We start from the raw sequence: 57,289 nt of genomic DNA, 5'->3' as shown, positions 1-57,289 counted from the left end.
ACCCACCACTTGCCGATGACCGGGATGGTGAACTCGGGGTCGAAGAGCTGGACGTACGCCGCCGCGACGGCCGTCGAGAGCGCGATGAAGGCCGCGAAGGCGAACCAGTGCAGGATGCCGACCCAGGTCCACTGCAGCATGCGCGTGTGGCCGAAGGTCTCCTTGACCATGGTCAGCGTGCGACCGACCGGGTTCCCGGTGCGACCGGGCGCCGGCTGCCCGCGCTTGATCACGCCGAGCATCGCGACGACAGCCCGCGCGGTCAGCGCGACCGCGACGACCGAGACGGCCAAGGAGACGACGATCGCAACGATCTGCATGGTGTCCAACAGCTCCTCATCCGGAAGGGGAGTCAAGGGGCGCGCACAGGAGTGCGCCCGACGAGCCTAGTGCCGACGGGCGGAACCGATCGCGATAGGCAAGCCTTACCCATCCGCGCGGGCACGGCGGGGCATCGGGATGCTACCGACAGGTAGCCACCCCTGCCGTGACCCACGCCTCACCGCCGGAACTTCACCTTCTTCACCGTGCCATTGGGCCGGAGCTTCACGACGACGGTCACCTTGACCGTCTTCTTGGTCTTCTTGCCGCTCTTCTTCACCTTCTTCGCCTTGGCACAGAAGGTGAGCCTCTTGTCGAGCCGGAGATACGGCTGGCCGACCTTCGCGATCACCTGATCGGTGGTCATCCGCTTGCGGACCATCCGCTTGCCGAGCTTCCTCGCCTTGGCCAGCGACATCCGCAGGACCGGGTTGCGGCAGGAGTCCGGGCGTACGCCGTACGCGCGCTCCCACATCTGCAGGTAGGCCTCGGCGCCGCGGGCCATGTCGTCGACGATCTTCGCGCCGTCGCCGCGCTGCTGGGCCTCGGCCACCTGGCGCAGGTCCTCGACCCAGTCGGGGTAGAGGCCGTACTGCGCGACGCCGTCGGTGTTGATGTCCCACACCCGCTGGCCGGCGCGCTGCTTGTCGACGGTGACCCCGCCGAGACCCGTGAAGGGATAGCGCACCGGGTTCGGTACGCCGGCGCCGCGCGGGTTGCCCTGGGCACCGAGGCCGTTGATGTCGGCGCCGAAGCCGAAGCCGAAGTAGTAGCGGGAGTCGGCCCAGCCCAGGTGGCGGCGCCACTTCTCGACGAAGCCGGTCGAGTCGCCGGCGTAGGGCGTGATGAATCCGCCGGCGCGGTAGATCCGCGGGTAGGTGTCCGGCGTCGACCACGAGTGGCTGGAGATGACCCCGGCGTACCTCAGGTCCTCGATGACGTCCATGGACGCGGCGCGCGCCTTGACGGAGAGGTGGTCGGGGTCGAACACCATCTTGCGCTTCGCGAGACCCTCGATCGTGTGGACGCCGAGCTCGGTCAGCCCGCGCCGGTTGCAGTGCGCGGGCTGCGGATAGAGCGGCAGCGCCGGGAGGATGCCGAGCACCTTCCCGAGCGCTCCGAACAGCGCGTCCTGCTGGCCGGCGCTGATGTCGGGCAGCGTGATCTGGGCGTTGTCGGCGGACTCGCCGTCGGCGGGCTCGCAGTGCTCCATCGCCCAGAAGGTGCCGGTCTCGAGGAAGTTCGCGGCGTTGACCAGTGGCCCGATCGCGCCGGCGTCCCCGGCCACGCCCGCGAGGGCATTGTCGAACTTGTTGACCAGCTCCATCTGGCGCACGCCGAGCGCCTGCATCTCGTCGAGGTTCGCGTCGATCTCGGCCTTGCTGCAGGCCGGGAAGTCGCGTCCGAGCAGCGTCTTGTAGGTGCAGCCGAACGGGATCGAGGTCTCGATGCCCATGACCACGGCCATCTTGCCGGCATTGATCACGCGCCGGGCCTCGAAGGGATCCTTCACGATCCGGTAGAAGCCCCTGCCCGGGCCGCCGAACTGGGCGTCGATGTAGTCCTGCATCACGTGCATGTCCTTGGCCTGCAGCCGGATCGAGGTCATGTCGTCGCAGGAGTTCCGCTTGAGCGGGTAGAGCTGGCAGAGCTTGTTGTTCTCGACGAGCAGGTTGACGAAGAGCCGCTGCCCGCCGCGCCAGGCGCGCTCCAGCCACCGGTAGTAGGTGCCCTCGTGGGTGAGCGACTCCGGTGCCGGCCAGTCCTTGAACGTGGGCCAGCCGACCGGGTCGTGCGCCGGCTTCCCGGAGAGCACCGACTCGAGCAGCGCGCCCTTGCCTCCGGTGAGCTTGTGGTCGGCACAGTCCTCCAGCGCGTACGGCGCGCCGTACTCGTGCCAGGGACGGCCGCAGTGCACCTTGCCGCCGAGGAACTCGAACGCCATGCCGTGGGTGTGCGCGTCGACGAAGCCCCGGACCTCCTGGTACGGCGCCGCGCCGCCGAACGGCTCACCGCTGACGTTGATGTCGGCCTCGGGGTACGCCGGGCAGCCGTCGACGAGGCGCAACTGGAAGGGGGTCCCGGTCGCTCCCGTCGTGAGCGTGCGGTCCTGCACGACGAGGGCACCGGCACCGTCGATCTGGAGGACGAAGGCGCCGGGACCACCGGAGACGGTCCAGTCCGCCGCCGGACCGGGCTTGGCCGCGATCCCCACCGAGCCGTCGCCGTTGCGGGTCAGCTCGCCCTCGGCGGCGTGCAGCAGGTAACCGCCGAGCCGCGTGGCCTTGAAGTAGTAGGGGCCGAAGGTGGCGCCGCCACCACTGAGCGCGTAGCAGCCGCCGGCCATCGCGAACCGATCGGCGGGCGCGGGCGTGCGGGCCGGGTAGGCGGCAGTGGGCACCAGTCGCGGGTCGGGCAGCGCCCGCTCGCCGTCGACGTACGACGCGGCGGCCCGGCGCTCCGCCGCCGAGGTCGGGTCGACCGTCGCGGCCAGGTCGTCACCGACCGCCAGGCCGCGCGCGACGTCGTTCTTGGTCGCGGGGTCGTTGTGGTCGTGCGGCGCCAGTAGCGCGTCGTCGTGGGGGACGCCGAGGTCGGACTTGCGCTGCTCGGAGGCGGCGGCGAGCGACCTGGTCCCGTCGTTCGCGCCGGCACCCGGCCCCGTGCCCGTGACCGTCGGCACCGCGAGCGCGACCCCCACCACGGCCAGCGCGACCAGCGCCGCGAGCCCGACCCGCTGCCACCCCTGCGTGGGCTCGACCTGTGCTTCGACCACGACTCCACCTCCGCGTTCCGGGCGCACGACAGTGACCCCGATCACCCCGTCCAACGACGCCGCGTGGCCCGGGTGACGCAGAAAGGTGAATCGCTGTCAGATTCACTGGCGACGAGTCCCCCGGGCAACTCGGGACGTAGTCAGCGCATGTGCCGGGCGGCGGGCCTAGGGGGCGTCGGGCGTCCTATCCAAGTCCGCCGCTCGGGCAGCGGCAAGGGCCTTGCGGTTCTTGGCGCATCGGAGCGATCACAATCCCGCCCTCGCACTCCGTCACCGACAACGAGGCCGCCGGCAAGAAGATCGGAGAACTTCGGATTTCTCGTTGCAGCAGCGATATGTTCCGCCGGTGATATCACGCAACCGGCCGCCGCCCCGGCCCGCGGAGCCGCGTTGGGCGCGGGCTTTCTTTGTTCGGTTGGCGTTGCTGCTGATGACGTCGAGCCTTCTCGGAGCGCCAGTCTCGCTGCTGGGCGCCCCACCAGCGGTGGCCGGCACCGGAACCCCGCATCTGTACGCGGGTGAATATCTGTACGGAGACCAATACCTCGCATCCCCCGACGGACTACTTCTGCTGATCATGCAGACCGATGGCAATCTCGTGATCTACGGCTCGAACGGTCCGGGGACAGGCTCCGTTGCACTGTGGTCGAGCGGGACCTCCGGCAACCCTGGATCCTTTGCGGTACTCCAGGGTGACGGCAACCTCGTCGTGTATCGAGGCGACGGAGTTCCCTTGTGGAGTTCGGGCACGAACGGAAGGCCCGTGCATCGCGCCGTGATGCAAGATGACGGAAATCTCGTACTCTACGGCGTGGACAATGCCGTCTACTGGGCCACTTACACCACATGGACGCCCAACCCTCGCCCTTCGTACCCATATGATCGGGACGCCGCCCGAGACTACGCGAACACCTACTGGAACACACGCCACCCAGCTTTCCCTCAAGGGTTCGAAAATGATTGCGCCAACTTTGCCAGTCAGGTCCTCTGGGCGGGGCGGCATCGAGATGCGCTGGCCGAGCGGGCCGTTGCTGGGCTCCAACAATCTTCCGGACAAGTGGGCGGCGAGCATCAACGGATGGACGCACAGCTGGAGCATCGCGCGCAAGCTGTACTCCTTCGTCACCCAGAAGCTGGGCGCCGATTCGACCTACATCGCAAGATCATCCTCGAGGCCCCCCGCCTACGTGAACGGCTCGAAGGGGGATCTGGTCTTCTATGAGTGGGGCAATCAGGACGGTCAGCTCATCGACCACGTCAATGTGAGAGTCGCAGCAGGAAAAGATCCCCATTCTCCATTCACAGGTGACCGCGTGAACGGCCACAACACCAACCGCCAGAAGGCGATCTGGCACCTGTGGCCGTACAATGCCAACAGAACCACCACCTTCTACTATCTCGTCCGAATCCCGAGCGGGGCGTAGCAATGAACAAGAGTCATCGGACCGTCGTGGTCGCTTCGCTCCTCGTCGCCGCGGTGGCGGCCGTCGTCGCGAGCATGAGCGGGATCATGGGCGGGACCACCACCGCACGCTCCGGAGCCGACGCTGATCGCGCGGCGGTCATCGATGCGGCCCTGCTCGGCATCAATACCGCCCAGAATGCCATCTCGGTGGATCCTCGATCAGGTTTGGTCGAGCCCTTTCTCATCGAGATGAGCGAGGCCGACGCCCACCGCCGCGAGTACCTCAGCCTTCCTGCCGACTATCAAGCCGGCTTGGCAACTGCACGAGACGATGTCGAGCGATTCCTCGCCGGAAGAGCCAAGTCGGAAGCACTCGCCAGGAACGACGAATGGGTTGCATACCTGCCGGAGATCATTCCTCAACTTGTCAAGGTAGCCGCCGACCCCATCAACAACTCACTTCTTGAAGGAGATGAGGCGATCAGCTACATCCTTGCGAGCGGGGGCAAGGATTTGAAGGTGACGACGGTCGAGTTCGGCGAGAACTCCGCCCAATTGACGGGCTCAGTGTTGCTGTGGTCGTCGGGCGTCGGCATCGGGAGCAGGCAGCTTCAGGTCTACTCGCCGACAGGAGTATCGGACGTTGAGATTGAACTGGTGCGAGAAGATTCGACCTGGAAGGTGTCGGACTTGAGCATGACGCCTCGGGCTCCGTGACGACAAGTAGTCACGTCTCCGGACGTCAGGTCGACGTGCGGGCCGAGGTCAGGGACGTGGCCCGTCTACTCTGCGACCCACCACTGCCATGATGCGTGCATGAGACGCGGCGCGCGCACCGGCGGCCTCCTGGCCGCGGCCGCCGGCTGCCTGCTGCTCGCCGCGTGCGGCGGGGTGTCGTGGCAGCCCGCCGGGCCGGGCGCGACGGCTCCGCCGGAGCCGACCAGCTCCCCCGGCAACGCGGCACCGCCCGGCGAGCTCGCGATCGCGCGCAACGACACCCGTGCCGACTCGGTCTACCCCGAGATCGGCGACCCGCTCGTCGACGCCCTGCACTACGACCTCGACCTGGCCTGGACGCCCGAGGAGGACCGGCTCGCCGCCACCGAGACGCTGACCTTCCGGGCCACGGCCGACGCGGAGCGGATCCCGCTCGACTTCAACGAACAGCTCGCGATCAGCGGCGCCACGCTCGACGGTGCGCCCGCCGAGGTCGCCGTCGAGGGCAACGACCTCACCGTGGCGCACCCGGTCACCGCCGAGCGGCAGTACGAGCTGGTGCTGGAGTACGCCGGCACCCCGGCGAGTGCCCCCGCGCCGAGTGCGCGCAGCGACTTCGCACAGGGCGTGGGCTGGAGCATCACCGACGAGCACGAGACCTGGACCCTGCAGGAGCCCTACGGCGCCTTCACCTGGTACGCCGCCAACGACCACCCGTCCGACAAGGCGCTCTACGACTTCACGCTCACCGTCCCGGCCCCGTGGGCCGGCGTCGCCAACGGCGTCCTCACCTCCTCGACCACCGACGGCGGGCGGAGCGTGAACACCTGGCACCTCGCGGAGCCGGCGGCGGCGTACCTCGTGACGGTGGCGTTCGGCGACTTCCAGCACACGGAGCTGGAGTCGGAGAGCGGCGTGCCGATCCAGGTCTGGACCGACGCCGACGGCGAGGCCCTGCCCGGTGACACCTCCTTCGCACCGGGCGCGATCGACTGGCTCGAGCGGATCCTGGGCCCGTACCCGTTCGACAGCTTCGGCGTGCTCGTCGTCGACAACGACAGCGGCATGGAGACGCAGACCATGGTGACGCTCGGCGACTCGCCGTACAGCCTCTCGGCGGCGGTCCTCGTGCACGAGGCCGCGCACCACTGGTACGGCGACACGGTGACCCCCGCCGACTGGTCGGACGTGTGGATGAACGAGGGCATGGCGATGTACCTCCAGGGCATGTGGGAGGCCGAGCAGGAGGGCATCCCGATCGCCCGGAAGATGGACGACTGGGCCGACTTCGAGTCCGGCCTGCGGGCGGCGGCCGGCCCGCCCGGCGCGTTCGACCCGGCCCAGTTCGGCGACGGCAACATCTACTACGGCCCGGCGCTGATGTGGCAGGAGCTGCGCGAGCGGATCGGCGAGAAGAAGTTCTTCGAGGTGCTCCGGGAGTGGCCGGCCGCACAGGCCAACGACACCGCCGACCGCGAGGAGTACCTCGACTGGATCGAGGACACGACCGGCGAGGAGCTGTCCGCCTTCTTCGACGACTGGCTGCTGGACCGGGCCACGCCGCCACGCGACTGATCGGGTCAGCGGGCGGGCGGCGCGCCGGGCCACAGACAGCGGGCGGCGGCGGCCAGGACCGCGTCGCGCGGCAGCTCGTCGAGGCGGCGCGGGCCGTGGGCGGTGGCGAGCGCGCGAGCGGTGCAGCCGGCCGCCGCGGGGTCGAGGTCGGCGTCGCGCTCCAGGGCGCGGGCGAGGATCCGGGCCGCGGCGTCGGGATCGGGGGCACGGGTGGCGTCCCTGCCCAGCGCCGTGACCGAGCCGGCGAGGGCGGCGGCGAGGGCGGCGACCACCGCGGTCGCCCGTGCCGCCCGGGCTCTCCGGGCCTTCCGGCGTCCGGCCGGACCCGGGACGCTCCTGCGCAGCTCGTCGCGCAGTGCGGCGGCCGAGGGACAGTCGCCGGCGAGCGCGGCGCGGAGGACCCGGGCGAGCCGACGAGGGAGAGGACCCACCGACCCGCCGTCGTACGGCGCGCGGCCGGTCAGGCAGGCCCCGAGCAGGCGGCCCAGCGCCTCGAGATCGCCCGCCACACCGTGGTCCGCCTCGCCGGCCCGACCCGCGATCCCGAAGTCGGCGAGATAGGCGACGGTGTGGGTGCCGCGGCGACGCAGCAGCACATTGGCCGGCTTGATGTCACGGTGCACCAGGCCGACCCGGTGCGCCTCGGCGAGGCCGTCGGCGACCTGCGCGACGAGATCCGCCGCCTCGCCGGGCGGCAGCGGCCCGTGGGCGCGCAGGGCGGCGCCGAGATCGCCGTCGGGCACCAGCCGGCTGACGAGGTAGAGCCGGCCGTCGATCTCGCCGTGCGCGAAGACCGGCACCACGTGCGGCGAGTCCAGCGACGCCTGCGCCCGCGCCTCGCGCACGAACCGCGCCCGGAAGTCCGGGTCGTCCGCGAGCTCCGGGACGATCACCTTGAGGGCGACGTGCCTGCCGAGCACGGTGTCGAGGGCGTCGTACACGGCGCCCATGCCACCCCGGCCGAGGCGCCGCACGATGCGGTACGGCCCGAGCTGGTCGCCGGGTGCCGGCGTACCCGGGCACGGCGGAGTCGGCATCCCTCCGTTCTACCGGCTCTTGGTACGGCGGGCGAACGGTCATCCCCAGCCCCGCCCCGGCCGGCGGCCGGCGTCTCGGTAGCGTCGAGGCGTGGACGAGCGCGGCAGCTGGGCGACCGAGGCCGACCGGATGGCGGCACTGAGCCTCCTGGAGTCGGCGTACGGCGAGGGGCGCCTCTCCCGCACCGAGTGGGAGCGGCGGGGCGATCTCGCCCTGCGCGCGGAGACCATGGACGACCTCACCAGGCTCACCGACGACCTCCGGCCCGAACCCACCGCGGAGGGCCGTCCGACGAGGTCCCGCCTCGCCGTCGCCGGTGCCGTGGTCGCACTGGTCCTGGGCGGCGTGGTCTACGCGGCCCTCGACGACGAGCCCGAGCCGGCCTCGGTCGCCGGTCCGGCCGCCCCGGCCGACGAGCCGGTCGCGGAGCCCCGGGCGCCCGAGCCAGCGCCGCCGGCCGACGTGGAGCAGCCCGTCCACGAGCCTGCCTACTCCTTCACACCGGACGGCGTGCGCGACTTCACCACCCTCTACCAGGAGAGGTTCGGCCGTCCGCCCCGCGCCCTGGCCTTCGGCTTCACCGGCCACCAGGCCGTGATCTACCGCCCCTCCCGAGCCGACGGCAAGATCCGCCGCTGGTTCCTGCGCGACGGCATCTTCCTCGACGACGGTGTCCGGACCCCGAGTGCGCCGCTCGAGCCCGGCCCGATCGCCCTCGCCGAGGTCGACATCGACGCGATGTTCCGGCACGTGCGCACCGCGGAGCGCTCGGCGACCGGCCCGGTCGACGTCGTCGGCGTGACCATCCTGCGCGCCGACGGCCGGGCCTCGGTCGTGGTCTCGGCGGGCAACCGGTCGAGCGGCATCTGCTACCGGATCACCACGACCCTCGCGGGGGAGCTGCTCACCCAGGGCGAGGAGCCCTGCGGCTGAGGTGCTCATCGTCGGAGCACCTCCGAGACCCCACCGTCATCGTTGAGTTGCCCCTTCCTCACCGTCGAGTTGCCACCTCTGCGCAACTGAACGGTGAGTTTGCGGCAACTCAACGGGCTAGAACAACAGTGCGGTCGCCGGGTCGCTGATCAGGTCGGCGACATCGGCCAGGAAGCGCGAGCCGGTGGCGCCGTCGATGTGGCGGTGGTCGAAGGACAGCGACAGTGTCATCACCTGGCGCGGGACGACCTGGTCGCCGATGACCCACGGCTGCGGCTTGATCGCGCCGAGGCAGAGGATCGCGGACTCGCCGGGGTTGATGATGGGCGTACCGCCGTCGACCCCGAACACCCCGACGTTGGTGATCGTGAAGGACCCGCCGGCGAGCTCGGCGGGCTGGGTGCGGCCCTCGCGGGCGGTCGCGGTCAGCGCCTCCAGGGCCCGGGCGAGCTCGACGAGCGAGAGGGCGTGAGCGTCCTTGACGTTGGGGACGACCAGGCCCCGCGGGGTGGCGGCGGCGATGCCGAGGTTGACGTACTGCTTGACCACGACCTCCTGGGCCGCCTCGTCCCAGGCGGAGTTCACCAGAGGGGTACGCCGCATCGCGAGCAGGCAGGCCCGGGCCGCGACGAGCAGTGGGCTCACCTTCACCCCCGCGAACTCGGGACGCTCCTTGAGGCGCGCGACGAGCTCGACGGTCGCGGTCGCGTCGATGGTCACCCACTCGGTCACGTGGGGGGCGGTGAAGGCCGAGGCGACCATGGCGGCGGCCATGTTCTTGCGCACGCCCTTGACCGGCTCGCGGGTCTCGCGCCCGGCCGGGTCGGCCGCCACGGCCACGACCGGGGAGGCGGGCGTGGGTCGGGAGCCGGGTGCGGCGCCACCGGCGGCGGCGAGCACGTCCTCCTTGCTGACGGTGCCCTTCGGCCCGGTCGGCACCAGCGCCGTCAGGTCGATCCCGAGGTCGCGGGCCAGGCGCCGGACCAACGGCTTGGCGAGGGCCCGCACCGGGCGGTCCGCTCCGCCGTCCGAGGCGGCGCCCGGCGCAGGCGCCTGCGCCGGCGCGTCCGGGGCGGCCCCGTCTCCCTTGCGCGCGCGACGCTTGAGCGCCCGCTGCTTGGGGCCGTAGCCGACCAACGTGGCGTTGCCCGCCGGTGGGATGTTCGTGTCGATGACCTCCGCTGCCGGAGCCGCCGCTGCCGCCACTGCCGCAGGAGCCGCCGCGGCCGCAGGAGCCGCCGCGGCCGGAGCGGAACCGCCCGCCGGCGCGGTGCCCGGCTCGCCGATCCGGATGATCGGCATGCCGACCTCGACGGTGTCGCCCTCCGCGGCGAGCAGCGCCAGCACCTGCCCGGCGTACGGCGAGGGCAGCTCGACGATGGACTTGGCGGTCTCGATCTCGACCACGACGTCGTTGATCGCGACGACGTCGCCCTCCTTGACCCGCCAGGCGACGATCTCGGCCTCGGTGAGGCCCTCGCCGACGTCGGGGAGCTTGAACTCGTGGGCGGTCATGGCAGCTCCTCAGAACCCGAAGGTCCGGTCGACGGCGTCGAGGATCCGGTCCAGGTCGGGCAGGAAGTCCTCCTCGATCCGGGCAGGCGGGTAGGGCGTGTCGAAGCCGCCGACGCGCAGCACCGGGGCCTCGAGCGAGTGGAAGCACTCCTCGGTGACCCGGGCGGCGATCTCGGCGCCGACGCCGAGCGTCACGTGGGCCTCGTGCACCACCACCAGCCGTCCGGTACGACGGACCGACTCGACGACGGGGACCAGGTCGAGCGGCGAGAGGGTGCGCAGGTCGATGACCTCCAGCGAGCGGCCCTCCTCGGCGGCGACGGTGGCCGCGTCCAGGCAGGTCGAGACCGTCGGCCCGTAGGCGACGAGGGTCGCGTCGGCCCCGGGCCGGACCACCCGCGACTGCCACAGCGGCGCGGGCGGTGCGCTCTCGTCGACCTCGGCCTTGGTGGAGTGGTAGAGCCGCTTCGGCTCGAGGAACACGACCGGGTCGTCGCTGTGGACGGCCTGCTGGATCATGGCGTACGCGTCGGCGGGGTTCGAGCACGCGACGACCTTGAGGCCGGGCGTGTGCACGAACTGCGCCTCGGGCGACTCGCTGTGGTGCTCCACGGCGCCGATGCCGCCGCCGAACGGGATCCGGATGACCATCGGGACCCGGACCTTGCCCCGGCTGCGGAAGTGGATCTTGGCGACCTGGCACACGATCTGGTCGTAGGCCGGGTAGACGAAGCCGTCGAACTGGATCTCGACGACGGGACGGTAGCCGCGCATCGCGAGGCCGACGGCGGTGCCGACGATCCCGGACTCGGCCAGCGGGGTGTCGATCACCCGGGCGTCGCCGAAGTCCTTCTGCAGGCCGTCGGTGATCCGGAAGACGCCACCCAGCGCGCCGACGTCCTCCCCCATGACGACGACCTTGGGGTCGTCCTCCATGGCCTGGCGGAGCCCGGCGTTGAGCGCCTTGGCGAGGGTCATGGTGGTCATCGGCGGGCCTCCTCGAAGGTGGCGGCGTGGGCGTCGTACTCCGCCTGCTGGGCCGCCAGCTCGGCCGTCTTCTCCGCGTGGACGACGTCCCACAGGTCGTGGGTCGAGGGGTCGGGGAGGGCATGGCACTCGCGACGCATCCGCTCGCCGAGGGCGTCGGCCTCGGCGGCGACCTCGGCCAGGAAGGCGTCGTCGGCCAGGCCGTTGCGCCGCAGGTAGACCTCGAGCCGGGCGATGGGATCCTTGAGCTTCCAGTGCTCGACATCGTCGCTGAGCCGGTAGCGGGTGGGGTCGTCGGTCGTGGTGTGGGCGCCCATCCGGTAGGTGTAGGCCTCGATCAGGATCGGTCCCTGCCCGTCGCGGGCCCGCTGCAGCGCGGCCTTCGTGACGGCGTACGTCGCCAGCACGTCGTTGCCGTCGACGCGGATGCCGGGGAAGCCGAAGCCCTGGGAGCGGCGGTAGAGAGGGATCCGGGACTGGCGCTCGAAGGGCTCGGAGATCGCCCACTGGTTGTTCTGGCAGAAGAACACGACCGGCGCGTTGAAGGAGGCGGCGAACACGAACGCCTCGTTGACGTCGCCCTGGGACGACGCCCCGTCGCCGAAGTGGGCCACGACCGCGGTGTCGCGCTCGGGGTCGCCGGTGCCGACCAGGCCGTCGCGCTGGATCCCCATCGCGTAGCCGGTGGCGTGCAGCGTCTGCGCGCCGATGACGATCGTGTAGAGGCCGAAGTTGTGCTCGTCGGGGTCCCAGTCGCCCTGGTCGACGCCGCGGAACAGGGCGAGCAGCCGGACCGGGTCGACCCCGCGGCACCAGGCGACGCCGTGCTCGCGATAGGTCGGGAAGACGAAGTCCTGCGGCGCGAGCGCCCGGCCGGCACCGATCTGGGCCGCCTCCTGGCCGAGGAGCTGGGCCCACAGGCCGAGCTCGCCGTGGCGCTGCAGCGCGGTCGCCTCGACGTCGAGGCGGCGCACGAGGGTCATGTCGCGGTAGAAGCCGCGCAGCTCGTCGGCGGTGAAGTCGACGTCGAAGCCGGGGTGGTGGACCCGCTCACCCTCGGGCGTCAGGAGCTGGACGAGCTCGGGCTCGGGTGTCTGCTCGGGGGCCGGTCCGAAGACGGGGTCGGTCATGTCGCCACTCCTTGCGGCCGCCCGCGGGATCGCCGCGGCACGGGTCGGGGGGGGTTGGTCCGTGGGTCCGGGTCCGTCACAGGGGTGGCGTGACGGGTGATCCGGATCACGTCTGCGATCACCACGATACTCGTCCCCATGAACGGCAGCTGCTCTGTCAACGGCGTACGACGCCGCGCGTGACGCACGGGAGTCCACTCCCGGCGCCCTGTCCCCCCAGGGCGGTACGACGACGCGGGGAGCCGGGTCGTCGTACCGGTGCTTCACTGCTCGGCGGAGCTGTCGCCGCGCCTCCCGGAAGGCGGGCCCGGGGACCGGGGACGATGGGGGTCGGTCCGGTCGCGGCTGCCCAGGTGGGGGAACGGGTCGCTCACGCGCGTGAGCCTAGTAGTAGTCGGCCCCCGGGGCGGACGATTCGCCGCGACGGCGCGACCACAGCGAGAGGACCACGAGGACCAGGCCGGCGGGGGCCGCCAGCAGGAAGCCGCGCGCATAGGGCTCGAGCGAGCCGATGACGGTGTCGAGCAGCACGCCGGCGAGCTCGCGCCGCTCGACCTCCACCCGGTCCAGCGCGGCGGACGCGAGCGGCGCGGCGGCCACCTGCAGCGCCACCGCCGCCAGGGCCACCCCGAGCAGGGCCAGGCCAACCGTCCGACACCGGCCGCGCCAGCCGCGGGCCGCCAGCAGCGCGACCGCGACCAGGCCCAGCCACACGAAGGGCAGCACCCGAGTGACGCCGTCGAGGGTCCGGTACGCCGGGCCCGCCTCGGCGACCTTGGCCTCCCGCTCCACGGGCACCTGCAGCGGGATGTCGGGCAGCAGGCCGACCGGGATGCCGCGGTCCTGGAGCTGCAGCAGGACCTGGGCCACGAGCAGGCTCGCGTCGACGGTGATCGATCCGTCCGCCGGGGCGTCGGGGTCCTCGAGGATCGTGAGCACCTGGTCGTGCAGGTCGGCGTTGGCCGAGCGCCAGAACGTCGGGAACTCGGGGCTTTCCACGACCACGGTCGCGGCGGCCCGCGCCCAGTCGCGCGCCGCCGCGGGCAGGCCGACCGGGGAGTACTGCTGGAGTGCCTCGATCGCGCCCGCCGCGGCGGCGTCGGCCAGGACCCGGCGCACGGTCGGGTCGTCCGCGAGGCCGGCCACCGTGTCGACGTACTCGTCCCGGTCGTCGACGCGGGCGGTCAGCCAGGTGCCCGCGATGGCGAGCGGGGCGAGCAGGGTGGCGAGCAGGACGGCCACCGTGGCGGTGAGGGAGCGCACGCGGTCAGGATGCCGGACGGGCCGCCGGTCAGCCGGCCTTGTCGATCTTCCAGCGACCGCCCTCGAGGGCCAGGTCGATCTGGAACTCCTGAGCGGTGCCCTGGACGGAGACCTCGACCTGCACCGTCGCCGTGCCCGCGTCCTCGTCGACCTGGGCCGCACCGACCTCGTAGGTGACGAGGTCGCCCAGACCCGTCGGGATCTGGTCGGCGCTGCACCGGCCGCCCTTGCTGAGGTACGCCGAGGTGACCAGGTCCTCGGCCGTCGCGCAGTCCCCGGCGAAGGCGGCGTCGAAGAACGCCTCGACGACCGCGCCGGGCTCGTTGGGGACGGCGTCGGCGGTGCTGGAGCCGCCGGCGGACGGGCTCCCGCCCGACGTGGGCGGGGCGGTGAGCACGCCGGTCGGCTCCTCACCGGGACCGTCGTCGGAGCCGGCGTCCGGATCCTCGGAGCCGGTCGTGCGCGAGGGCGCGTAGGACGACACCAGCCAGGTCCCGTCGACCTTCTCGAGGAGGAAGGTGTACGTCGCCCGGCCCGCCGAGCTGCTGAAGTCGGCCTGCACGCTCGCGGTCGAGCCGTCGATGCTGGCCTCGTGGACCTCGGACTCGACGTCCTCGCTCGCGAGCAGCGCGAAAGCCTCGGAATCGCACGGATCGGCCGCCTTGGCCTGCTCGGTGAGCAGCCGCTCCGCCGCCGCACAATCGCCGTCCTCGGCCGCGTCGACCAGGTCCTCGACGACGTCCTCGGGCCCACCGGCGGAGCTGTCGTCGCCCCGCCCGTCGCCGTCGTCGTCACCCGACAGAGCGACGACGAGGCCGATGATCACGCCGACGAGCAGGACCGCGCCGACGATGCCGAGCACGATCCACCGGCCCTTGCCCGAGCCGCGCTCCGGCGTACCGGGTCCGCCGGGGCCCCACGGGCCGCCGGGACCGCCCGGGGTGCCCGGCGGGGGGAAGGGCGGCGGCCCGCTCGGGGGAGGGCCGCTCGGGGGCGGCCCACTCGGCCCGCTCGATCCGCCGGGCGGGCCGGCGGGAGGCGGGGGCGGCGGGGCGCCGTACGGCGGTGGGGGCTGGCTCATCAGGGACCCATCTGCTCGACGTATTCGGAGAACCAGGACTCCATGTCAGCGGGGTCGGTGGGGAAGTCCGGGATCTGGGTGGGCATACCCGACGGGAAGCCGGTCGGAACCTTGGTGGGCTTCTCGTTCGGAACCGCCGGCAGGCTCGGCATCCTGCTGGCCGGCATCGTGGGCACGGTGGTCGGCAGGTCGCTCGGGAAGTCCGAGGGGTCGATCGTCGGCAGGTCGAGGGTCGTGCCCGATGCCGGGGCCTCGGGCACCGTGCTGCTGGCGTCCTCGACGACCCGGCCGCCGTCGTCGTCGCCGTCGCGCCCGGCCATCAGGAACGCCGCCACGGCCACGATCGCCACGACCAGCAGCACCCCGAGCACGGCGACCACGGCGCGGAGGCCGCGTCCTCCGCCCACCTCGAGGGACGGGCCGTCGGTCGGGAGCTCGGGAGGCACGGGGGTCAGCCTAAGGCGTGGGTGGAGCCCGGTGCTTGCACAATGGGGTCATGGCCGGAGTCTTCACCCCGCTGAGCGTGGAGCACGCCTCGACGGTGACGCGCGTCGCCGCGGAGGTGCGGCGTGCGGTGTTCGAGGGCGAGCTCGAGAGCGGCACGCCGCTGCGCGAGGTCGCCCTGGCCGAGTCCCTCGGCGTCTCGCGGCCCACGGTCCGCGAGGCGCTGACCGTCCTGGTCGCCGAGGGCCTGGCGACCAGGGAGCCGCACCGCGGGGTCATGGTCGCCACGCCGCGGGCCGACTCGGTGCGCGACGTGTGCCGCGCGCGCTGGGTGCTCGAGGGCGCCGGCGTCCAGGCCTGGCCCGCCGCGGACGCCGTACGACGGGCCCGGGTGCGCACCACGCTCGACGCCTACACCGCCGCCGTCCGCGGCGGGGAGGCGTCCTACGAGGAGCTCAACGAGCGCCATCTCGCCTTCCACGTCTCCCTGGTCGAGCTGACCGGCAGCACCCGGCTGGTGCAGATGGCCGAGGCGCTGATGGCCGAGCTCAGGCTCGCGCTGGCGCAGGTGGAGCGGATGCACCGCAACGCCCACGACGAGGCGGGGTCCCACGAGGGGCTGGTCGAGCTGCTGGAGGCGGGCCGGATCGACGGCCCCGGCGGTGCCCACGCCTTCCTGCGCGCGCACATCGCCGACGCCGAGATCGAGATCATCGAGGCGCTCGGGCTGGAGTAGCGGCGCGGCCGCGTCGTCGCGCGCCCGGTGGGGCCTCTGCAAGACTGGCCGCATGCTGGCCTTCCTGTCCCGCTGGGCGATCACCGCAGCGGCGCTCGCCGTCGCCGCGCAGCTGATCGGCGGCATCTGGTTCGAGGGCGCGACGTCGGGCCGCGCCGAGTTCGACGACAAGTGGCTGCCCCTGGTCGGGGTCGCGCTCATCTCGTGCGTGGTGACGGCCTTCGTCAAGCCGCTGCTGACGCTGCTCTCGATCCCGTTCATCCTGGTGACGCTGGGCCTGTTCCTCATCGTGCTCAACGCACTGCTGCTGCTCCTCACCGCATGGCTGGCCGACGCGGTCGACATCGGCTTCCACGTCGACGGCTTCTGGCCCGCGGTCTGGGGCTCGATCATCATCAGCATCACGACCTGGTTCCTCGACGCCGTCGTCGGTGTCGACGACTGAGCGCAGCGCCGATGGTCGCCGCTCCCCCGCCCCGCTCGCCGGGGCAGTACCGGATCGCGCTCGTCTGCCTCGGCAACATCTGCCGCTCGCCGATGGCCGACGTCGTCCTGGCCGCCCGGGTCGCCGAGGCCGGGGTCGACGACCGGGTCGCGGTGGTCAGCGCGGGCACCGGTGACTGGCATGCCGGCGACCCCATGGACCGCCGCGCGGCGGCGCTGCTGACCGCCGAGGGCTACGACGCCAGCCGGCACCGCGCGCAGCAGGTGCTCGTGTCCTGGCTGGACGAGCAGGACCTCGTCCTCGCGATGGACCGCGACAACCTGCGCGACCTGCGCGCCCTCGGCGAGGCGGACCCGGCCCGGGTCCGGCTGTTCCGCGACTTCGACCCGGAGGAGCCCGGCGGCGAGGTCCCGGACCCCTACTACGGCGGCGACGCCGGGTTCCGCACCGTGCTCGCCATGGTCGAGCGGACCTCCGAGGCGCTCGTCACCGCCGTGACCGCCGCCCTCGACTGACCGGACGGAGTCCCGCCGCCGCGAGACCCCGGCTGGCCCTACTCGCCGGTCACCCGTACGTTTACTAGGACGTCCTAGCAACGGCCCGGCGACCGGCACGCGGCCGACGAACGAGGGGAACCTGATGACGAGCATCGCGCGTGTGGGAGTGGTCGGCGGCGGCCTGATGGGATCGGGCATCGCGGAGGTCAACGCCCGCGCCGGCAAGGACGTGATCGTCGTGGAGTCCTCCCCCGCCGCCGTCGAGGCCGCCCGCCAGCGCCTCGAGAGCTCCCTCAAGCGCGCCGAGAGCCGCGGCAAGATCGAGTCCGCGGACGCCGTCCTCGCCCACATCCGCGTCGTCGAGGAGCTCACCGCCCTCGCCGACCGCGACATCGTGATCGAGGCCATCGTCGAGGACGAGCAGGCCAAGACCGACCTGTTCCGCCGGCTCGACGAGATCGTGACCAGCCCCGACGCGATCCTCGCCTCGAACACCTCGTCGATCCCGATCATGAAGCTCGCCGTCGCCACGAAGCGGCCGACGCACGTGCTGGGCGTGCACTTCTTCAACCCGGTGCCCGTGCTCAAGCTGGTCGAGCTGGTCCCGTCCCTGATGACCGACGAGGCCACCACCGAGCGGGCCCGGGCCTTCGTGCAGGACGACCTGGGCAAGACCGCCATCGACTGCCAGGACCGCGCCGGCTTCGTCGTCAACGCCCTGCTGATCCCGTTCATCCTCTCCGCGATCCGGATGTTCGAGTCCGGCTTCGCCTCCGCGGAGGACATCGACCACGGCCTGGTCCTCGGCGCCGCGCACCCGCAGGGCCCGCTCGCGCTGGCCGACCTGATCGGCCTCGACACCGTCAAGGCCGTCGCCGAGTCGCTCTACGAGGAGTTCAAGGAGCCCCTCTACGCCGCCCCGCCGCTGCTGGCCCGCATGGTCGAGGCCGGGCTGCTCGGTCGCAAGACCGGCCGCGGGTTCTACACCTACGGCTGATCCGCTCGCGGGACGGTCGGGCGGGCAGGTGCTGTAACACGCTGTCCACCTGACTACCTGGCGATTGTCAGCAGAAATCCGGCTGATTCCGGGCGATTTCCGCGGAGAACCGGCGACCAGTCGAGTGGACAGCGTGTTACACGCCAACCCGGACCCGGCGGCCGCCCGCCAGCCGGATCAGCCCCGCAGCCCCGGGAAGTCCTCGTCGCGGAACTCCCCGACGGGCCGCTGCCCCTCGACCTCGGCCTCGCGCTGGCGCAGCTCGACCCGGCGGATCTTGCCGGAGATGGTCTTGGGGAGCTCGTAGAACTCCAGTCGACGCACCCGCAGGAAGGGCGCGAGGTGCTCGCGGGCGTAGCGCAGGATCGACTCCGCCGTCTCCTCCGTCGGCTCGTGTCCGGCCACGAGGGCGACGTACGCCTTCGGGACGGCGAGGCGCACCGGGTCGGGCGCCGGGACCACCGCCGCCTCGGCGACCGCGGGGTGCTCGATCAGCACCGACTCCAGCTCGAACGGGCTGATCTTGTAGTCGGAGGCCTTGAAGACGTCGTCGGTGCGGCCGACATAGGTGATGTAGCCGTCCTCGTCCCGGGCCGCGACGTCGCCGGTGTGGTAGTGACCGCCGGCCATCGCGTCGGCGTTCTTCTCCGGGTCGCCCTGGTAGCCGGTCATCAGCGTCAGCGGCGCGCCGGCCGGGCTGTCGTGCAGGTCCAGGCAGATCTCGCCCTCCCCCACGCCGTCGACGACGGTGCCGGTGAGCGGATCGACCAGCACCACCGGTACGCCGGGCAGTGGGCGCCCCATCGAGCCGGACCTCACCGGCTGGCCGGGCGTGTTCGCGATCGCCGCGGTCATCTCGGTCTGGCCGAAGCCGTCGCGGATGGTCAGCCCCCAGTGCCGCTCGACCTGGCTGATCACCTCGGGGTTGAGCGGCTCGCCGGCGGCGATGGCCTCGCGGAGCTTGCCCGGGCCACCGGACAGGTCGGCGTTGATGAGCATCCGCCACACGGTCGGCGGCGCGCAGAAGGTGGTCACGCCCTCGGTCCGGAGCTGGCCGAGCAGCGCGGCCGCGTCGAAGCGCGCGTAGTTGTAGACGAAGACCGTGGCCTCCGCGAGCCAGGGCGCGAAGAAGTTCGACCAGGCGTGCTTCGCCCAGCCCGGGCTGGAGATGTTGAGGTGCACGTCGCCCGGCTGCAGGCCGAGCCAGTACATCGTCGACAGGTGGCCGACCGGGTAGGACACGTGGGTGTGCTCGACGAGCTTGGGCCGCGAGGTGGTCCCGGAGGTGAAGTAGAGGAGCAGCCGGTCGGTGCTGGCGTTGCCCGGGTGGGGCAGCGGCGCGGCCGGGACGTCGTACGCCGCGGCGTAGGACAGCCAGCCCGACGGGGCCTCGCCCACGGCGAGGCGCGCGTAGTCGCCGGGCACCTCGTCGAACTTCGCGGCGTCGGCGGCATTGCACACGACCGCACGCGCGGCGCCGCGGCCGAGCCGGTCCACGAGCTCGGCGGGCCCCACCGCGGTCGTGGTCGGCATGATCACCGCGCCGAGCCGGATCAGCGCCAGCATCGACTCCCACAGCTCGACCTGGTTGCCGAGCATCACCACGACGCTGTCGCCGCGGCCGATCCCCTGGGCGGCCAGATGCGCGGCGACCTGCTCGGAGCGGCTGACCAGCTCGCCGAACGAGTACGCCGCCCGACTGCCGTCCTCCTCGACGATGACCAGGCCCGGCCGGTCGCTGCCGCGCGCATAGCCGTCGAACCAGTCGTGCACGAAGTTGAACGTGGGCCCGACCTCCGGCCACTCGAAGCCCGCCACCGCCGCGTCGTACGACGTGCGCCGCTCCAGCAGGCCGTCGCGGGCGGCGCGCAACGCGGTGGTCGTGAGGGCGGTCGTCGTGCTCATGGTGCTCACTCTCGTCGGAAGGCGGCCGGCGCGGCACCCTCGATCGAGGGCACCGCGCCGGAGTGGCCGGCGCGGAGGGCCCGGCCGGTCAGGCCAGCAGCGCGTTGACCGACTTCTGCTCGGTGTAGGCGTCGATCGCCGACGCGCCGAGTTCGCGGCCCCAGCCGGACTGCTTGTACCCGCCGAAGGGCATCGCGGCGTCGAAGGCGTTGTGGCAGTTGATCCACACCGTGCCCGCCTTGATCTGACGCGCGGTGCGGTGCGCCTTCGTGACGTCCTTGGTCCACACCGAGGCGGCGAGCCCGTACGGCGTGTCGTTGGCCGCCGCCGCGACGCCGCGCTCCGCGCTGAACGGGGTGGCGACCACGACCGGCCCGAAGATCTCCTCGCGGTAGACGCTGAACGAGGAGTCGACGTCGACGAGCACGGTCGGCTCGACGTAGTAGCCGGTGTCCCCGTGGCGCGCGCCGCCGGTGAGGGCGCGGGCGCCGTCGCGCAGGCCCTGGTCGACGTACCCGAGGACCCGGTCGAGCTGGGTCTGCGACACCAGCGGCCCGACCGTGGAGGTCGGGTCGAGGCCGGGGCCGAGCTTGCTGGCGGCGGCGACCTCGGCGACACCTTGGGTGAACTCGTCGAAGATCCGGTCCTCCACGAGCAGACGGGTGCCGCTGGTGCAGGTCTGGCCGTGGTTGAACAGGAAGCCCGAGGCGGTGCCGGGGATGGCGAGGTCGAGGTCGGCGTCGGCGTACACGACCTGGGGGCTCTTGCCGCCCAGCTCCAGGGAGACCTTCTTCAGGTTGCCCTTGGCGGCATCGACGATGAGCCTGCCGACCTCGGTCGAGCCGGTGAAGGCGATCTTGTCGACGTCGTCGTGGCCGGCCAGCGCGGCCCCCGCGTCGCCGTAGCCGGTCACGACGTTGAAGACACCGTCCGGCAGGCCGCACTCGGCCATGATCTCGGCGAGCCGGAGCGCGGTGAGCGGGGTGTCCTCGGCCGGCTTGAGCACCACCGTGTTGCCACAGGTGAGTGCGACCGGGATCTTGAAGGCGGCCATCAGCAGCGGGAAGTTCCACGGCACGATCGCGCCGCACACACCGACCGGCTCGCGCAGGGTGTAGGCATGCCACTGGGTGCCGGGCGCCCACGGGACGGACACCGGGATGGTCCGGCCCTCGATCTTGGTGGCCCAGCCCGCGTAGTACTGGAACAGCTCGGCGACCCAGGTGATGTCGACGGCCTGCGCGACGCCCGCCGACTTGCCGTTGTCGAGCGACTCGAGCTGGGCCAGCTCCTCGGCGTGGTCGTAGATCGCCTCGCCGATCTTGAACAGCAGGCGCTGGCGCTGGGCAGGCGTCCACAGCGCCCACTCGCCCTCGAACGCGGTCCGGGCGGCGCGCACCGCGCGGTCGACGTCCTCCGCCTCGCCGTGGGCGACCCGGGTGAGGACCTGCCCCGTCGCCGGGTCGCGGGTCTCGAAGGTGCGGCCCGAGGCGGCGTCCACCCAGGAGCCGCCGATGAACAGGCCCTTGGGGCGGGCGAGCCAGTCACGCACGGCGGGGAGCGCGGCGTGGTCGGTGGGGACGAGCAGGTCGGTCATGGTTCCTCCGTAGGGAAGTCGATCGGTAGCGCCGAGCGTCGTGGCCCGCGCGCTCGGGGGGTGTTCAGCTTCTGGACATTCACGGTGCGAGCAGCCGGTCGAGGACGACGGGCAGCTCGGCGAGCGCGTCGAGCGAGGCGACCCGGGCGCCGGCCTCGCGGGCGAAGCGGCGGGCCTCGTCGTCATCCGACGCCGGTGCGACGACCAGCAGCTCGTCGAGCCCGCGCGCGGCCGGCAGCGGGTCGACGTCGTCGGTCACCCGGCAGTCGGAGAGCAGCACCGTGATCCGGCGCCGGGCCCGCGCCCCGGCGAGCTGCTCGCGCGCCGCCCGCAGGGCCGCGTCGAGGGACGTCATCCCGTGGCCGCGCAGGCCGAGCACGCGTTCGACGGTACGACGGGCCGGGCTCGCCGTCCCGAGACCGACGACCGTCTCGGCGCGGCGGTCGAAGGCGACCACCGCGAGCTCGCCACCGGACTCGGCCGACCGCAGCGCACAGGCAGCGGCGGCCATCGCCGCGGTCGCGAGCCGTCGTCCGTCCATCGACCCGGAGCGGTCGACGAGCAGGCACAGCGCGCTCGCGGGCCGCTCCCACACCGACGCGGTCAGCTCGTCGAGGGCCGGCGGCCGGCCCTCGCCGCGGGCGACGGCGACCGCCTCCAGGGACGCGTCCAGGTCGAGGTCGCCCCCGCGATCGGCCCGGGTCGGCCGCAGCCGACCCGCCCCGATCCGGCCGTGCGGACCGCTGCGCGCCCGCTCCAGCACGAGCCGCGGCACGAGGGCCTGCACCCGGGCCCGCAACGCGGGATCCGTCGCCCGGCTCATCAGCGCGAGCAGCGGCAGGACGTCGTCCGGGTCCTCGGCGACGGCCGACTCGACGGCCTCGACGTCGAGCTCGCCGACCTCCGGCGAGAGCTCCTCGAAGCGCGGGTTGCGCGCCAGCTCCGAGCGGCCGTGGGTCCGGTCCGGGCGGCCGCGCCGCGAGGCGGGTGGAGGCGTGAGTGGGGTGCCGCCCGCCCCCGCAGGGGGCGGGCTCAGGCTTCCCCCGAGCGCGGCTCCTCGCCGGACTCGGGGTCGGTGGCCTGTTCGGGGTCGGCGCCGAAGTGCGCGACGTAGAGCTCGGTGATGACCTCCTCGGGCCGCCGGGTCGATGCCTCGTCCACCCGGACCCGCCCGCTCAGCGCGACCAGCGCGGCGTCCAGGCCGGTGTGCCAGTCGTCCTCGGTGACCCCGCGGGCCCGGGCCAGCTGGTGGTTGATCCCGGCCAGGTCGATCGTGCCGCGCACCGACGAGCCCACCCGGAGCTCGGGATGCTCGCGGGTGGCCCGGACCAGGGCCACCGCACGGTCGCGCCACGCCTCGGACGGCACCGGCGCACGCTGGGCGAGGATCTCCTGCTCCGCCTCGGCCGACTGGTAGCCCATCGCGATCCGGCAGGTCCGGTCGTAGACGGCCGAGGACACCCGGGCGGTGCCGACGGCGTCGTAGGGGTTCATCGCGGCGACGACCGCGAAGCCCGGCGCCGCGCGGACCATGCCGAGCCGCGGGACGACGATCTCCCGCTCGGACATGACGGTGAGCAGGGTGTTGAGGGTCTCCTCGGGCACCCGGTTGAGCTCCTCGACGTAGAGCAGGCCGCCCTCGCGCATGGCGGTGAGGAGCGGTCCGTCGACGAAGACGTCCGGCTGGTAGCCCCGGCTCAGCACCAAAGCAGGGTCGAAGTGGCCGACCAGCCGGGCCGGGGTCAGCTCGGCATTGCCCTCGACGAGGGCGAACGAGCGGTCCCGGGCGGCGGCGACCCGGCGCAGCAGGGTGGTCTTGCCGGTGCCGGGAGGCCCCTCGAGGACGACGTGGGCGCCACTGGCCAACGCCGCCTCGAGAAGCTCGGTCTCCCGCGCCCGGTCGACGACCGACAGCGCCGTGAGCACAGCAGTCATCGGTCCTCAGTGCTCGTGGATGACGACGCCGCGCACGTTCTTGCCGTTGAGGAGGTCGTCGTAGCCCTCGTTGACCTGCTCGAGCGTGTACGTGCGGGTGAGGATCTCGTCGAGCTTGAGGTCGCCCGACTGGTAGAGCCCCAGGATCCGCGGGATGTCGACGGTCGGGTTGCAGTCGCCGAAGAGGCTGCCGCGCAGCTCCTTGCGGTAGAGCGTGAGCACCGAGCCGGGCAGCTGGATGTTGGTCTCCTCCAGCTTGTTGAGGCCGGTCAGCACGACCTTGCCGCCCTTGCCGACCGCGTTGAAGCCGTCGGAGACGATCTCCGCGGTCATCAGCCCGGGCGTGAGGATCGCCGCGTCGGCCATCTGGCCGCGGGTCAGGTTGGTGATGGTCTCCATCGCGAGCTCGGCCGACTCGAACGCGTGCGTGGCGCCGAGCTCCATCGCCTTCTCGCGCTTGTTGGCGAGCGGGTCGATCGCGATGACGTTCTTCGCCCCGGCCAGCGCGGCCCCCTGGACGGCGTTGATGCCGATGCCGCCGATGCCCATGACCACGACGGTCTCACCGGCCTTGACCTCGGCGGTGTTGACCGCCGCGCCCCAGCCCGTCGGGACGCCGCAGCCGACCAGGACGGCCTTCTCCAGCGGCAGCTCGTCGTCCACCTTGACGCAGGAGTTCTGGTGGATGACGCCGTACTGGCTGAACGTGCCGAGCATGCACATCGCGCCGTACTCGCCGGCGGGACCGGTGATCGGGAACCGCTCCCCGGGCAGGTAGCCGTCGAGGATGGTCGCGCCCATGTCGCAGATCGACTGCTGGCCGTTGGCGCAGTAGCGGCAGGTGCCGCAGTTGGGGATGAACGAGCACACGACGTGGTCGCCGACCTTGACCCGGGTGACGCCGGGGCCGACCTCCTCGATGATCCCGGCGCCCTCGTGGCCCAGGACCATCGGCAGCCGAGCCTCCAGGTCGCCGTGCGCGATGTGGACGTCGGAGTGGCACAGTCCGGCGTGGGTGTAGCGGATCAGCACCTCGCCCTCGCGGGGCTTGTCGAGGGTGAGCTCCTCGATCACGATCGGCTTGCCGGTCTCGTAGACGACTGCGGCCTTGGTCTTCATGAGGGTTCTCCTGATCTCGCGCCGGAAGGCTGGAGCGACGGGGCTGGGTGACGCCCGCCACACTCGCAAGACCGGCCGCGGGCGAGTGTTCAGAAACTGGACAACCGCCTCCCAACCCTGGTCCGCATACTGTGACGGCCGCCACGAGGAGCCGAGGCAGGGAGAGACGCGTGACGACACAGACGCACGACCTGCGCGACCCGATCGCGGAGTCCTGGCGGCGCGCCGAGCTCGCCGGGCTGACCCCCGGCTCGGCCCTGGATCACCTGACGTACGGCGACGTCGACCACACCACGCCGCTGCAGATGGCCGCCTCGCCCGTGCTCGACGAGCTCAACGAGCAGCTCGAGGGCACCATGTTCGGCACTCTCCTGGTCGACCGCGACGGCCGGATCGCCCAGCGCTGGTGCGGCGACACGGGCGCGCGGCGCGCGTTCGACAACCTCGGCGTGGACGTCGGGGCGTCCCTCCTGGAGGAGGCGGTCGGCACCAACGCGCTCGGCACCGTGCTGGAGACGCGCACCAGCATCTCGGTCAACGGCCGGGAGCACTTCGCCGTGGCCCTGCGGCGGTTCAGCTGCTACGGCCATCCGATCTTCCATCCCACCACCCGCCGGATCGAGGGCGTCCTCGACATCACGGCACTGATGGAGGAGGCCAGCCCGCTGCTGCCGCCGCTGGTGGCCCGCGCGGTGGCCGACATCGAGCAGCGGCTGCTCGACGGCAGCCGGGTCTCGGAGAAGCAGCTGCTCGCCGCCTTCCAGGCCGCCGCCAGCCGGCGGCGGGCGGTGGTCGCGATCGGCCACGACCTGCTGATGTCCAACCAGGCCGCCGCGGACCTGCTCGGGTCGACCGATGTGGCGCTGCTGCGGATGCTGGCCTCGGACGTGCGCGGCGAGGCGTCGATCGACCTCACCCTCGAGTCCGGGCTGGAGGTCCGGGTCGAGGCCGCGCGCGTCGGCGGCGCCCGCGGGGGCGCGCTCCTCCACGTCGAGCCGCACCGCGAGCCCCGCCGCACCCACCCGGCGGCGGCGACCACCGCCGCCCACGCTCCCCTGCTGGTCTCCGGCCCGCCCGGCTCCGGCCGCTCGACCGAGGCGCGCCGCCTCGCCGACCTCCAGCCGGTCGCCGTCCTCAGCGCCGCGTCCGCACTGCTCGACGGCACCGACGCCTGGGCCCGCAACTTCGCCGCCCTCGTCCGGGCCGGCCAGGGCTCGGTGTGTGTCGACGGGTTCGACCTGCTCCCTGACGACCTCCTCGACCTGGTTGCCGCCCATCTGGCCGAGCGCCGGGCGCCACGCCTGGTGCTGGTCGGCGGCCCGGTCGACTCCCTCTCCGGCCGCGCCGCCGCCCTGGCCGGCGAGTGCACCGAACGGCGGCTGCTCACGCCGCTGTCCGGCCGGCCCCACGAGATCCCCGAGCTGGTCCGCGCGATGCTCGTCGAGCTCGGCGCCGACCCCTCCCTCCACTTCACGCCCGGCGCCCTCGGGGCGCTGTCCTCCCAGCCCTGGCCCGGCAACCTCCGCGAGCTGCGCGCCGTCGTCGAGCACGTCGTACGCCGTCAGCGCACCGGCGCCGTCGTCCTCGACGTGCTCCCCGAGGCCTACCGGACCCAGGAGCCCGCCCGCCGCCTGGCACCCATCGACCGGGCCGAGCGCACCGTCATCGTGGAGGCGCTGCGCGAGCACGACGGCAACAAGGTCAAGGCGGCCCAGGCGCTCGGCATCTCGCGGACCACGCTCTACGCGAAGATGCGGGCGCTGCGGATCACGGTCTACTGAGGCCGGTCCCGAGCGCCGGTCCGCCGCGGATCAGCGCAGGAGGCCCAGCACGTCCTCGATCAGGCCGGAGACCAGCGTCAGGAGACCACCCGACGGCGGACCCGGCGGCTCGGCTCCGGGCCCCGGCGGGACCGGCGCGACCGGTTCCGGCCGGACCGGCTCGGGCACGACCGGGGGCGGTGCCGCCGGCTGGCCGGTCAGCGCCGAGACCGCGGGCGTCTCGGCCCCGGAGGCCCCCGTCGGCCCGGTGGCCGGGCCCGGCTCCGGCGCCCGTCCGCCCCCGGGTCCGCCGCGCGTCCCCGGCCCGGGGATCGCGACCGGGGGCGGCGTCCGGGCACCCGGGCCACGGAGCGTCGCGACGTACGCCGCCCAGGCCGCCCGCCAGCGCCGCTCGGCGTCCGCGAGCACGTCGGCCGGTGCCGTGGGCCCCTCAGGCCGCGCGGTGGGCTCCGGCTCACCGGCGCCCGGATCCTCGACGGCCGGGTCCCCGGCGCCCGGACGCTCGGCGGCCGCGGGCGGCGGACCGGGCGGGTCGAACGCGCGGGCGCCGTCGATCGCCGCGGACACGCCGACGGCGCAGGCGACCAGCCAGGCCGTCAGCAGCAGGGCGTGGCGCGACGGCGCCCGGAGCGCGACGGGGCCGGCGCCCGGGCCGGGGTCACGATGCAGGGTCATCGGGATCAGCCGTTCGGCCGGCGGTCGAGTCCGACGATCCCCGGTACGACGCGGGGCACGTCGAGCACCCACTTCAGACCGTCGTTCGGCTCGTCCTTGCACGCCAGCACGGTGCAGCCGATGGGCGCCTCCTTGCCGAGGCCCAGGTAGGAGCCGAGGATGGCGTCCGGGTGGACGAAGTCCTTCAGGTCGACGTCCAGCGACGGCGTCCACCGGTACGGTCCCGTCGGCTGCGCGATGTCGACGTCCGCGGGCATCGCCTCGACGGAGTTCATCAGGATCCGGAAGAACCTGAAGTACCCGCCCTTCTGGGCACCGCTGACCACCGCGTCGGGGTCGAGCCGGACGACGCCGGGCAGGGCGTCCGGCGGCACCTCGCCGCTGCGGGTCACCACCATGTCGAGGCTGGGGATCACGAAGATGTGCTGGCCGTGCAGCCCCCACGAGTAGTACATGTCGCGGGGTGCCGACGCGATCCACGGGCCGGTGGGCGTGATCTCGCTCCGGCCGAACAGGGAGATGTTGACCTGGTGCTCGTCGGGTCGGCAGCCGTTGCGCCATACCAGGTACCCGTACCCGCAGTTGACGCTCTCGCCGGCGTCGTTCACCGCGCCCCGGGTGAGCCCGCGCATGAACTCCTCCCCGATCAGCCGCACGCCCTGGTAGGTGCCGCCGGTGCGCATCAGCTCCCCGAACCGACCGAACTCGAGCGGACGCAGGAAGAGCTGGGAGTAGCCGAGGGTGGTGCCCGACCGGTCACGCTGCCAGAAGTACGCCGACTTCGGGATCCCCAGCTTGTCGAACAGCTCTCGCTGCAGCCAGTCCTGGAGGTCGAGATCGGGATCGACCTTCTCCCAGATCGCCCGCTGGACGACGTAGTTCACGAGGGACGGGGTGTCCTGGTCGTAGTGGTAGTAGGTGCCGGGCGGGTGGACCTGGTCGGCGGCCAGGATGCCCCGGACCCGGGAGTGGTCGGCGACCAGATTGAGTCCGCGGACCCAGTTCATCCGGTACCCGGTCGTCATGTTGAGGACGTGCCGGATCTTGACCGACCGGTGCACCTCGTCCCCCAGGTCGTCGGGCAGGTACCTGCCGATCGGGTCGTCCACCTCGATCAGCCCGTGGTACTGCGCGACGCCCGCCACGAGAGCGGTGATCGTCTTGGTCTGGCTCCAGTTCAACCGTGGGATCCGGTCGAAGACCTTGTCCAGGCCGCCCTCCTTCACGAGGCAGCCGTTCTTGAAGATCTTGACCGTCTCCGAGCCGGTCGAGGTCCAGTACGCCGCCGCCTTGGCGACCAGCGCCGGGTCGAGCCCGACCTCCTCGGGGCGGGCCCGCGGGTATTCCCCGGTCCGGGTCATCTCGCAGACCTTCGGGGGCACGGTCGGTTCCGCGGCGCTGCTCGCGCCACTGCTCAGGGGCTGCACGACGGCGAGGCCGGCCGTGCCGACCAGGAGCGCAGCTGCCAGGATCGAGCGGGTTCGGTTCATCTGCTTCATCTCACTTCTCTCGGGAGCGGGGCGGCCGGGCGCGGTCCGCCGGGAGGGCTCAAGACCCGAAGGCCTCAGGAGGGGGCGTCAGCGGCCAGGGACCGCCGATTGGTCTCGGGCAGCAGGAGGCTGCAGGCGAGCGAGAGGGCCCCGAACGCCGCGAGCATCAGGCCCACCGCGTCGCCGCCGTAGGTCGGCGCGAGCTCGGCAGCGAGGATGGGGGCCGTGCCCCCGCCGATGACACCCGCGAGGTTGTACGCGATGCCGGCGCCCGTGTACCGGTACTCCGCGTCGAACATCTCGGGCAGCAGCGCGCCGGCCGGGCCGTAGGCCGCCCCGAAGATCACCAGGGTCCCGACCAGGCCGATCGCGAAGGCGACCGTGGACCCGCCGTCGAGGACGGTGAACAGCACCAGGCCCCACGGCACCGCCGCATAGCAGGCACCACGCACCACCTTCACCCGTCCGATCCGGTCGCTGTAGACGCCGGAGAGCACGATGGACGCGCCGAACACCGCGCTCGCCGCGACGCCGACGGTCAGCAGCGTGCCCCGGCTGAGGCCCATCGCCGTGGCGCCGTACGACGTCAGGAAGGCGGTGCCGACGTAGAAGAAGGCGAACAGCATCGCCAGGGAGCCGGCGGCGACGAGGACCTCGCGCCACTGGCGCCGGAAGGTGTCCACGATCGGCGCGGTCCGCTTCGCGGTGGTGGTGCGACGCCGGTCGTCGACGTCCTGGAACACCGGCGTCTCCTCGACCGCGAGACGCACGTAGAGCCCTACCAGCACCAGGAGGGCGCTGCCGAGGAAGGGCAGCCGCCAGCCCCAGTCGAGGAAGGCGCCGGAGGTCTCACCGACGAGCTGGTTCACGACCAGGAAGGTGCCGCTGGAGAGCGCGAAGGCCAGCGCCGGACCGAGCTGGGGGAAGGTCGCGAAGAGGCCGCGGCGGCTGGGCGGGGCGTACTCGGCGGCCAGCAGCGTCGCGCCGGCCCACTCTCCGCCGACGGCGAGCCCCTGCGCGACGCGGAGCACGACCAGGATCACGGGAGCGGCCACGCCGATGCTGTCGGACGAGGGCAGGCAGCCGATGAGGAAGGTCGCGGCACCCATCAGCAGAAGCGTGCTGATCAGGGTCCGCTTGCGACCCAGCCGGTCGCCGTAGTGCCCGAACAGCACGGCGCCGAGAGGTCGGGCGCCGAAGGCCACGGCGAAGGTCGCGAACGACGCCACCGCGCCTGCCGATGCTCCGAGGGCGGGGAAGAACACGGTCGGGAAGACCAGGGCAGCGGCGGTGCCGTAGATGAAGAAGTCGTAGAACTCGATGGTGGTGCCGGCACAGCTGGCGAGCGCGACCCGGCGCAGCTTCGGGCCGGAGGCGACGGCGGCGCCCTCCGGCGACGGGTCGGGCGGGGCTTCGAGCGTGGGAGCGAGCTCGGTGCTCACGGGCGTTCCTCCTTGGACACGGCGATGACGACGCCCGCCCACGCTAGGAATGCCGATGTGACGCCCACCACTTCCCGCGGGCACGGTTCCGTCTCCCACGGGCACTCCTGTCCCGGCCGTGCCCGGCTGCGGGTGTCCGGCCGGGACCGGCCCTCAGCGTCGGGTCGAGGCCCTGCCGAGGGTGACCGACGGGAGCTCGCCGAAGCGCTGCTCGTAGGAGCGCGCGAACACGCCGTGGTTGACGTAGCCCCAGCCCGCGATCACCGACGAGACCGTGGCGTCGGGCCCGGCGTCGAGCAGGTCCGCCCGCACACCGTCCATCCGGAGGTCGCGCAGGAAGGCGATCGGCGACCGGTCGCGGTAGCGCCGGAATCCGAGGGTGAGCGCCCGCACGCTCACCCCCACGGCGGCGGCGACCTCACCGAGGGTGGGGGCGGCGCTGGCATGTTCGCGCAGATAGGCCTCCGCGGCGCCGACGTACCGCGGTGCGGGGGTCGCCACGTCCGGGACCTCGCCGAACCGGCGGCTCCACTCGGTGAGCAGGTGCACCCCCATCAGCTCCGCGACCCGTCGGCCGAGGGCTCCGTCGGCCATCTCCTCGGGCAGCTCGGCGACCCCGCGTGCCGCGTAGTCGAGCAGCGCCAGCCAGCTCGAGCCGGGACCGCCCAACCCGAAGGCCAGCTCCCACAGCCGGGGGCTGGCGGCGGTGCCGAACCAGCGCAGATGGAGGTCGGCGAGGTCCTGGTGCCGGAAGGTGAGGTTGAGTTGGTCGTGCTCCGGGTCGGCACTGAGCCAGTAGCGGCAGTGGCTGACGTCGACGGCGTACGTCTCGCCGGCCGCCGTCACGACGTCGCCGCGGTGGCGCACCCGTCCGGCGACCGAGGTCAGCACGATCCCCCGGCCGGCCGCGGGTTCGAAGTCCTCGATGTCGACGCCGGTGCCGTAGCGGAAGCGACTCAGCGTGAAGGGGCCCACCCCCGCCGTATAGTTGGTCGAGTGCGGGATACCCGCGCCGGACGGACGCGCCCGGAAGGGCATGTACACCTGGTCGGTGTTCACCCGGATCTCGTCCCAGCTGCGCGACTCGAGCACCAGGTGCCGGTCGGTCGGCGAGCCGTCGCCGTCGACCAGCAGCGCGTTCTCCAGCGTCATGTCGATTCCACCCCCATGTGGTCCTGACCCGGAGCGACGGCCTTCCTGCGGCCGTCGCTCCGTGATTGTCGGCACCCGGACGCCACGATGCCACCCACCAAGGTGGGTAACAGGACAACGCCGCAGGAGCCCGGGGGCTCCGGCCGACCGGGAACCGGACGCGACCCGGGTGGCGCTCAGCCCGCGAAGTCGCCCGACGCCTGCCGCACCTGCCGCAGCAGGCCGTAGGCGTCGGCCTGCTGGTCCCCGCTCAGCCCGGTCACGGCGAAGTCGATCGCGGTCACCGCCGTGGTCGCCCGGCGCACGGTGGCGCGACCCTCGGGCGTCAGCCGGGCGAGGGTACGCCGGCGGTCGGCCTCGTCGGGCACGCGGACCACGAAGCCCTGCGCCTCGAGCCGGTCGATCGCACTCGTGACCGAGGTGGGGTGCACCATCAGCCGCTCCCCGATCTTGCTGAGCGGCAGCGAGCCGTGCTGGCTGAACAGCAGCAGCACCAGCACCTCGTAGCGGGAGAAGGTCAGCCCGAAGGGCTTCAGGGCGGCGTCCAGCGCGCCGATCATCAACTGCTGGACCCGCATGACCGAGGTCGCCAGGCGCATCGCGGTCGCGTCGCCGAAGTGCTTCTCCCACAGGTCGCCGGCACGGTCGATCGGGTCGAACGGCAGGCGGGGGTCGGGCATGCGGCAGACCTTATCCGGGTGAATGGCGGCTCAGGACTTTTCCAGATTACTTGGACGTCCTACTATCGGAGATCCAAGGAGTTTGGAGGATCGATGCCCGAGCACGCCCTGCACGTCCCGCAGCACCCCGTCCGCCTGGTGACGGCGTCCAGCCTGTTCGACGGCCACGACGCCTCGATCAACATCATGCGGCGGATCTTCCAGAGCCAGGGCTGCGAGGTGATCCACCTCGGGCACAACCGCTCGGTGGCCGAGGTGGTCGAGGCCGCGATCGAGGAGGACGTGCAGGGCATCGCCGTGTCGTCGTACCAGGGCGGGCACGTGGAGTACTTCGAGTACCTCACCCAGCTGCTCCGCGAGCGCGGCGCCGGCCACATCAAGGTCGTCGGCGGCGGCGGCGGCGTCATCGTCCACGACGAGATCGACCGGCTGCGCAGCTCGGGCGTCACGATCTTCTCCCCCGAGGACGGCCAGCGGCTCGGCCTCCCGGGCATGGTCAACACGGTCGTCGAGGCGTGCGACACCGACCTGTGGGAGACCGGCGGCGTCACCGCCGAGCAGGTCCTCAGCGGCGACCGCGCGGCGCTCGCCCGCGCCATCACCGGCGCCGAGCTGGGCCGGCTCGACCAGGGCCTGCTCGACCGGCTCTCGGAGGCCGCGGCCGCCCACGCCGTACCCGTCCTCGGCATCACCGGCACCGGCGGCTCCGGCAAGTCCAGTCTCACCGACGAGCTGGTCCGCCGCCTGCGCGTCGACCAGCAGGACAAGGTCCGGGTCGCCGTGCTCGCCGTCGACCCGACCCGGCGCAAGGGCGGCGGCGCGCTGCTCGGCGACCGGATCCGGATGAACAGCCTCGACCTCACCGGCCACGGGCTCGACCGCAACCAGGTCTACTTCCGCAGCCTCGCCACCCGCGGGGCCCACGAGGTGCCCGAGCACCTCACCGACGTGCTCACCGTGATCAAGGCGGCCGGCTTCGACCTCGTCGTCGTGGAGACCCCCGGGATCGGCCAGGGCGACGCCGCGATCGTGCCGTTCGTCGACACCTCGCTCTACGTGATGACGCCCGAGTTCGGCGCGGCGTCGCAGCTGGAGAAGATCGACATGCTCGACTTCGCCGACGCGGTCGCGATCAACAAGTTCGAGCGCCGCGGCGCCGAGGACGCCCTGCGCGACGTCGGGCGCCAGATGGTCCGCAACCGCGAGGCCTTCGGCAAGCAGCCCGCCGACATGCCGGTCTTCGGCACCTCCGCCGCCACCTTCGACGACGACGGCGTCACCGCGCTCTACCAGCACCTGCGCGGCCTGCTCGTCGGCAAGGGCCTCGCCGCCGGCGAGGGCATGCTCGCCCCGGTCGACGGCAAGAAGTCGACCCGGATCAAGACCGTGCTGCCCGCCGACCGGGTGCGCTACCTCGCCGAGATCGCCGGGACCGTGCGCGACTACCACGCCGAGACCGAGATGCTCGTCGAGAAGGCCCGCCGCGCGCAGCGCTTCTCCGCCGTGGCCGAGGAGCTCGCCGAGATCGAGGACCTCGCGGCCGCTGCGGCCCGGGCCAACGACGACCTGCCGCTCGACGTCCGCGACCAGCTGGCGGGATGGCCCGGCGTCGTCGCGCAGTACGACGAGGACACCGCGACCCGGGGCCGGGAGTCGCTCTCGGGCAACCGGGTCCCGCGGGTCGCCGTACCCCGGTTCGAGGACCACGGCGAGCTGGTCCGCTACTGGCGCCGCGAGAACCTGCCCGGCCACTTCCCCTTCACCGCCGGCGTCTTCCCGTTCAAGCGCGCCGACGAGGACCCGGCCCGCATGTTCGCCGGCGAGGGCGACCCGTTCCGCACCAACAAGCGGTTCCGGATGCTGTCGGAGGGCCAGCCGGCGACCCGCCTCTCGACGGCCTTCGACTCGGTCACCCTCTACGGCCGCGACCCCGACGAGCGCCCCGACATCTACGGCAAGGTCGGCACCTCCGGCGTGTCCGTCGCGACGCTCGAGGACATGAAGGCGCTGTACGACGGCTTCGACCTGCTCTCCCCCACCACCTCGGTGTCGATGACCATCAACGGCCCCGCCCCGACGGTGCTGGCGTTCTACCTCAACACCGCGATGGACCAGGCCCGCGAGCGCGGCCTCGACCCGTACGAGGCGCTCAGGTCGATCCGCGGCACCGTCCAGGCCGACATCCTCAAGGAGGACCAGGGGCAGAACACCTGCCTGTTCTCCACGGAGTTCTCGCTGCGCTGCATGGCCGACATCCAGGAGTGGTTCATCCAGCAGCAGGTCCGCAACTTCTACTCCGTCTCCATCTCCGGCTACCACATCGCCGAGGCCGGGGCGAACCCGATCAGCCAGCTCGCGTTCACCCTCGCCAACGGCTTCACCTACGTCGAGTCGTACCTCGCCCGCGGCATGGACATCGACGACTTCGCGCCCAACCTGTCGTTCTTCTTCTCCAACGGCATGGACCCGGAGTACACCGTGATCGGCCGGGTCGCGCGCCGGATCTGGGCGGTCGCCATGCGTGACCGGTACGGCGCCAACGAGCGCTCCCAGAAGCTGAAGTACCACGTCCAGACGTCCGGCCGCTCGCTGCACGCGCAGGAGATGGACTTCAACGACATCCGCACCACGCTGCAGGCACTCATCGCGATCTACGACAACGCGAACTCGCTGCACACCAATGCCTACGACGAGGCGGTCACCACCCCGTCGGCGGAGTCGGTGCGGCGCGCGCTCGCGATCCAGCTGATCATCAACCGCGAGTGGGGTCTGGCCTCCAACGAGAACCCACTCCAGGGCTCGTACGTCGTCGACGAGCTCACGGACCTCGTCGAGGCCGCGGTGCTGACGGAGTTCGACCGCATCTCGGAGCGCGGCGGCGTCCTCGGCGCCATGGAGACCGGCTACCAGCGCGGCCGGATCCAGGACGAGTCGATGCTCTACGAGCACCGCAAGCACGACGGCACCCTGCCGATCATCGGCGTCAACACCTTCCGCGCCCCGGAGAGCGGCGACGGCACGCCCGACGAGATCGAGCTGGCCCGCGCCACGACCGAGGAGAAGGAGTCGCAGCTGGTGCGCCTGCGCGACTTCCAGTCCCGCCACGCCGACGACGCCACCGCCGCCATCGCGCGGCTCAAGGAGGCGGCCACCACCGGCGAGAACATCTTCGCCGTCCTCATGGACGCGGCGAGGGTCTGCTCACTCGGCCAGGTCACCGAGGCGTTCTTCGAGGTGGGCGGGCAGTACCGGCGCAACGTCTGACGGCGTTCCGGCTGCGGCTTCATCACGGGATGTAGGCGAATCCGCGCTTCCCGGGCGGAGTTCCGCATGGGAAGCGACCGCTCGCCTACATCCCGTGATGAATCAGTTCCCGGCGCGATGTCGAAACCCGCAACAGCCGTTCGACGTAGGTTCGTAAGTCACCCACCAACGAACCGAAGGACTGATGACGATGCCGCGTTTCATGGGATTCGTGCGGATGGAAGAGGGCCAGGGCAACCCGCCGAAGGCGCTGTTCGACGCGATGGAGAGCTACATCGGCGAGCAGGCCCAGCAGGGCCACTTCCTCGACGGCGGCGGGCTGTTCGGCCTCGAGGACGCCGTGAACTTCGTGGTCCGCAAGGGCGAGGTCACCCGGGTCGACGGGCCCTACGCCGAGGCCCGCGAGGCCGTGGGGGGTTGGGCGCTGCTGCAGTTCGACACCCTCGACGAGGCGATCGCCAATCAGCAGGAGTTCGCCGACCTGCACGCGAAGCACTGGCCCGAGTGCTCGATGGTCGCCAGCCTGCGCCAGGTCGCGGACGAGGGGCCGACCCTGGACGACGCCTGACCCCGGCGCTGCGCCATGCGGCCGGCCGGGGAGTGACTCCCTAGGCTGGCCGCATGGCCGACGCCACCACCGCCGACGCGATCACCACCGACGCGATCACCGCCACCTGGCGGCTCGAGTCGGCGCGTCTGGTCGGCGCGCTGGCGCGGATGACCCGGGACGTCGAGCTCGCCGAGGACCTGGCGCAGGACGCTCTGGTCGCCGCCCTCGAGCAGTGGCCCGGCACGGGCGTTCCCGACAATCCGGCGGCCTGGCTGATGACCACCGCCAAGCGCCGCGGGATCGACCACATCCGGCGTGCCGAGACGCTGCGTCGCAAGACCGAGGAGCTCGGCCACGCCGCCCAGGCGGCCGGGGAGGTGAGCGCGATGCCCGACCTGGACGCCCAGGTGGACCACATCGAGGACGACGTCCTGCGGCTGATCTTCCTGTGCTGCCACCCCGCGCTCACGCCCGAGTCGCGCGCGGCGCTGACGCTGCGCCTGGTCGGCGGCCTGACCACCACCGAGATCGCGCGCGGCTTCCTGGTGCCCGACGCCACGATGGGTCAGCGGATCTCGCGCGCCAAGCGCACCCTCGCCGACGCCGGCGCCCAGCTGGAGCTACCGACCGGCGCCGAGCGCACCGAGCGGCTCGACGATGTGATGGCCGTCGTCTACCTCGTCTTCACCGAGGGGTACGTCGCCACGGCCGGTGACGACTGGACCCGGCCCGACCTCGTGGCGGAGGCGATCCGGCTGGCCCGGCTGCTGGCCGGGCTCGCACCCGACGAGCCCGAGGTGCACGGCCTGCAGGCCCTGCTCGAGCTCCAGGGCTCCCGGCTGCCCGCCCGCACCGACGCCGCCGGAGCGCCGGTGCTGCTCGACGACCAGGACCGCGGCCGCTGGGACGAGCTGCTCATCCGCCGCGGACTGGTCGCGCTCGCGCGCGCCGAGGAGATCGCCGCGCGCGGCGTACCGGTCGGGCGGTACTACCTCCAGGCGGCGATCGCCGCCGAGCACGCTCGGGCAGCCACGCCGGCAGCCACCGACTGGTCCCGGATCGCCCGGCTCTACGACGTCCTCGCGGAGGCCGCGCCGGGACCGGTCGTGGAGGTCAACCGCGCGGTGGCGCACGGCCGCGCCGCCGGTCCCGACGCCGGGCTCGCGGTGCTGGCCGGACTGCCGGACGACGCGCTGCGCGACTCGCCGCTGCTTCCCGGCGTCCGCGGCGACCTGCTCGAGCGGGCCGGTCGGCACGCCGAGGCGGCAGCGGCGTTCACCGAGGCGGCGGCGCGGACGCGCAACGCGGACGAGCGCGCCCTGCTGGAACGGCGGGCGGCGACCGCTAGCGCCCGCGCAGGGTGACCGACGGCGCCACGCCGTACCGCTCGCGGTAGGACGCCGCGAAGCGGCCGAGGTGGGCGAAGCCCCACCGGCTGGCGATGTCGGCGACGCTGCCCTCGGTCGTGGCGAGCAGGTCGGCGTGCACCCGTGCGAGGCGGACGCCGAGCAGGTGCTGGGTCGGGGTGTGGCCGAGGTAGCGCTGGAAGCCCTGCTGGAGCCGGCGGATGCCGACGCCGGACTCACGGGCGAGCTCGGCGGCGGTCCAGTCGCGGGCGGGGTCGGCCTCGATCGCCTCGACGACCCGGGAGACGATCCGCGGCCGGATCGAGCCACAGCCGGGCTCCTCGGGGAAGGAGGCGGCGACGAAGGCCGCGGTGAGGGTGGCCGCGAGCCGGCGGGCGACCCGGTCGTCGCGGGCCAGGGCGGGGTTGCGCAGGGCCTCGGTGCCGATCGAGGCGAGCAGCCCGATCCAGGCCCGGCCGCTGTCGGTGCGCAGGTCGAGCTGGGCGGGCAGCCGGTCGGTGTGGAGGCCGACGAGGGCCGCCACCTCCTCGACGAGATAGGCCCGGTCCACGCGCATCCCGACGATCGAGCAGTCGGCCGACCAGCGGGTCATCCGGGTCTCCTCGTCGGGCGGGCAGACCGTCGCCTGCCCGTCGAGGGAGAGCACGTGGTGCGCCCCGATCTGCGCCTCCAGCACGCCGCTGCGCGGCACGTTGACCGCCCAGGCCTCGGGGTGGTCGGACTCGACGGAGACCTCCGAGCCCCAGCCGATCCGGGCCAGCCGCACCGGGCCGAGATCGACGGCCCGCAGGTCGGCGGGCCCGGTCGCGCGTCCCTTCACCAGCAGCCGATGGGGGAAGTACGCGCGGGCGACGGCGTCGGAGAAGTCGCCGAGCTCGTCGGAGGACGCGGAGACGGTCCCGATGGCGCTCATGGCCGACCCCCTTCCGCCGCGGCGCATGACGTGATGACCCTCACAGTAGGCGAACTCCGTGATCCGGAAAACGCACCCGATCCAACCCGGTGCGCAATCCGGACAGGGCCTTCGCCGAGTGGATCGCCGGGACCGTCGTACCGGCCTAGCGTCCCGGCTCACCGTGACCGCCATCACCGGCGGTTCCCGAGCCCGACGGAGGAGCCACCATGGACCCGCGCACCCTGCGGTCGACCTTCGGCCGCTTCGCGACCGGCGTCACCGTGATCACCTGCCGGACACCGGACGGCGCCCATCACGGTGCGACCGTCACCGCGTTCACACCGATCTCATTGGACCCGCCCCTGGTCCAGGTGGCGCTGACCCGCACCTCGAAGGCGGCGCAGTACCTCGACGGCGCCGCCTTCGCGGTCAACGTCCTGGCCAGCGACCAGGTCGACGTCGCCATGCACTTCGCGGGGCGGCCGAGCCCCGACCCGCTCCCCTGGTGCGACGGTACGACGGCGCCGACCCTGCGGGGCACGGCGGCCACCCTCACCTGCCGCCCGTGGCGGGTCGACGACGGCGGCGACCACCTGCTGTTCCTCGGCGAGGTCGTCGACGTGCTCACGACCGGCCGCCCGCCCCTGCTGTTCCACGACAGCGCCTTCCACCAGATCGGCAGCCGCTCGTCCGACGTCGTGTGGCTCGGCTGCCAGGACGACCCCCACACCGGCTGGTTCGACGCGACCACCGAGTTCGCACCCACCCACCACGGACGGGCGCTCGTCCCGGCCGACACCCACTACTGAGGAGATCCCGATGACCGACACCCTCGCCCCCGAGACCGCCGCCGTACCGGACGACGGCCCGCCCACCGTCAACCCGGCCGCCGGAGCGCCGGCCAACCAGCAGACCAACTTCGCGTCGCGGCCGATGACCGGCGACGAGTACATCGAGAGCCTCCGCGACGGCCGGGAGATCTACCTCCACGGCGAGCGGGTGAAGGACGTCACCACGCACCCGGCGTTCCGCAACCCGATCCGGATGACCGCCCGACTGTACGACGCCCTGCACACCGGCCCGCACGTCGACGAGCTCACCGTGCCCACCGACACCGGCAACGGCGGCGTGACGATGCCCTTCTTCAAGACCCCGACCTCGTCGGCCGACCTGCTCAAGGAGCGCGACGCGATCGCCCGCTGGGCGAAGATGACGTGGGGCTGGATGGGCCGCAGCCCCGACTACAAGGCCAGCTTCCTCGGCACGCTGCACGCCAACAAGGAGCTCTACGCGCCGTTCCAGGACAACGCCGAGCGGTGGTACCGCGAGTCGCAGGAGAAGGTCCTCTACTGGAACCACGCGATCATCAACCCGCCGGTCGACCGCAACCTGCCGCCGGACGAGGTCGGCGACGTCTACATGAAGGTCGAGAAGGAGACCGACGCCGGCCTGGTCGTCTCCGGCGCCAAGGTGGTCGCGACCGGGTCGGCGATCACCAACTACAACTTCATCGCCCACTACGGCCTGCCGATCCGCAAGAAGCAGTTCGCCCTGATCTGCACCGTGCCGATGGACGCCCCCGGCATCAAGCTGATCTGCCGCTCGTCGTACACCGAGCAGGCCGCGAAGAACGGCACGCCCTTCGACTACCCGCTGTCGAGCCGGATGGACGAGAACGACACCATCTTCGTCTTCGACAAGGTGCTCGTGCCCTGGGAGAACGTCTTCATGTACGGCGACGTCGACCGGATCAACGCCTTCTTCCCGCAGTCCGGCTTCCTGCCCCGGTTCACCTTCCAGGGCTGCACGCGGCTCGCGGTCAAGCTCGACTTCATCGCCGGCCTGCTGATGAAGGCGCTGGAGACCACCGGCTCCGGCGACTTCCGCGGCGTGCAGACCCGGGTCGGCGAGGTGATCGGCTGGCGCAACCTGTTCTGGTCGCTCACCGAGTCGATGGCCCGCGACCCCGAGCCGTGGGTCGGCGACGCCGTCATCCCGAAGCTCGAGTACGGCCTGACCTACCGGATGTTCATGATCCACGGCTATCCGCGGGTCAAGGAGATCATCGAGCAGGACGTCGCCTCCGGCCTGATCTACCTGCCCTCCGGTGCCGCCGACTTCAAGTCCGCCGAGGTCCGCCCCTACCTCGACAAGTACGTCCGCGGCTCCAACGGCATCACCGCCGTGGACCGGGTCAAGGTGATGAAGGCGCTGTGGGACTCGATCGGCTCCGAGTTCGGCGGCCGGCACGAGCTGTACGAGCGCAACTACTCCGGCAACCACGAGAACGTGAAGGCCGAGCTGCTCTTCGCCGCCCAGAACCGGGGCATCGTCGACCAGATGAAGGGCTTCGCCGACGAGTTCCTCGGCGAGTACGACCTCGACGGCTGGACCGTTCCCGACCTGTTCTGATCGACCCGGCGCATCTGAACGTCTGAGAGACGTCGACCCGGCGCGTTCAAACGCGCCGGGTCGGTGTCAGTTCGACGTGAGCACGGGCCGGGTCGGCGCGATCTCGAGTTCCGACGGAGCCGGCCCGGGGGACGCCGGAGCCGGGCGTGACAGCACCCCGTTGACGACGCCCGCCAGGACGACGACCGCGGCCGCGACGATCGGCATCACCAGCGCGGCGTCCGTACCGAAGCGGTCGGCCAGGTTGCCGGTCACCGCGGACGAGAGCGACTGCCCGACGATCACGGCCGAGCCGAGGATCGTCATCACGGTCGCGGAGCGGCCGACCGGGCTGCGCAGCGCGCCGAGGCTGTACTGGGTGACCATCGTCGGCCCGATGCCGCAGCCGATGACCAGCAGGACGGCACACATCGACGCGACCGACGACGCGAACGGCAGCAGGGCGGCGCCGACGAGCATCGTGGTGCCGAACACCAGCCAGCGCGCACGCAGCGAGAAGGAGGCCGGGAACAGCGCCACGCCGAGGGCCAAGGCTGCGGAGCCGACGCCCATCACGCCGTACACCAGGCCGGCGGACTCGGTGCTGCCGTGGTCGGACATGAACGACGTGAGCGAGGTGAGCATCGAGCCGAAGAAGAGCCCGACACCGAAGATGCCGGCGACCACGGCCAGCAGCGCCGGGCGGGCGATCTCCCGTGCAGGGGCCGGCAGCGCCGCACGCTCGTCGCGGCCCGCCGCGGCGCGGGCCGACGGGTGCAGGGCGAACGCGGTCACGAAGACCAGGGTGAGCACCGCGGCGCCGGCGACCGGTGCCCAGGGGTCGAGGGTCGTGCCGAGGAGACCGACCACGAACGGGCCGACGATGAAGACGAGCTCGTCCGCCGCCGACTCGTAGGCCATCGTGGCGTCGAAGGTCCGCGAGCGGCGGTCGGGGGCGATCCGGGCGCCGATGATCTGGACCAGCCGGCTGCGCGACATCGGCGCGATCTGCGGGGCGCTGGCACCCACCAGGAAGGCGACGGCGAGCACCGCGGTACCCGGCAGCGGGCTGTAGACGACCCACGCCATCAGGCCGAGCGCCGTCGTCGACGCGACGCCGCTGGCCAGCAGCACCCGGCGCTGGCCGAACCGGTCCGCGGCGGCGCCGAGCAAGGGCCCGACACACGCCGCGCCGAGGCCGACGACGGCGGAGTTCAAGCCGCCGAAGGCGAGCGAGTCCCGCCCGGCGACGACCAGCGTCAGCACCCCGACGACCATCATCGCGTAGGGCAGCCGCGCGACGAGCGCGATCGGGAAGTACGACGGGCCGGCGGCGCGGACCAGCGTCGGAGAGTGATCAGGCATGTCCCTCGTCCAGGGGCTCAGGTGCCGCCTTGGACCGCCGGTGGGCCGGCGCGAGGTGATACACGCGGTGGATCGGTCCTTCGATGGTACGCCGCGGGCCGGGCCGCGACCAATCCGGAGCCCGATTCAGTAGGGTCCCGGCATGAGCACCCAGCCGACGTACGACCAGCTCGTCACCCTGCCGGCCTTCGCCGTCCAGCCGGTCCCCAGCGCCTTCGAGGACAGCAACGGCTTCCTCAACGTCCGGCACTACCTCGGCATCGGCAGCGAGGGCCTGGACGAGTCGCTCTACGACATCGGCATCCCGTTCAACTGGCCGATGCTCAGCGGCTTCGCGTGCCTGTCGGCCGAGCACCACCTGACCTATCTGCACGAGCTCAGGACCGGCGACCAGATGTCGGTACGGGTCCGGCTGCTGGGCCGCTCCGAGCGCGCCGCCCACGCGCTCGTCTTCATCCTCGACGACACCAACCAGCGGGTGGCCTGCGTGTTCGAGGAGATCTTCCTGTGCGTCGAGCTGGCCGACCGGAAGACCGCGCCCTGGCCCGGCGACGTCGCCGCCGGGCTCGACGAGCGGGTCGCCGAGCACGCCTCGATCCCCTGGGAGCCCACCACCTCGGGCTGCCTCGCCCTGCGCTGAGCCGTGACTCGGTAGGGTTCGGCACCGTGAGCGACCTGCCCGTCCTGACGGCCGAGGAGCAGCGTGTCCTGGGGAGCCTCCTGGAGAAGGAGGTGACCGTGCCGGCGTCGTACCCGATGACGGTCACCGCCGTGCGCACCGCCTGCAACCAGCAGAGCAGCCGTGAGCCGGTCGTGGACTACGACGACGACCTCGTGCACCACACGCTGCGCGACCTCAAGCAGCGCGACCTCGTCGCGGTCACCTGGGAGGACCACGGGCGGCGCACGCTGAAGTACCTCCAGAAGCTCGCGGTGCGCTTCGACCTCGCCGACGACGAGCGGGCCCTGATCACCGTGCTGCTGCTGCGCGGACCGCAGCCGCCGGGTGCCCTCCGCACCCGCACCGAACGACTGCACGCCTTCCCCGACCGTGGTGCCGTCGAGGCCTGCCTGCGCCGGCTGGCCGAGCGCGCGCAGCCGCTCGTCCAGGAACTGCCCAAGCAGCCCCGCGAGCAGGACGCCCGCTGGGTCCACCTCCTCGGGCCCGTCGATCTGCCGGCCGTCCCGTCCGGCTCGGCGGCCCCGGCCGTCGACCGCGACGCGGTGCTCGCCGGCGGTGCCGAGGCCCGGGATGCGAAGGTGCGCGCGTCCTACGCCGCTGTCGCGACGGCGTACGCCGAGGCCCTGACCGGCGAGCTCGCCGCCCTGCCCTTCGAGCGGTGGCTGCTCGACCGGGTCGCCGCGCACGCCGGCACCGACCCCGTCGTCGAGGTCGGCTGCGGGCCCGGCCACGTCACCGCCTACCTCGCCGACGCGGGCGTCGACGCGACCGGTCTCGATCTCACGCCCGAGATGGTCGCGCTGGCACGGGAGCGCTACCCGGACGGCGTCTACGAGGTCGGCGACCTGCGCTCCCTCATGCGCCCGGTCAACGGCTCGGGATGGGCGGCCGTCCTGGGCTGGTACTCCCTGATCCACCTCGCGGCGTCCGAGCTGCCCGCGGCGGTCGAGGCGCTGAGCCGGCCGATGCGACCCGGCGGGCTCCTGGTCCTCGCCCTCCACGCCGGCTCCGAGGTGCGCCACCACGACACCTGGCTCGACCACGAGGTCGACCTCGACCTGGTCCTCCACGAGCCGGCCGACGTCGTCGCGCTCGTCGAGCGGGCGGGGCTCGTCGACGTCGAGTGGTACCGGCGCGGGCCGATCATCGCCCGCGGCGAGACCACCGAGCGGCTGTACGTCGTGGCCCGCACGCCGCGCTGACGCCTTACTGCTCGTCGACGAGCACCCGGATGCTCGGCAGCAGCGCGAGCCCGTTGACGACCACCGAGAAGACGAGCAGCGCGACCGCCCCGACCTCGTGGCCGGCGTCCCACAGCGCCAGGCAGGCCAGGCCGAAGACGACGATCTTCACGAGTGGGCGCACCAGCCCACCGCCGTACGGCGCCTTCGGGGAGGCGAAGCAGAACCAGGCCGCCATCGCCGCGACAGGGAGCAGCCAGACCAGCAGCCAGCGGGGGTCGTGGTCCCAGCCCCAGACGCCGAAGGCGGCCACGGCCAGCAGCTCGTCGACGAACACCAGGGCGAGGACCGACCACCCGAAGATCGCGTTCACGAGGGGATGATAGGCCGGTGACCACCGACGATCTCGGGTACGACCTGCCCCTGTCCGCGCCCGCGCGCCGGATCGTGTCCCTCGTCCCGTCGATCACCGAGGCGCTCGCCACCGACGTGCCGGACCGGCTGGTCGGCGCCACCGACTGGTGCACCCACCCGGCCGGGCTGGCCGTCACCCGGGTCCGGGGCACGAAGAACCCCGACCTCGCCGCGATCCGCTTCCTCGCCCCCGACCTGGTCGTCGCCAACCAGGAGGAGAACCGCGAGCTCGACGTACGCCGCCTGCGCGACGCCGGTGTGCCCGTGTGGGTGACGGCGATCGAGACGGTGCCGCAGGCGCTCGCCTCCCTCGCCCGTCTGTACGACGAGGCGCTCGGTCTCGCCGCGCCCCCGTGGCTGGTCCGGGCACGGTCCTGCTGGGCGGGTCCGCCACCGGCAGCGCGCGGCCGGGTCGCCGTACCCGTGTGGCGCGACCCGTGGATGGTCGTCGGCCCACGCACCTACACCGGCGACCTGTTGCGGCGACTCGGCTGGACCCACGCCTACGACGAGGGCGAGGACAGGTACCCGCACGTCGACCTGGCCGCGCTGGACACCGCGGACCTCGACCTGGTGCTGCTGCCGGACGAGCCGTACGTGTTCACCGCCGACGACGGCCCGGAGGCCTTCACCCGGGTGCCGACCCGGCTGGTGTCGGGCCGGCTGCTGACCTGGTACGGACCGGCGATGGTCGAGGCGTACGACCTGCTGTCATCCTGACGCCGTGCGAATCCTGGCCCTGTTCGTCGCCCTGGTCGTCGTCGGCTGCGTCCTGCTGCCGCTGAGCGCTGCCGTCCTCGACGGCTCCGCCACGGGCGAGAACCTCATCATCCCCGTCCAGCTGCTGCTCACCGCTGCCGTGGGCGCGGTCCTCGGCCGCGCCGTCCTCGCTCCGGAGCGGCCCGCGCGCCGCCGCCTCCTCCTCGGCGCCGGGCTCGGCGTGGCCGGCGCGCTGGTCGGCGTCGCCGTCTTCTTCCTGCTGCTCAACGGGTTCGACGGCGCCTGAGCCCGGACGCCTGAGCCCGGACGCCTGAGCCCGGACGCCTGAGCCCGGACGGCGGTGTCCGGACGGCGGTGTCCGGACGGTGGTGTCCGGACGGTGGTGTCCGGACGGTGGTGTCCGGACGGTGGTGTCGCCGGGCTCACAGGCCGGGTCACCGAGTCGTAACCGCAGCGCCGAGCGTCGGAAACCTGTCCGGCGCAGGCTGGAGGCATGAACCAGACGACCTCCGCTGAGACCCGGACCGCAGGACGTCACCTCGAGCCGGTCGACGACCTCGACGCCGTGGACGCCCTCGACGCCGTGGACCGCTCGCTCGCCCGCCGCTCCGCCCTGCGCCACCGGCACGCCCAGGGGCTCTCGCGCTTGATGGACCAGCGCACCGACCTGCGCGGTGTGAACCAGCTCGCCGACTTCGTCGACGACGCCATCCGCTGGACGGCCTGATCCGCTCGGGCCCGTGGGCTCAGCCTGGATCCGTGGATCCAGGCTCAGCGGCGGCGGCGCGCCGTCCCGAACATGCCGCGGGCGATCTCGGCCGCCGCGGTACGCATGAACTGCTTGAACGCCGAGGACTTCACGACGTCCTTGACGATCTCGCCCGCGCCGCCGCCGTCGTCCTTCCTGGCCTTGGGCGCCGCCTTGCCCTTGGCGGCGGGCTTCTCAGCCTTCTCGGCGGCCTCGGCCTGCGCACCCTCCTCGAGCTTCTTCGCGAGGATCTCCCGGGCCGACTCGCGGTCGACGACCTCGGCGTACTTCGCCTGCCGCGGACTGGCCGCGACCGTCGCCTCCATCGACTCTGCGCTGCTCGGCGCCATCAGCGACTCGGGCGCACGCAGCCGGGTCCAGGCGACCGGCGTCGGGGCGCCCTTCTCGCCCATGACCGTGACGATCGCCTCGCCGATCCCGAGCGTCGTGATCACCTCGCCCAGGTCGTCGTACGCGCTCTTGGGGTAGGTGTTGACGGTCGCCTTGAGCGCCTTGGCGTCGTTGGGGGTGTGCGCCCGCAGCTGGTGCTGGATCCGGGAGCCGAGCTGGGCGAGCACGTCGTCGGGTACGTCGGTGGGGCTCTGCGTCACGAAGAAGACGCCGACGCCCTTCGACCGGATCAGCCGCACCGTCTGGGCGATCTGCTCGAGGAACGGCTTGGACGCGTCCTTGAACAGCAGGTGGGCCTCGTCGAAGAAGAACACCAGCTTGGGCTGGTCGATGTCGCCGACCTCGGGGAGGTCGTGGAAGAGGTCGGCGAGCAGCCACATGAGGAAGGTCGAGAAGATCGCCGGGCGGTCCTGCAGGTTGGGCAGCTCGACCAGGTTGACCAGGCCGCGCCCGTCGGCGGCATGCTGCAGCAGATCGGCCGAGTCGAACTCCGGCTCGCCGAAGAACGCCTCCGCGCCCTGGTCGGCGAACGCGATCAGCTCCCGCAGGATCACGCCTGCCGTGGCCGAGGAGAGGCCGCCGAGCTCCTTGAGATCGCCCTTGCCCTCAGCGCTGGTCAGGTGCTGGACCACGGCCCGCAGGTCCTGCAGGTCGAGCAGCGGCAGGCCCTGCTTGTCGGCGTAGTGGAACACCAGGCCGAGGCTGGACTCCTGGGTGTCGTTGAGCCCGAGCACCCGACTGAGCAGGATCGGCCCGAACGACGACACGGTCACCCGGATCGGGATGCCGATGCCCTGCCCGCCCAGCGCGTAGTACTCCACCGGGAAGGCGGTCGCCGTCCAGTCCTGCCCGACCGACTCCGTGCGCGCCAGCAGCTTGTCGTTGGCCTCACCGGTGGTGGCGAGGCCGGACAGGTCGCCCTTGATGTCCGCGGCGAAGACGGGGACGCCGGCGGCGCTGAGCTGCTCGGCCATCAGCTGCAGCGTCTTCGTCTTGCCGGTGCCGGTCGCGCCCGCCACCAGGCCGTGGCGGTTCAGCATCGCGAGCGGGATCCGGATCGTGCTCGCCGACAGCTCGTCGGGGCCGGTCATCAGTCCGCCCAACTCGAGCGCCGGGCCCTCGAAGGCGTACCCGGGGGCGATCGCCTGCTCGATGGGGCTCTTGGCGACCGGGCCCTCTGCGGCGGCTTTCTGCTCCTGCGTCATGCGGGGCACTCTAGGCGCCGTTGGCGGCGGATTCATCACGGGATGTAGACGAAAAGGAGCATCTGTAGCGGAGTTCGACCAGGGAAGCGGCAATTCACCTACATCCCGTGATGAATCCGTGTGCGGCACGCCCCGTAGACTCCGAAGCCGTGATCTTCAAGCGCGTGGGCGACGGGCGTCCCTACCCCGACCACGGCCTCACCTCCAAGGGGTGGGCCGCGGTGCCGCCGCGCCAGGTCCGGCTGGACCAGCTGGTCACGACCAAGGACACCCTGCAGCTGTCGTCCCTGCTCGACGAGGACTCGACCTTCTTCGGCGACCTCTTCGCGCACGTCGTGCTCTGGCGCGGCGACTACTACCTCGAGGACGGGCTGCACCGCGCCCTGCGCGCCGCGCTGCAGCAGCGGCACGTCCTGCATGCACGCGTGATCCGGATGGAGGGCTAGAGGTGGCCGAGGGCCTGGACGTCAAGGCGGGCAGCCGTTCGGCCGTCACCATGGCCGCGCTGGCGGTGGTGTTCGTCGCCGGGACCGCCTGGGGCTGGTCCCGGGTCACCGAGCCGTTCCCCGAGAAGGCCGAGGCGGCACCGTGCACCGACACGCTCATCCCGAAGGGCGACGACCTCGCGCCGCCGCAGGTGATGGTGACCGTGCTCAACGGCGGCGGCGCCAACGGCCTCGCCGGCGAGACCATGGACAAGCTGGCCACGTTCGGGTTCGTCCAGGGCAAGCTCGGCAATGTCGATCCCGACGGGCCGGTGACGGCCCAGGTGTGGTCCGACGACCCCGAGGACCCGGCGACCCTGCTGCTGGCGTCGTACCTCGGGCCCGACGTCGATGTCGTCGACCAGCCGTCCGGCTACCCCGGCGTGACGATCGTGGTCGGCAAGCGGTTCAAGGGCGTCGTCGAGGGCCACCCGACGGTGACGGCGCGCAGCGATGCCTACGTGTGCACGCCGCCGCTCAGCAGTGGCCCCGACGACGACGTGTCCTGACCCGGTGCGCATCGACCCGGCGCGTTTGAACGCGCCGGGTCGGCGGTCCCAGCACGTTCAGATGCGCCGGGTCGGCGGTCCCAGTAGGTTCAGATGCGCCGGGTCGGCGGTCCCAGCACGTTCAGATGCGCCGGGTCAGTCCTCGAGCCACTGCGCGAGCCGGCCGCCGTCGCTGACCTGGCGCAGCCGCCGCTCGGTGGCCTCCCGCAGCTTGCGGGGGGTGACGACGATGAGGTCGTCGCCGTGGCGCAGCACGGTACGCCGCTCGGGCACCATCGTGTGCCCCTCCCGCACCACCATCGACACATTGGCGCCGACCGGCAGCCGCAGCTCACCCACCTCGACGCCGTGCAGCCGCGACGCCGGGCTGATCGTGATCTGGAGCAGGTCGGCGGCGACCCGTTCGAGGGGAGCCGCCTCGACCTCGATGCCGCGCGGCTCCGAGCGGCGCGCGACGCGCAGCAGCCGGGCGGTGAGGGGCAGCGAGGGCGCGGTGATCAGGGTGTCGAGGACGACGAGGACGAAGACGATGTCGAACAGCCGATCGGCTCCGTCGACGCCCTCCGCGAGCGGGATGGTGGCGAGCACGATGGGCACCGCGCCCCGCAGTCCGGCCCACGAGAGGAAGGCGAGCTCCGGCAGCTTCATCGGCCGGACGACGGCACTCGCCAGGACCGACAGCGGCCGGGCCACGAAGGTGAGGACGGTGCCGGCGACGACCGCCATGCCGATGGTCTCCCACGAGAGGCGCCCGGGCGAGAGCAGCAGGCCGAGCATCACGAACAGCCCGATCTGGGCCAGCCAGGCCAGACCCTCCACGAAGGACCGCGTGGCGGCGCGGTGCGGCAGGTCGGCGTTGCCGAGCACGAGCGCGGCGACGTACACCGCGGCGAAGCCGCTGGCATGCACCGCCGCCGCGGTGCCGTAGCCGATCAGGGTCAGGCAGAGCACCGCGATCGGGTAGAGGCCGGACGACGGCAGCGCCACGCGCCGCATCACCCAGGCACCCCCGAAGCCGGCGGCGAGGCCGAACGCGACGCCGGCGACGAGCTCGTAGACGACGATGCCCGTGGTGCCGAGCAGGCCGTACTCGCCGACGGCACCGGACGACACCAGGGTCACGAGCACGACCGTCGGCGCGTCGTTGAGGCCGGACTCGGCCTCCAGCGTGCCGGTGATCCGCTTGGGGAGCGGGACCACGCGCAGCACCGAGAAGACCGCCGCGGCGTCGGTCGGGGAGCAGACGGCACCGAGCAGGATGGCCAGCTGCCAGGACAGCCCCAGCAGGAAGTGGGCCCCCACCGCGACCACCGCGATCGAGATCAGCACGCCGACGGTGGCGAGGGACACGCCCATGCGCATCGCGGGCCGGGCGTCACGCCAGCTCGTCGTCAGACCACCCTCGGCGAGGATCACCGCGAGGGCGCCGAAGCCGATCGCGTGGGCGAGCTGGGCGTCCTCGAAGCCGATGCCCAGACCGGACTCGCCGAGGGCGACGCCCATGAGCAGGTAGACGAGAAGACTGGGCAGGCCGACCCCGGACGACATCCGCACGGCCAACACGGCCAGGAACGTGACCCCGGCGCCGATCAGCAGGAACGTGTCGAGCTGGTGGACGTCGAAGGACAAGAGCTGTTCGGCTTCCAGTCGAGTGGCAGGGTCAGTAGTCTATCGGTAGAACATGTTCTAGATTTACCGCATGACCACTGCCACGCCCGCCGGGCTCGCCCTCCCCGACGTCCTCCCGGCCAGCGTCCTGTCCGGCAACCCGGGCCACACCGAGCGGTACGACGTCGTGGTGGTCGGCTTCGGCATCGCCGGCGGCTGCGCGGCCCTCGAGGCCGCCCGCGCCGGCGCCCGGGTGCTGCTGCTCGAGAGGGCCGCCGTGCACGGCGGGACGTCGTCGATGTCCGGCGGCCACTTCTACCTCGGCGGCGGTACGGCGGTGCAGCGGGCCACCGGCCACGACGACTCGGTCGAGGCGATGGTCGGCTACCTCATGGCGAGCACCAAGGATCCCGACGAGGAGAAGATCCGCGCCTATTGCGAGGGGTCGGTGGCCCACTTCGACTGGCTGGAGTCGCTCGGCTTCGCGTTCGAGCGCTCCTACTTCCCCGGCAAGGCCGTCATCCAGCCCGGCACCGAGGGCCTGATGTTCACCGGCAACGAGAAGGTCTGGCCGTTCCGCGACCAGGTCGCGCCCGCGCCCCGCGGACACAAGGTGCCCGTGCCCGGCGACACCGAGGGCACCCGGATCGTGATGGACCTGCTGCGTGACGCCGTCGAGAAGGAGGGCGTCGAGGTCCGCTACGAGACCGGGGCGAGCAACCTCGTCGTCGACGGGGACGCCGTCGTCGGCGTGGGCTGGCGCTCCTTCGACCGGCACGGCGTGGTCGGCGCCGGCGGCGTGGTCATCGCGGCCGGCGGGTTCGTGATGAACGCCGACATGGTCGCCCGCTACACCCCCGCACTCGGCTCCAGGCTGTTCACCCTGGGCTCGACGTACGACGACGGGCTGGGCATCCGGCTCGGCGAGTCCGTCGGGGCCGCCCTCGAGAACATGGAGGAGCCGTTCATCACGGCGCCGTTCTACCCGCCGTCCTCGCGCTGCAAGGGGATCATCGTCAACCGCGACGGGCGGCGGTTCGTGGCCGAGGACAGCTACCACGCGCGGACGTCGTACCAGGTGATGCAGCAGCCGGACCAGGTCGCCTACCTCATCGTGGACAGCGAGCACCTCGGTGAGGACCACATGCCGCTGGTGCCGCTGAAGGACGGCTTCGAGACGCTCGAGGAGATGGAGGCCGGCCTCGGCATGCCCGCGGGCTCGCTCGTCGAGACGGTCGCGACCTACAACGAGAACGCCGCCCGGGGCGAGGACCCGGACTTCCACAAGCACCCCGACTGGATCGCCCCGCAGACCGCGGGCCCGTGGGCGGTGCTGGACCTGTCCCTGGGCGTCGCGCTCTACGCCGGCTTCACCATCGGCGGCATGGCCACGACCGTCGACGGCGAGGTCCGGCGCGCCGACGGCTCGGTGATCCGGGGCCTGTACGCCGCCGGGGCCTGCGCCGCCAATATCGCCCAGGACGGCGCCGGCTACTGCTCAGGCACCCAGCTCGGCGAGGGGTCCTTCTTCGGGCGCCGGGCGGGCCGGCACGCCGCGGCCGGGGCCCGCGAGCACAGCGGAGTTCGCTAGCTGCTCCGGCCGGACCGGGCGCGACGACGCACGTCGCGCCCGGTCCGGTCTCAACGCACCCGGACGACGACCGCCCTGCTGGTCGCCGAGCGGAACCGCGGGTCGGCCGCGAGGGTGACCGTCACCCGGTGGCCGCCCGGGGCGAGCCGGGGCAGCCGCAGGACGGTCCGGCCCCGGACGTTCGGCGCGAGCGGTCCGCGCTTGACGACCTTGCCGTCGACCCGGACGACCACGCGACCGGTCACCGGCAGCGAGCTGCCCGGCAACGACGCCATGACGGCGACCTTCGCCCGCGCCGTGCGGCTCACCCGCTTCTTCGGCAGCGTCGCGCGCACCCTGGGCGCCGCCTTCGCGACCTGCACCCAGCCGACGTCGGTCGAGGCCCGCAGCCCGGCCGCGCCGCGGAACCGGGCCTCGAGACGGTGGACGCCGGGCGCGGTGCCGGCGGGCACCGACGTCGAGGCGACGCCGTCGACGACCGGCACGCTCCAGGTCCGGCCGGCCAGGGCGAGCTCGACCGTGCCGTCGACCGCCCGACGGTCGGCCGCGTGGACGGCCACCCGCACGCCGACCTCCTGGCCGTACGGCGTCGCGCCGGCCACGAGCAGCCCGGTCGTCGTCCCGACCGGCTCGGGCTCGGTACCCGGCTCGCCGATGACCGCGCCCAGCTCGATCGTGCCGTCGATCGGGTCGAGCTCGGTCCCCGCCGGGTAGAAGTCGGCGAACGCCGGCGCACCGACCACCGTCAGCGACGCGGGCACCGCGCGGACGCTCAGGGTGTCGCCGGAAGCGCGGACCCGGTCGGTGGTGGCGAGGTCGGCGAGCACCACGTCGTCGTACGTCGCGAGCTCACCACTCGCCAGCCCGCGGGAGACGACGTCGGCCACCAGGGTGGAGCCGTCGGCGCCGATGACCAGCCGGGGGTCGGTGATCCGCAGGTCGAGCTGCGGACCGGTACCGGTGTCGTGGCCCGTGAAGCGGACCGAGCCGCCGAGCTCCACCGTGCTGGTGCCGCTCGGGTCCCACGCGCCGTCGACGACCGGGAACGCATAGCTGCCGTCGTCGTTGACGACCACGCCACCCTCGGTGGTGACCGAGCCGTGCGCGATCGGGCCGCCGATATAGCTGCGGAAGGAGGCCTTCACGCCCCAGTCGACCGTTCCGCCGATGATCTCCCGAGGATCCGTCGAGGGCGCGGCGACGGTCACCGTCGCCCGGTCGCTGACGACGCTGCCGACGGGGTTGCTCAACCGGGCCCGGAAGGCCGTGCCCGACAGGCTGGCGTCGACGTCCTCCAGGCGCAGCGTGGCCGCGTCCTGTCCGGGTACGTCGTGCCAGACGCCGCCGATCCGCTGCTGCCAGCGGACGTCGGGCGCGGGCGTGCCGTCCGGCATCACCTTGAGCTCGACGTCCTCCCCCGGGGCCACACTGGCGTCGGCGGGCTGCACCATGATCCGCGGCGGCGTCCGCAGCGACAGGCTCACCCGGTCGCTGGCCACCCGGCCGCCGGCGTTCTCGGCGACGAGGCGGTACTGACGCCCCAGGTCGGCGGCGGTGACGACGGCGGTCAGGGTGGCGCCGTCCGCCCCCTCGGCGACCTCGGCCCAGGGCTGGCCCGGGATCCGGGTCTGCCAGGTGAGCGCCGGGGCGGGCGTGCCGGCGACCTCGGCGGCGATCGCGACCGTCGCGGACCCGCCGGTCAGGTCCGCCACCGGAGGGGCGGGCTGCTGGGTGAAGGCGGGGCTCTGCGCGATCACCCGCAGGGTCTCCAGCCGGCCGCTCCGGACACCCAGGAGGTCACCGTCCGCATCCAGGCCGAGCACGACGTGGTCGCCGTAGGCACCGGTGGTGAGGCCGCCGCGCGAGACGATCTGCCCCCGCTCGACCCGCGTCAGGTTCTGGTTGGAGTCGGTGACCCCGATCAGCGTGTTGCTCGCCTCGTCGACGGCGAGCATGCTGCGGTTGCGATTGGAGTCCGTGCCCACGCGGAAGGGGACCGGGTCGGTCGCCGTCCCCAGGCGGCGGGCATCGGCGTACCCGACGAACGGGATGAAGACGGCCTGGTCGAAGCCGACCACGGCATAGACGCCGTCGCGGGTGCGCAGGATCCGCTCCGGCTGGATGTCCCCGGCCTCGGCGAGGGGCTCCCCCCGGAAGGCGGAGCCGACCTGCGCGAGGCGCTGGAGCGGACGGACGCCGAACAGGCTCGTGGCGAGGAGCGCCGACCTGTTCGCCCCGTCCGGGACCGCCACCAGGTTGACGATCGCGTTCTCCCAGGTGGACGTTCCGGGACTGCTCAGGGTGACGGGGCCGAGCATGCGGGCGGTCCAGGTGCCCGCGACGTCGACGACCTCCCACAGGTCGGTGGCGCTGGCCGACCGGCTGCGCGCGATGACATAGCGGTCGTTGGCCTCGTCCCAGGTGGCGCCACTGCCGCTGTCGGCGACCAGGTCGGGTGCATAGCCGCCGGCGACCTCGGTCATGGCGAGCGTGCTGCCGTCCCATCGGAAGGTGGCGAGCCGCCGGTCGTCGCGGTTGTTGGTCACATTCGACGCGAAGATCGTGTCGGTCGCCGGGTCGACGGCGATCGAGTCGCGTTGGATGTTGCCGGTGACCCCGGGGCCGCCGACCCAGTCGCTGAGCGGCTCGAGCGTCGCGGGGTCGAGGATCGCGATCTGGTAGGTGGCGCTGCTCCAGCCGACCGGCTCGCCGCCGCTCAGCCGGCCGACGATACGACTCGGCAGGGCGGAGGGCTGCGGGTCGGCGGTGACGGCCTCGTGGACGGCCTGACCGGCGACGTCCCAGCTCTCGCCGGCCGGTCGGCCGCCGGGCCCGTCGTACGCGAACGTGACCGGGTCGACCACGGTGCCGGCGGCGTAGTTGAAGATCCGCTCGCCGTCGAGGGTCATCGTCGCGGCCAGCTCCGGCCAGCGGGTGGTGCCGTCGGCCACAACGGGCTCGACGTCCTCCACGTCGAGGTCGACGAGCGCGACGTCGTCGAAGGTGACCACGTCGCCGCCGGAGATCGGCCGGCTCACCGCGTCGACGAAGACGCTCGCCCGGTCCTCGGAGATCTCCACGCGCACGTCGCTGAAGGTGAGGTCGAGGTCGCAGGGACGCACGTGGGAGCCGCCGACGCCGTGGCAGTGACCGAGGAACTCCACCGAGCCGTCCAGCTCGAGCAGCGTGGTGCGGGTCGCGTCGTCGTAGGAGCCGCCGGCCACGGGGAAGTGGAAGGTGCCGTCCTCGTTGCGGGTGGCGCCGTCGGCGAGGGTGGTTCCCGCCTCGCCGATATAGGTGCGCCAGGAGGACTTGACGCCCCAGTCCAGGCCGGGGCCGGCGGTGATCGGGGTGACGGCGGCCTGTGCCGGCGCGGTGGTGACGGCGACCAGGCCGAACGAGCCCAGGCTCGTTGCGGAGACCAGTGCGAGGGCCCAACGGGCCGCGCGCCGGCGTGGGGATCCGGACAGCATGGAGGGATGCCTTTCATGTCGGTTAGGTTAGGCAACCCTAATGACTCTTCCGGCTTTCTCGACACCTTGTCAACATCTGGACGGCGCGCCGCGCCCGGCGCTCGTCGTACCGGACGTTCCGGCTGCGCTGGGGCCCCGAAGGCGACTCGAATGTCCGGTACGACGCTCACCCTGGGCCTGGCTAGGGTCGGGGCGTGACCGACCGCCTCGCCGCCGCCGCCCGGGCGAACGTCCCGCCGTTCCACGTCATGGACCTGCTCGCCGCCGCGGCGGAGCGGCAGCGCAGCCACGGCGACCTCGTCAACCTGGTCGCGGGCCAGCCCAGCACCGGCGCGCCGGCGACCGTCAACGCCGCGGCGATCCGGCTGCTCGGCAGCGGCGACCCGCTCGGCTACACCACCGCGACCGGCATCGTCGAGCTGCGCACGGCGATCGCAGCCCACTACCGCCGCACGTACGACGTCGCCGTCGAGCCCGACGACGTCGTGGTCACCACCGGGTCGAGCGGCGGCTTCCTGCTGGCGTTCCTCGCCGCCTTCGACGCCGGTGCCCGGGTGGCGATCGCCCGCCCCGGCTACCCCTGCTACCGCAACGTGCTCGCGGCCCTGGGCTGCGCGGTCGTCGAGATCGCGACCGGTCCGGGGACCCGGTTCCAGCCCACCGTCGACCAGCTCGCCGAGGCCCACGCGCGCGAGCCGCTCGACGGACTGGTCGTGGCCAGCCCGGCGAACCCGACCGGCACCATGCTGCTGCCCGAGGAGCTCGCCGCGATCGCGCGCTGGTGCGAGGACAACGGGGTGCAGCTGGTCTCCGACGAGATCTACCACGGCATCCAGTACGCCGGCTCCCGCGCCGGCTGCGCCTGGGAGACCTCGCGGGAGGCGGTCGTGTTCGGCTCGTTCTCGAAGTACTTCTCGATGACCGGCTGGCGACTGGGCTGGATGCTGGCACCCGAGCGGCTACGGCGGCCGGTCGACGTGCTGACCGGCAACTTCTCCATCTGCCCGCCCGTGCTCGCCCAGTACGCGGCGCTCGGCGCGTTCGAGGATGCGGCGTACGCCGAGCTCGACGGCCACGTGCAGCGCTACGCCCGCAACCGCGGTCTCCTGCTCGACGGGCTCCAGCGCCTCGGCATCACCCGGCTCGCCTCCGCCGACGGCGCGTTCTACGCCTACGCCGACGTCGGGCACCTGACCTCCGACTCGATGGCCTACTGCCGCGACCTGCTCGCGCGCACCGGCGTCGCCGTGGCGACCGGGATCGACTTCGACACCGCCGACGGCGGCCGGTTCCTGCGGTTCAGCTTCGCCGGGACCGCCGACGACATCACGGCCGCGCTCGACCGCCTCGACGGCAACCTGTAGGAAGGGGGCCGGCGGATCGGCGGGTTTGACCCGACCGGGAAAGGGGAAGGGCGCGTCTCATGTACGGCGACAGCGAGGTCATCCGGCGTCGTGCCAGCCAGCTGCGGGACCAGGGTGCCGACGTGCGCTCGCTGGCCGACCAGCTGGTCGCCCGGGTCGAGGGCCTGGGCTGGACGGGACGCGCCGCCGAGGCGATGCGCGAGCGCGTGACCGACCGCGCCAGCCACCTCCGGGTGGCGGCCGACCGTCACGCCGCCGCCGCCGACGCGCTGGCCGACCACGCCGAGAGCGTCGACGCGGTGCGCGAGGAGATCGCCACCACGCAGGCCCGGGTCACGGCGCTGGTCGCCGACGCCCAGGCCCGGATCGCCGCGATCGCCTCCCGCAACGAGATCAGCGACGGCCCCCTGATCTCCCCCGACCCGCTCGACGAGGCGCTGGTGGCGTTCACCCCGCCGCCCGACGGGCACCGCGACTGGCTCGCCGTCGACGTCCCCGGCCTGGAGCGCTGATCGCGGGCATGCCGACCATCGACCTGACCGGCCTCGCGCCCGTCCCGGCCACGGCCGATCGCGCGGCGGCCGGCGCCCTCGCCGCCGCGCCCCGGCGGATCGGGCTCACCCTCGCCGAGCTCCAGTACGCCGCGCGCCTGGCCGGCGACGCGCCGCTGCCCTTCGAGGTCGCCGCTCCGCAGGAGACCGACGCCATGCAGGCCCGGCTCGGGCAGAGTCCGGCCGCCCTCGACGACGAGTCCTTCCGCCGAGCGGTGGCCGCGCTCCACGATCCCGCCGAGTCCCTCGAACGCCGGGGCCTGCTCGCCGGCGACGTCCTCGACCTCGGCCTGGCCGGGGCGATCGGCCTGCTCGCCGCCCCGCGCCTCGCGCTCGACATCGACCTCACCATGGCGGGGGTCCAGGCGAAGGTCTGGCACCGCCAGGAGGGCGGCGCCGTGGCCTCGCTCGCGACCGTCGACGGGATCGTCTTCGAGCTCGGCTGGTTCGCGACCGATGCCTGGGCGGGCGAGCTGGCCCGGGTCGCCGCCGTCTCCGAGGAGGTCGAGCTCGGCACGTCGGCCGTGCCGTCGTACGTCGACCTGCCGTTCGAGCTCGCCGACGCCGCCGCCGAGGCGAGCGGATCGGGCCGCGGCGACCTGCTGCCGGTGCTCGCGGCCCGGCACGGCGGCGCGGTGCGCACGCGCAGCGGCGTCCTGTCCGACGAGGCGACGGTGGGCGTGCTGACCGCGCTCGCGGGGGAGGCGCAGGGCCGGCTCCGGGCGCTGGTCGCCGACGTGTCCGGCACCGAGGTCGACACGGTGGGTGTCGTCTCCTGGACCCTGCTCGCCAACGGCTGGCGGGCGCTGCGTCCGCACCACGAGGAGGGCGTGCTCCGCCTCGAGGTCCAGGCCATGGCGCCCGAGGACCTCGCGCTCC

General features: G+C 72.5%; 50 protein-coding genes (2 of these 50 only partly in view). 25 read left to right on the top strand and 25 right to left on the bottom strand.

Features of this window, described 5'->3' with window-relative positions; genetic code table 11:
• Both QJ852_03095 and QJ852_03090 read right to left on the bottom strand, forming a co-directional pair.
• A protein-coding gene (locus QJ852_03095) for a (Fe-S)-binding protein (protein ID WGX97429.1) crosses the window boundary here: on the bottom strand, positions 1–320 show its 5' end (the start). It extends 3,052 nt beyond the left edge of the window; 320 of the gene's 3,372 nt are visible here — the first part of the coding sequence; the start codon lies at positions 318–320; the stop codon falls past the left edge of the window.
• A 179-nt stretch (positions 321–499) separates the two neighbouring features.
• Positions 500–3,097, bottom strand: coding sequence for a hypothetical protein (locus QJ852_03090; GenBank protein WGX97428.1), 2,598 nt, complete (start codon positions 3,095–3,097; stop codon positions 500–502).
• A 956-nt stretch (positions 3,098–4,053) separates the two neighbouring features.
• Between QJ852_03090 and QJ852_03085 the strand changes: the two genes are divergently transcribed.
• The 3 genes from QJ852_03085 (at position 4,054) to QJ852_03075 (ending at position 6,794) form a co-directional block, all read left to right on the top strand.
• Positions 4,054–4,521, top strand: coding sequence for an amidase domain-containing protein (locus QJ852_03085; protein ID WGX97427.1), 468 nt, complete (start codon positions 4,054–4,056; stop codon positions 4,519–4,521).
• A gap of 2 nt (positions 4,522–4,523) precedes the next feature.
• The gene (locus QJ852_03080) at positions 4,524–5,219 is read left to right on the top strand and encodes a hypothetical protein (GenBank protein WGX97426.1); all 696 of its coding nucleotides are present in this window, start codon (positions 4,524–4,526) and stop codon (positions 5,217–5,219) included.
• Positions 5,220–5,318: 99 nt separating this feature from the next.
• Complete coding sequence (locus QJ852_03075; GenBank protein ID WGX97425.1) at positions 5,319–6,794, top strand: M1 family metallopeptidase; 1,476 nt, start codon at positions 5,319–5,321, stop codon at positions 6,792–6,794.
• Between the two features lie 5 nt (positions 6,795–6,799).
• On the opposite strand, the gene QJ852_03070 is transcribed toward QJ852_03075, so the two are convergent.
• Positions 6,800–7,831 (bottom strand): serine/threonine-protein kinase, encoded by a 1,032-nt coding sequence (locus QJ852_03070; protein ID WGX97424.1) that lies wholly within the window; start codon positions 7,829–7,831, stop codon positions 6,800–6,802.
• A 91-nt stretch (positions 7,832–7,922) separates the two neighbouring features.
• Here QJ852_03070 and QJ852_03065 point away from each other — a divergent pair, with 91 nt between their 5' ends.
• Positions 7,923–8,765: a DUF1707 domain-containing protein gene (locus QJ852_03065; GenBank protein WGX97423.1), complete on the top strand. Its 843-nt coding sequence runs from the start codon at positions 7,923–7,925 to the stop codon at positions 8,763–8,765.
• A gap of 117 nt (positions 8,766–8,882) precedes the next feature.
• Here the strand turns inward: QJ852_03065 and QJ852_03060 are convergent, their stop codons facing one another.
• The 6 genes from QJ852_03060 to QJ852_03035 form a co-directional block, all read right to left on the bottom strand.
• The gene (locus QJ852_03060) at positions 8,883–10,280 is read right to left on the bottom strand and encodes a dihydrolipoamide acetyltransferase family protein (GenBank protein ID WGX97422.1); all 1,398 of its coding nucleotides are present in this window, start codon (positions 10,278–10,280) and stop codon (positions 8,883–8,885) included.
• A 9-nt stretch (positions 10,281–10,289) separates the two neighbouring features.
• On the bottom strand, positions 10,290–11,267 hold the full coding sequence (locus QJ852_03055; protein ID WGX97421.1) for an alpha-ketoacid dehydrogenase subunit beta: 978 nt from the start codon (positions 11,265–11,267) through the stop codon (positions 10,290–10,292).
• Entirely contained in the window at positions 11,264–12,397 is a 1,134-nt protein-coding gene (gene pdhA / locus QJ852_03050) for a pyruvate dehydrogenase (acetyl-transferring) E1 component subunit alpha (protein ID WGX97420.1), read from the bottom strand. The genes QJ852_03055 and pdhA overlap by 4 nt, the downstream gene beginning before the upstream one ends.
• 384 nt (positions 12,398–12,781) lie before the next feature.
• Positions 12,782–13,660, bottom strand: a complete 879-nt coding sequence (locus QJ852_03045) for a hypothetical protein (protein WGX97419.1) — start codon at positions 13,658–13,660, stop codon at positions 12,782–12,784.
• Positions 13,661–13,688: 28 nt separating this feature from the next.
• A complete protein-coding gene (locus QJ852_03040) occupies positions 13,689–14,741 on the bottom strand; it encodes a hypothetical protein (protein WGX97418.1) in 1,053 nt (350 codons plus the stop codon).
• Complete coding sequence (locus QJ852_03035; GenBank protein WGX97417.1) at positions 14,741–15,187, bottom strand: hypothetical protein; 447 nt, start codon at positions 15,185–15,187, stop codon at positions 14,741–14,743. The genes QJ852_03040 and QJ852_03035 overlap by 1 nt, the downstream gene beginning before the upstream one ends.
• A 50-nt stretch (positions 15,188–15,237) precedes the next feature.
• Here QJ852_03035 and QJ852_03030 point away from each other — a divergent pair, with 50 nt between their 5' ends.
• The 4 genes from QJ852_03030 to QJ852_03015 all read left to right on the top strand — a co-directional run bounded on the left by QJ852_03030 (position 15,238) and on the right by QJ852_03015 (position 17,860).
• Positions 15,238–15,921, top strand: a complete 684-nt coding sequence (locus QJ852_03030) for a GntR family transcriptional regulator (GenBank protein WGX97416.1) — start codon at positions 15,238–15,240, stop codon at positions 15,919–15,921.
• Between the two features lie 52 nt (positions 15,922–15,973).
• Positions 15,974–16,366, top strand: a complete 393-nt coding sequence (locus QJ852_03025; protein ID WGX97415.1) for a phage holin family protein — start codon at positions 15,974–15,976, stop codon at positions 16,364–16,366.
• A gap of 11 nt (positions 16,367–16,377) precedes the next feature.
• Positions 16,378–16,881, top strand: coding sequence for a low molecular weight protein-tyrosine-phosphatase (locus tag QJ852_03020; GenBank protein WGX97414.1), 504 nt, complete (start codon positions 16,378–16,380; stop codon positions 16,879–16,881).
• Between the two features lie 133 nt (positions 16,882–17,014).
• Complete coding sequence (locus tag QJ852_03015) at positions 17,015–17,860, top strand: 3-hydroxybutyryl-CoA dehydrogenase (GenBank protein ID WGX99522.1); 846 nt, start codon at positions 17,015–17,017, stop codon at positions 17,858–17,860.
• A 177-nt stretch (positions 17,861–18,037) separates the two neighbouring features.
• Here the strand turns inward: QJ852_03015 and QJ852_03010 are convergent, their stop codons facing one another.
• From QJ852_03010 to QJ852_02990, 5 genes are all read right to left on the bottom strand, one after another.
• Positions 18,038–19,765, bottom strand: a complete 1,728-nt coding sequence (locus QJ852_03010; GenBank protein ID WGX97413.1) for an AMP-binding protein — start codon at positions 19,763–19,765, stop codon at positions 18,038–18,040.
• Positions 19,766–19,853: 88 nt separating this feature from the next.
• Positions 19,854–21,362, bottom strand: a complete 1,509-nt coding sequence (locus tag QJ852_03005) for an aldehyde dehydrogenase family protein (protein WGX97412.1) — start codon at positions 21,360–21,362, stop codon at positions 19,854–19,856.
• 79 nt (positions 21,363–21,441) lie between these two features.
• Positions 21,442–22,185: a VWA domain-containing protein gene (locus QJ852_03000; protein ID WGX97411.1), complete on the bottom strand. Its 744-nt coding sequence runs from the start codon at positions 22,183–22,185 to the stop codon at positions 21,442–21,444.
• A 209-nt stretch (positions 22,186–22,394) separates the two neighbouring features.
• A complete protein-coding gene (locus QJ852_02995) occupies positions 22,395–23,297 on the bottom strand; it encodes a MoxR family ATPase (protein ID WGX97410.1) in 903 nt (300 codons plus the stop codon).
• A gap of 6 nt (positions 23,298–23,303) precedes the next feature.
• Positions 23,304–24,416 (bottom strand): NDMA-dependent alcohol dehydrogenase, encoded by a 1,113-nt coding sequence (locus QJ852_02990; protein ID WGX97409.1) that lies wholly within the window; start codon positions 24,414–24,416, stop codon positions 23,304–23,306.
• A 170-nt stretch (positions 24,417–24,586) separates the two neighbouring features.
• On the opposite strand from QJ852_02990, the gene QJ852_02985 reads away from it, so the two are divergent.
• Positions 24,587–26,197: a helix-turn-helix domain-containing protein gene (locus QJ852_02985; protein WGX97408.1), complete on the top strand. Its 1,611-nt coding sequence runs from the start codon at positions 24,587–24,589 to the stop codon at positions 26,195–26,197.
• Positions 26,198–26,227: 30 nt separating this feature from the next.
• On the opposite strand, the gene QJ852_02980 is transcribed toward QJ852_02985, so the two are convergent.
• From QJ852_02980 to QJ852_02960, 5 genes are all read right to left on the bottom strand, one after another.
• Positions 26,228–26,872, bottom strand: coding sequence for a hypothetical protein (locus tag QJ852_02980; protein ID WGX97407.1), 645 nt, complete (start codon positions 26,870–26,872; stop codon positions 26,228–26,230).
• 5 nt (positions 26,873–26,877) lie between these two features.
• The gene (locus tag QJ852_02975) at positions 26,878–28,371 is read right to left on the bottom strand and encodes a serine hydrolase (protein WGX97406.1); all 1,494 of its coding nucleotides are present in this window, start codon (positions 28,369–28,371) and stop codon (positions 26,878–26,880) included.
• A gap of 65 nt (positions 28,372–28,436) precedes the next feature.
• Positions 28,437–29,804 (bottom strand): MFS transporter, encoded by a 1,368-nt coding sequence (locus tag QJ852_02970; GenBank protein ID WGX97405.1) that lies wholly within the window; start codon positions 29,802–29,804, stop codon positions 28,437–28,439.
• A gap of 153 nt (positions 29,805–29,957) precedes the next feature.
• Positions 29,958–30,956, bottom strand: a complete 999-nt coding sequence (locus QJ852_02965) for an AraC family transcriptional regulator (protein ID WGX97404.1) — start codon at positions 30,954–30,956, stop codon at positions 29,958–29,960.
• Positions 30,957–31,132: 176 nt separating this feature from the next.
• Entirely contained in the window at positions 31,133–31,636 is a 504-nt protein-coding gene (locus QJ852_02960) for a MarR family transcriptional regulator (protein ID WGX97403.1), read from the bottom strand.
• A 93-nt stretch (positions 31,637–31,729) separates the two neighbouring features.
• Here QJ852_02960 and QJ852_02955 point away from each other — a divergent pair, with 93 nt between their 5' ends.
• From QJ852_02955 to QJ852_02945, 3 genes are all read left to right on the top strand, one after another.
• On the top strand, positions 31,730–34,900 hold the full coding sequence (locus tag QJ852_02955) for a methylmalonyl-CoA mutase family protein (GenBank protein WGX97402.1): 3,171 nt from the start codon (positions 31,730–31,732) through the stop codon (positions 34,898–34,900).
• A 184-nt stretch (positions 34,901–35,084) separates the two neighbouring features.
• A complete protein-coding gene (locus QJ852_02950) occupies positions 35,085–35,468 on the top strand; it encodes a YciI family protein (GenBank protein WGX97401.1) in 384 nt (127 codons plus the stop codon).
• Between the two features lie 53 nt (positions 35,469–35,521).
• Positions 35,522–36,814, top strand: coding sequence for a sigma-70 family RNA polymerase sigma factor (locus QJ852_02945; protein WGX97400.1), 1,293 nt, complete (start codon positions 35,522–35,524; stop codon positions 36,812–36,814).
• Here QJ852_02945 and QJ852_02940 read toward each other — a convergent pair.
• Positions 36,795–37,730 (bottom strand): AraC family transcriptional regulator, encoded by a 936-nt coding sequence (locus QJ852_02940; GenBank protein ID WGX97399.1) that lies wholly within the window; start codon positions 37,728–37,730, stop codon positions 36,795–36,797. The genes QJ852_02945 and QJ852_02940 overlap by 20 nt on opposite strands.
• Before the next feature lie 209 nt (positions 37,731–37,939).
• Here QJ852_02940 and QJ852_02935 point away from each other — a divergent pair, with 209 nt between their 5' ends.
• Together QJ852_02935 and QJ852_02930 are read left to right on the top strand one after the other, a co-directional pair.
• Entirely contained in the window at positions 37,940–38,521 is a 582-nt protein-coding gene (locus QJ852_02935) for a flavin reductase family protein (GenBank protein ID WGX97398.1), read from the top strand.
• A 10-nt stretch (positions 38,522–38,531) separates the two neighbouring features.
• Entirely contained in the window at positions 38,532–40,124 is a 1,593-nt protein-coding gene (locus QJ852_02930) for a 4-hydroxyphenylacetate 3-hydroxylase N-terminal domain-containing protein (GenBank protein ID WGX97397.1), read from the top strand.
• Between the two features lie 66 nt (positions 40,125–40,190).
• Here the strand turns inward: QJ852_02930 and QJ852_02925 are convergent, their stop codons facing one another.
• On the bottom strand, positions 40,191–41,468 hold the full coding sequence (locus tag QJ852_02925) for an MFS transporter (GenBank protein ID WGX97396.1): 1,278 nt from the start codon (positions 41,466–41,468) through the stop codon (positions 40,191–40,193).
• A 142-nt stretch (positions 41,469–41,610) separates the two neighbouring features.
• Here QJ852_02925 and QJ852_02920 point away from each other — a divergent pair, with 142 nt between their 5' ends.
• A complete protein-coding gene (locus QJ852_02920) occupies positions 41,611–42,108 on the top strand; it encodes a thioesterase family protein (protein ID WGX97395.1) in 498 nt (165 codons plus the stop codon).
• A gap of 26 nt (positions 42,109–42,134) precedes the next feature.
• Positions 42,135–43,352 carry a DUF480 domain-containing protein gene (locus tag QJ852_02915; GenBank protein ID WGX97394.1) on the top strand — a complete coding sequence of 406 codons (1,218 nt, stop codon included), beginning with the start codon at positions 42,135–42,137 and terminating at the stop codon, positions 43,350–43,352.
• A gap of 4 nt (positions 43,353–43,356) precedes the next feature.
• On the opposite strand, the gene QJ852_02910 is transcribed toward QJ852_02915, so the two are convergent.
• A complete protein-coding gene (locus tag QJ852_02910; GenBank protein WGX97393.1) occupies positions 43,357–43,704 on the bottom strand; it encodes a YrdB family protein in 348 nt (115 codons plus the stop codon).
• Positions 43,705–43,721: 17 nt separating this feature from the next.
• On the opposite strand from QJ852_02910, the gene QJ852_02905 reads away from it, so the two are divergent.
• The 3 genes from QJ852_02905 (at position 43,722) to QJ852_02895 (ending at position 45,192) form a co-directional block, all read left to right on the top strand.
• Positions 43,722–44,465 (top strand): helical backbone metal receptor, encoded by a 744-nt coding sequence (locus QJ852_02905; protein WGX97392.1) that lies wholly within the window; start codon positions 43,722–43,724, stop codon positions 44,463–44,465.
• A 4-nt stretch (positions 44,466–44,469) separates the two neighbouring features.
• Entirely contained in the window at positions 44,470–44,751 is a 282-nt protein-coding gene (locus tag QJ852_02900) for a hypothetical protein (GenBank protein WGX97391.1), read from the top strand.
• A gap of 207 nt (positions 44,752–44,958) precedes the next feature.
• Positions 44,959–45,192 carry a hypothetical protein gene (locus QJ852_02895; protein WGX97390.1) on the top strand — a complete coding sequence of 78 codons (234 nt, stop codon included), beginning with the start codon at positions 44,959–44,961 and terminating at the stop codon, positions 45,190–45,192.
• Between the two features lie 44 nt (positions 45,193–45,236).
• Here the strand turns inward: QJ852_02895 and QJ852_02890 are convergent, their stop codons facing one another.
• Positions 45,237–46,829 (bottom strand): DUF853 family protein, encoded by a 1,593-nt coding sequence (locus QJ852_02890; protein ID WGX97389.1) that lies wholly within the window; start codon positions 46,827–46,829, stop codon positions 45,237–45,239.
• A 149-nt stretch (positions 46,830–46,978) separates the two neighbouring features.
• Here QJ852_02890 and QJ852_02885 point away from each other — a divergent pair, with 149 nt between their 5' ends.
• The gene (locus tag QJ852_02885; protein WGX97388.1) at positions 46,979–47,275 is read left to right on the top strand and encodes a type II toxin-antitoxin system VapB family antitoxin; all 297 of its coding nucleotides are present in this window, start codon (positions 46,979–46,981) and stop codon (positions 47,273–47,275) included.
• A gap of 2 nt (positions 47,276–47,277) precedes the next feature.
• Positions 47,278–47,823: a LytR C-terminal domain-containing protein gene (locus tag QJ852_02880; protein WGX97387.1), complete on the top strand. Its 546-nt coding sequence runs from the start codon at positions 47,278–47,280 to the stop codon at positions 47,821–47,823.
• A gap of 135 nt (positions 47,824–47,958) precedes the next feature.
• Here the strand turns inward: QJ852_02880 and QJ852_02875 are convergent, their stop codons facing one another.
• Positions 47,959–49,452: a potassium/proton antiporter gene (locus QJ852_02875; protein ID WGX97386.1), complete on the bottom strand. Its 1,494-nt coding sequence runs from the start codon at positions 49,450–49,452 to the stop codon at positions 47,959–47,961.
• 70 nt (positions 49,453–49,522) lie between these two features.
• Here QJ852_02875 and QJ852_02870 point away from each other — a divergent pair, with 70 nt between their 5' ends.
• A complete protein-coding gene (locus tag QJ852_02870; GenBank protein ID WGX97385.1) occupies positions 49,523–51,022 on the top strand; it encodes an FAD-binding protein in 1,500 nt (499 codons plus the stop codon).
• 50 nt (positions 51,023–51,072) lie between these two features.
• Here QJ852_02870 and QJ852_02865 read toward each other — a convergent pair whose 3' ends face one another.
• Entirely contained in the window at positions 51,073–54,495 is a 3,423-nt protein-coding gene (locus tag QJ852_02865; protein ID WGX97384.1) for an HtaA domain-containing protein, read from the bottom strand.
• Positions 54,496–54,689: 194 nt separating this feature from the next.
• Between QJ852_02865 and QJ852_02860 the strand changes: the two genes are divergently transcribed.
• The 3 genes in view from QJ852_02860 to QJ852_02850 are tightly spaced (at most 59 nt apart) and all read left to right on the top strand, a layout consistent with a single transcriptional unit that may run on beyond the window.
• The gene (locus tag QJ852_02860) at positions 54,690–55,859 is read left to right on the top strand and encodes a pyridoxal phosphate-dependent aminotransferase (GenBank protein WGX97383.1); all 1,170 of its coding nucleotides are present in this window, start codon (positions 54,690–54,692) and stop codon (positions 55,857–55,859) included.
• 59 nt (positions 55,860–55,918) lie between these two features.
• The gene (locus QJ852_02855; protein ID WGX97382.1) at positions 55,919–56,371 is read left to right on the top strand and encodes a hypothetical protein; all 453 of its coding nucleotides are present in this window, start codon (positions 55,919–55,921) and stop codon (positions 56,369–56,371) included.
• An 8-nt stretch (positions 56,372–56,379) separates the two neighbouring features.
• Positions 56,380–57,289, top strand: partial view of a hypothetical protein gene (locus tag QJ852_02850; protein WGX97381.1) — the 5' portion only. Its footprint extends 35 nt past the window's final position; the window shows 910 of its 945 coding nt (coding positions 1–910); its start codon is at positions 56,380–56,382; the stop codon falls past the right edge of the window.

The organism is Nocardioides sp. L-11A (genome assembly GCA_029961745.1).
GTDB lineage: Bacteria > Actinomycetota > Actinomycetes > Propionibacteriales > Nocardioidaceae > Nocardioides.
Note: the sequence above shows the minus strand (reverse complement) of the source record. Positions and strands in the feature narration are given on the sequence as shown.

Excerpts from the sequence above, each read along its gene's own strand:
- QJ852_03060 (WGX97422.1), bottom strand. The coding sequence starts at position 10,280 with ATGACCGCCCACGAGTTCAAGCTCCCCGACGTCGGCGAGGGCCTCACC.
- QJ852_02980 (WGX97407.1), bottom strand. The coding sequence starts at position 26,872 with ATGACCCTGCATCGTGACCCCGGCCCGGGCGCCGGCCCCGTCGCGCTC.
- QJ852_02995 (WGX97410.1), bottom strand. The coding sequence starts at position 23,297 with ATGACTGCTGTGCTCACGGCGCTGTCGGTCGTCGACCGGGCGCGGGAG.
- QJ852_02990 (WGX97409.1), bottom strand. The coding sequence starts at position 24,416 with ATGAAGACCAAGGCCGCAGTCGTCTACGAGACCGGCAAGCCGATCGTG.
- QJ852_02935 (WGX97398.1), top strand. The coding sequence starts at position 37,940 with ATGGACCCGCGCACCCTGCGGTCGACCTTCGGCCGCTTCGCGACCGGC.
- QJ852_02890 (WGX97389.1), bottom strand. The coding sequence starts at position 46,829 with ATGACGCAGGAGCAGAAAGCCGCCGCAGAGGGCCCGGTCGCCAAGAGC.
- QJ852_02940 (WGX97399.1), bottom strand. The coding sequence starts at position 37,730 with ATGAGCGCCATCGGGACCGTCTCCGCGTCCTCCGACGAGCTCGGCGAC.
- QJ852_02965 (WGX97404.1), bottom strand. The coding sequence starts at position 30,956 with ATGACGCTGGAGAACGCGCTGCTGGTCGACGGCGACGGCTCGCCGACC.
- QJ852_03080 (WGX97426.1), top strand. The coding sequence starts at position 4,524 with ATGAACAAGAGTCATCGGACCGTCGTGGTCGCTTCGCTCCTCGTCGCC.
- QJ852_02955 (WGX97402.1), top strand. The coding sequence starts at position 31,730 with ATGCCCGAGCACGCCCTGCACGTCCCGCAGCACCCCGTCCGCCTGGTG.
- QJ852_03085 (WGX97427.1), top strand. The coding sequence starts at position 4,054 with ATGATTGCGCCAACTTTGCCAGTCAGGTCCTCTGGGCGGGGCGGCATC.
- QJ852_02920 (WGX97395.1), top strand. The coding sequence starts at position 41,611 with ATGAGCACCCAGCCGACGTACGACCAGCTCGTCACCCTGCCGGCCTTC.
- QJ852_03070 (WGX97424.1), bottom strand. The coding sequence starts at position 7,831 with ATGCCGACTCCGCCGTGCCCGGGTACGCCGGCACCCGGCGACCAGCTC.
- QJ852_03040 (WGX97418.1), bottom strand. The coding sequence starts at position 14,741 with ATGAGCCAGCCCCCACCGCCGTACGGCGCCCCGCCGCCCCCGCCTCCC.
- QJ852_02855 (WGX97382.1), top strand. The coding sequence starts at position 55,919 with ATGTACGGCGACAGCGAGGTCATCCGGCGTCGTGCCAGCCAGCTGCGG.
- QJ852_02950 (WGX97401.1), top strand. The coding sequence starts at position 35,085 with ATGACGATGCCGCGTTTCATGGGATTCGTGCGGATGGAAGAGGGCCAG.
- QJ852_02895 (WGX97390.1), top strand. The coding sequence starts at position 44,959 with ATGAACCAGACGACCTCCGCTGAGACCCGGACCGCAGGACGTCACCTC.
- pdhA (WGX97420.1), bottom strand. The coding sequence starts at position 12,397 with ATGACCGACCCCGTCTTCGGACCGGCCCCCGAGCAGACACCCGAGCCC.
- QJ852_02865 (WGX97384.1), bottom strand. The coding sequence starts at position 54,495 with ATGCTGTCCGGATCCCCACGCCGGCGCGCGGCCCGTTGGGCCCTCGCA.
- QJ852_03075 (WGX97425.1), top strand. The coding sequence starts at position 5,319 with ATGAGACGCGGCGCGCGCACCGGCGGCCTCCTGGCCGCGGCCGCCGGC.
- QJ852_02925 (WGX97396.1), bottom strand. The coding sequence starts at position 41,468 with ATGCCTGATCACTCTCCGACGCTGGTCCGCGCCGCCGGCCCGTCGTAC.
- QJ852_02945 (WGX97400.1), top strand. The coding sequence starts at position 35,522 with ATGGCCGACGCCACCACCGCCGACGCGATCACCACCGACGCGATCACC.
- QJ852_03005 (WGX97412.1), bottom strand. The coding sequence starts at position 21,362 with ATGACCGACCTGCTCGTCCCCACCGACCACGCCGCGCTCCCCGCCGTG.
- QJ852_03055 (WGX97421.1), bottom strand. The coding sequence starts at position 11,267 with ATGACCACCATGACCCTCGCCAAGGCGCTCAACGCCGGGCTCCGCCAG.
- QJ852_03030 (WGX97416.1), top strand. The coding sequence starts at position 15,238 with ATGGCCGGAGTCTTCACCCCGCTGAGCGTGGAGCACGCCTCGACGGTG.
- QJ852_03000 (WGX97411.1), bottom strand. The coding sequence starts at position 22,185 with ATGAGCCGGGCGACGGATCCCGCGTTGCGGGCCCGGGTGCAGGCCCTC.
- QJ852_03010 (WGX97413.1), bottom strand. The coding sequence starts at position 19,765 with ATGAGCACGACGACCGCCCTCACGACCACCGCGTTGCGCGCCGCCCGC.
- QJ852_02975 (WGX97406.1), bottom strand. The coding sequence starts at position 28,371 with ATGAAGCAGATGAACCGAACCCGCTCGATCCTGGCAGCTGCGCTCCTG.
- QJ852_02870 (WGX97385.1), top strand. The coding sequence starts at position 49,523 with ATGACCACTGCCACGCCCGCCGGGCTCGCCCTCCCCGACGTCCTCCCG.
- QJ852_03025 (WGX97415.1), top strand. The coding sequence starts at position 15,974 with ATGCTGGCCTTCCTGTCCCGCTGGGCGATCACCGCAGCGGCGCTCGCC.
- QJ852_02960 (WGX97403.1), bottom strand. The coding sequence starts at position 31,636 with ATGCCCGACCCCCGCCTGCCGTTCGACCCGATCGACCGTGCCGGCGAC.
- QJ852_03020 (WGX97414.1), top strand. The coding sequence starts at position 16,378 with ATGGTCGCCGCTCCCCCGCCCCGCTCGCCGGGGCAGTACCGGATCGCG.
- QJ852_02930 (WGX97397.1), top strand. The coding sequence starts at position 38,532 with ATGACCGACACCCTCGCCCCCGAGACCGCCGCCGTACCGGACGACGGC.